The organism is Microbacterium sp. IO18 (genome assembly GCF_049099505.1).
Taxonomy (GTDB): domain Bacteria; phylum Actinomycetota; class Actinomycetes; order Actinomycetales; family Microbacteriaceae; genus Microbacterium; species Microbacterium aurugineum.
Genome location: NZ_JBMJAF010000001.1, coordinates 1,072,943 through 1,128,449, shown reverse-complemented (window position 1 = coordinate 1,128,449; position 55,507 = coordinate 1,072,943). Strand labels below are relative to the sequence as shown.

56 protein-coding genes, 1 tRNA gene and 1 pseudogene (1 of these 58 only partly in view) are annotated in these 55,507 nt (G+C 67.4%); 33 read left to right on the top strand and 25 right to left on the bottom strand.

Annotation, left to right across the window (positions count from 1 at the left end; genetic code table 11):
- Window positions 1-163, top strand: partial view of an SGNH/GDSL hydrolase family protein gene (locus ACLF6J_RS05505; RefSeq protein WP_374199033.1) — the 3' portion only. 641 nt of this gene lie to the left of the window's left edge; the window shows 163 of its 804 coding nt (coding positions 642-804); its start codon lies beyond the left edge, outside the window; its stop codon occupies window positions 161-163.
- Here the strand turns inward: ACLF6J_RS05505 and ACLF6J_RS05500 are convergent.
- Entirely contained in the window at window positions 135-674 is a 540-nt protein-coding gene (locus ACLF6J_RS05500; protein WP_131493468.1) for a VOC family protein, read from the bottom strand. The two genes, ACLF6J_RS05505 and ACLF6J_RS05500, sit on opposite strands and share 29 nt — an antisense overlap.
- Before the next feature lie 87 nt (window positions 675-761).
- Between ACLF6J_RS05500 and ACLF6J_RS05495 the strand changes: the two genes are divergently transcribed.
- Entirely contained in the window at window positions 762-1,505 is a 744-nt protein-coding gene (locus tag ACLF6J_RS05495) for a helix-turn-helix domain-containing protein (RefSeq protein WP_421076840.1), read from the top strand.
- A gap of 53 nt (window positions 1,506-1,558) precedes the next feature.
- Here the strand turns inward: ACLF6J_RS05495 and ACLF6J_RS05490 are convergent, their stop codons facing one another.
- Window positions 1,559-2,788, bottom strand: coding sequence for an APC family permease (locus ACLF6J_RS05490; RefSeq protein ID WP_134353281.1), 1,230 nt, complete (start codon window positions 2,786-2,788; stop codon window positions 1,559-1,561).
- Window positions 2,789-2,831: 43 nt separating this feature from the next.
- Window positions 2,832-3,302 carry a PaaI family thioesterase gene (locus tag ACLF6J_RS05485; protein ID WP_047523192.1) on the bottom strand — a complete coding sequence of 157 codons (471 nt, stop codon included), beginning with the start codon at window positions 3,300-3,302 and terminating at the stop codon, window positions 2,832-2,834.
- 107 nt (window positions 3,303-3,409) lie between these two features.
- Between ACLF6J_RS05485 and ACLF6J_RS05480 the strand changes: the two genes are divergently transcribed.
- The 10 genes from ACLF6J_RS05480 to ACLF6J_RS05435 all read left to right on the top strand — a co-directional run bounded on the left by ACLF6J_RS05480 (window position 3,410) and on the right by ACLF6J_RS05435 (window position 12,944).
- Entirely contained in the window at window positions 3,410-3,808 is a 399-nt protein-coding gene (locus tag ACLF6J_RS05480) for a GntR family transcriptional regulator (RefSeq protein ID WP_047523193.1), read from the top strand.
- Window positions 3,805-4,863, top strand: a complete 1,059-nt coding sequence (locus ACLF6J_RS05475; RefSeq protein ID WP_134353282.1) for a DUF1648 domain-containing protein — start codon at window positions 3,805-3,807, stop codon at window positions 4,861-4,863. The genes ACLF6J_RS05480 and ACLF6J_RS05475 overlap by 4 nt, the downstream gene beginning before the upstream one ends.
- Entirely contained in the window at window positions 4,860-5,807 is a 948-nt protein-coding gene (locus ACLF6J_RS05470) for a CPBP family intramembrane glutamic endopeptidase (RefSeq protein WP_134353283.1), read from the top strand. The genes ACLF6J_RS05475 and ACLF6J_RS05470 overlap by 4 nt, the downstream gene beginning before the upstream one ends.
- A 31-nt stretch (window positions 5,808-5,838) precedes the next feature.
- Window positions 5,839-6,498, top strand: a complete 660-nt coding sequence (locus ACLF6J_RS05465; RefSeq protein ID WP_134353284.1) for an O-methyltransferase — start codon at window positions 5,839-5,841, stop codon at window positions 6,496-6,498.
- Between the two features lie 112 nt (window positions 6,499-6,610).
- Entirely contained in the window at window positions 6,611-7,891 is a 1,281-nt protein-coding gene (gene eno / locus ACLF6J_RS05460; protein ID WP_047523196.1) for a phosphopyruvate hydratase, read from the top strand.
- Between the two features lie 80 nt (window positions 7,892-7,971).
- Window positions 7,972-8,526: an FtsB family cell division protein gene (locus tag ACLF6J_RS05455; protein WP_231555049.1), complete on the top strand. Its 555-nt coding sequence runs from the start codon at window positions 7,972-7,974 to the stop codon at window positions 8,524-8,526.
- Window positions 8,527-8,573: 47 nt separating this feature from the next.
- Complete coding sequence (locus ACLF6J_RS05450) at window positions 8,574-9,116, top strand: DUF501 domain-containing protein (RefSeq protein ID WP_131493483.1); 543 nt, start codon at window positions 8,574-8,576, stop codon at window positions 9,114-9,116.
- Complete coding sequence (locus ACLF6J_RS05445) at window positions 9,113-10,420, top strand: S8 family serine peptidase (protein ID WP_134353285.1); 1,308 nt, start codon at window positions 9,113-9,115, stop codon at window positions 10,418-10,420. Before ACLF6J_RS05450 ends, ACLF6J_RS05445 begins: the two co-directional genes overlap by 4 nt.
- A 25-nt stretch (window positions 10,421-10,445) precedes the next feature.
- Window positions 10,446-11,957, top strand: coding sequence for an NAD(P)/FAD-dependent oxidoreductase (locus ACLF6J_RS05440; RefSeq protein ID WP_047523199.1), 1,512 nt, complete (start codon window positions 10,446-10,448; stop codon window positions 11,955-11,957).
- Window positions 11,958-12,278: 321 nt separating this feature from the next.
- A complete protein-coding gene (locus ACLF6J_RS05435; protein WP_134353980.1) occupies window positions 12,279-12,944 on the top strand; it encodes a DedA family protein in 666 nt (221 codons plus the stop codon).
- 6 nt (window positions 12,945-12,950) lie between these two features.
- Here the strand turns inward: ACLF6J_RS05435 and ACLF6J_RS05430 are convergent.
- Window positions 12,951-13,023: transfer RNA gene (locus ACLF6J_RS05430), tRNA-Leu, on the bottom strand.
- Window positions 13,024-13,109: 86 nt separating this feature from the next.
- Here ACLF6J_RS05430 and ACLF6J_RS05425 point away from each other — a divergent pair.
- From ACLF6J_RS05425 to ACLF6J_RS05415, 3 genes are all read left to right on the top strand, one after another.
- Complete coding sequence (locus ACLF6J_RS05425; protein WP_134353286.1) at window positions 13,110-14,357, top strand: alanine racemase; 1,248 nt, start codon at window positions 13,110-13,112, stop codon at window positions 14,355-14,357.
- On the top strand, window positions 14,354-15,667 hold the full coding sequence (locus ACLF6J_RS05420) for a D-arabinono-1,4-lactone oxidase (protein WP_134353287.1): 1,314 nt from the start codon (window positions 14,354-14,356) through the stop codon (window positions 15,665-15,667). The genes ACLF6J_RS05425 and ACLF6J_RS05420 overlap by 4 nt, the downstream gene beginning before the upstream one ends.
- 90 nt (window positions 15,668-15,757) lie before the next feature.
- Window positions 15,758-16,324, top strand: coding sequence for a LemA family protein (locus ACLF6J_RS05415; protein WP_029262976.1), 567 nt, complete (start codon window positions 15,758-15,760; stop codon window positions 16,322-16,324).
- A 30-nt stretch (window positions 16,325-16,354) separates the two neighbouring features.
- On the opposite strand, the gene ACLF6J_RS05410 is transcribed toward ACLF6J_RS05415, so the two are convergent.
- Both ACLF6J_RS05410 and ACLF6J_RS05405 read right to left on the bottom strand, forming a co-directional pair.
- Window positions 16,355-17,269 carry a hypothetical protein gene (locus ACLF6J_RS05410; RefSeq protein ID WP_134353288.1) on the bottom strand — a complete coding sequence of 305 codons (915 nt, stop codon included), beginning with the start codon at window positions 17,267-17,269 and terminating at the stop codon, window positions 16,355-16,357.
- The gene (locus tag ACLF6J_RS05405) at window positions 17,266-18,522 is read right to left on the bottom strand and encodes a winged helix-turn-helix domain-containing protein (protein WP_134353289.1); all 1,257 of its coding nucleotides are present in this window, start codon (window positions 18,520-18,522) and stop codon (window positions 17,266-17,268) included. The genes ACLF6J_RS05410 and ACLF6J_RS05405 overlap by 4 nt, the downstream gene beginning before the upstream one ends.
- 89 nt (window positions 18,523-18,611) lie before the next feature.
- On the opposite strand from ACLF6J_RS05405, the gene ACLF6J_RS05400 reads away from it, so the two are divergent.
- Together ACLF6J_RS05400 and ilvA are read left to right on the top strand one after the other, a co-directional pair.
- The gene (locus ACLF6J_RS05400) at window positions 18,612-19,808 is read left to right on the top strand and encodes an AI-2E family transporter (RefSeq protein ID WP_131493498.1); all 1,197 of its coding nucleotides are present in this window, start codon (window positions 18,612-18,614) and stop codon (window positions 19,806-19,808) included.
- A complete protein-coding gene (gene ilvA, locus ACLF6J_RS05395; protein ID WP_134353290.1) occupies window positions 19,805-21,034 on the top strand; it encodes a threonine ammonia-lyase in 1,230 nt (409 codons plus the stop codon). The genes ACLF6J_RS05400 and ilvA overlap by 4 nt, the downstream gene beginning before the upstream one ends.
- Before the next feature lie 88 nt (window positions 21,035-21,122).
- On the opposite strand, the gene greA is transcribed toward ilvA, so the two are convergent.
- The gene (gene greA, locus ACLF6J_RS05390) at window positions 21,123-21,611 is read right to left on the bottom strand and encodes a transcription elongation factor GreA (RefSeq protein WP_047523206.1); all 489 of its coding nucleotides are present in this window, start codon (window positions 21,609-21,611) and stop codon (window positions 21,123-21,125) included.
- A gap of 97 nt (window positions 21,612-21,708) precedes the next feature.
- Window positions 21,709-22,095 (bottom strand): DUF4307 domain-containing protein, encoded by a 387-nt coding sequence (locus ACLF6J_RS05385; protein WP_047523207.1) that lies wholly within the window; start codon window positions 22,093-22,095, stop codon window positions 21,709-21,711.
- A gap of 68 nt (window positions 22,096-22,163) precedes the next feature.
- Here ACLF6J_RS05385 and ACLF6J_RS05380 point away from each other — a divergent pair, with 68 nt between their 5' ends.
- A complete protein-coding gene (locus tag ACLF6J_RS05380; RefSeq protein ID WP_134353291.1) occupies window positions 22,164-22,469 on the top strand; it encodes a hypothetical protein in 306 nt (101 codons plus the stop codon).
- Between the two features lie 42 nt (window positions 22,470-22,511).
- Here the strand turns inward: ACLF6J_RS05380 and trhA are convergent, their stop codons facing one another.
- Complete coding sequence (gene trhA, locus ACLF6J_RS05375) at window positions 22,512-23,243, bottom strand: PAQR family membrane homeostasis protein TrhA (RefSeq protein ID WP_052193639.1); 732 nt, start codon at window positions 23,241-23,243, stop codon at window positions 22,512-22,514.
- 97 nt (window positions 23,244-23,340) lie between these two features.
- Here trhA and ACLF6J_RS05370 point away from each other — a divergent pair, with 97 nt between their 5' ends.
- From ACLF6J_RS05370 to ACLF6J_RS05360, 3 genes are all read left to right on the top strand, one after another.
- On the top strand, window positions 23,341-24,120 hold the full coding sequence (locus ACLF6J_RS05370; RefSeq protein ID WP_134353981.1) for an isoprenyl transferase: 780 nt from the start codon (window positions 23,341-23,343) through the stop codon (window positions 24,118-24,120).
- 39 nt (window positions 24,121-24,159) lie between these two features.
- A complete protein-coding gene (locus ACLF6J_RS05365) occupies window positions 24,160-25,290 on the top strand; it encodes an aminotransferase class V-fold PLP-dependent enzyme (RefSeq protein ID WP_134353292.1) in 1,131 nt (376 codons plus the stop codon).
- A 159-nt stretch (window positions 25,291-25,449) separates the two neighbouring features.
- A complete protein-coding gene (locus ACLF6J_RS05360) occupies window positions 25,450-26,832 on the top strand; it encodes a PhoH family protein (RefSeq protein ID WP_131493506.1) in 1,383 nt (460 codons plus the stop codon).
- A 181-nt stretch (window positions 26,833-27,013) separates the two neighbouring features.
- Here the strand turns inward: ACLF6J_RS05360 and ACLF6J_RS05355 are convergent, their stop codons facing one another.
- The 7 genes and pseudogenes from ACLF6J_RS05355 to xseA form a co-directional block, all read right to left on the bottom strand.
- Window positions 27,014-27,388 carry an endonuclease domain-containing protein gene (locus tag ACLF6J_RS05355; RefSeq protein ID WP_244093674.1) on the bottom strand — a complete coding sequence of 125 codons (375 nt, stop codon included), beginning with the start codon at window positions 27,386-27,388 and terminating at the stop codon, window positions 27,014-27,016.
- A gap of 324 nt (window positions 27,389-27,712) precedes the next feature.
- Window positions 27,713-27,850, bottom strand: a pseudogene (locus ACLF6J_RS05350) (type IV toxin-antitoxin system AbiEi family antitoxin domain-containing protein); the annotation flags it as partial.
- Between the two features lie 297 nt (window positions 27,851-28,147).
- Window positions 28,148-29,569 carry a class II fumarate hydratase gene (locus ACLF6J_RS05345; protein ID WP_047523211.1) on the bottom strand — a complete coding sequence of 474 codons (1,422 nt, stop codon included), beginning with the start codon at window positions 29,567-29,569 and terminating at the stop codon, window positions 28,148-28,150.
- On the bottom strand, window positions 29,566-30,240 hold the full coding sequence (locus ACLF6J_RS05340; RefSeq protein ID WP_047523212.1) for a carbonic anhydrase: 675 nt from the start codon (window positions 30,238-30,240) through the stop codon (window positions 29,566-29,568). The genes ACLF6J_RS05345 and ACLF6J_RS05340 overlap by 4 nt, the downstream gene beginning before the upstream one ends.
- Window positions 30,237-30,890 (bottom strand): DUF4245 family protein, encoded by a 654-nt coding sequence (locus tag ACLF6J_RS05335; protein WP_134353293.1) that lies wholly within the window; start codon window positions 30,888-30,890, stop codon window positions 30,237-30,239. The genes ACLF6J_RS05340 and ACLF6J_RS05335 overlap by 4 nt, the downstream gene beginning before the upstream one ends.
- Window positions 30,887-31,129, bottom strand: coding sequence for an exodeoxyribonuclease VII small subunit (locus ACLF6J_RS05330; RefSeq protein ID WP_047523214.1), 243 nt, complete (start codon window positions 31,127-31,129; stop codon window positions 30,887-30,889). The genes ACLF6J_RS05335 and ACLF6J_RS05330 overlap by 4 nt, the downstream gene beginning before the upstream one ends.
- A gap of 36 nt (window positions 31,130-31,165) precedes the next feature.
- On the bottom strand, window positions 31,166-32,443 hold the full coding sequence (gene xseA / locus ACLF6J_RS05325) for an exodeoxyribonuclease VII large subunit (RefSeq protein WP_134353294.1): 1,278 nt from the start codon (window positions 32,441-32,443) through the stop codon (window positions 31,166-31,168).
- Between the two features lie 91 nt (window positions 32,444-32,534).
- On the opposite strand from xseA, the gene ACLF6J_RS05320 reads away from it, so the two are divergent.
- The 4 genes from ACLF6J_RS05320 to ACLF6J_RS05305 all read left to right on the top strand — a co-directional run bounded on the left by ACLF6J_RS05320 (window position 32,535) and on the right by ACLF6J_RS05305 (window position 36,553).
- Window positions 32,535-33,587 carry a 4-hydroxy-3-methylbut-2-enyl diphosphate reductase gene (locus tag ACLF6J_RS05320; RefSeq protein WP_372492651.1) on the top strand — a complete coding sequence of 351 codons (1,053 nt, stop codon included), beginning with the start codon at window positions 32,535-32,537 and terminating at the stop codon, window positions 33,585-33,587.
- Window positions 33,588-33,589: 2 nt separating this feature from the next.
- Window positions 33,590-34,378: an IclR family transcriptional regulator gene (locus ACLF6J_RS05315; RefSeq protein ID WP_134353295.1), complete on the top strand. Its 789-nt coding sequence runs from the start codon at window positions 33,590-33,592 to the stop codon at window positions 34,376-34,378.
- Between the two features lie 258 nt (window positions 34,379-34,636).
- Window positions 34,637-35,176: a DUF6264 family protein gene (locus ACLF6J_RS05310; protein WP_134353296.1), complete on the top strand. Its 540-nt coding sequence runs from the start codon at window positions 34,637-34,639 to the stop codon at window positions 35,174-35,176.
- 30 nt (window positions 35,177-35,206) lie between these two features.
- A complete protein-coding gene (locus ACLF6J_RS05305) occupies window positions 35,207-36,553 on the top strand; it encodes a hypothetical protein (protein WP_134353297.1) in 1,347 nt (448 codons plus the stop codon).
- On the opposite strand, the gene fbaA is transcribed toward ACLF6J_RS05305, so the two are convergent.
- Window positions 36,538-37,566 carry a class II fructose-bisphosphate aldolase gene (gene fbaA / locus ACLF6J_RS05300; protein WP_047523221.1) on the bottom strand — a complete coding sequence of 343 codons (1,029 nt, stop codon included), beginning with the start codon at window positions 37,564-37,566 and terminating at the stop codon, window positions 36,538-36,540. The genes ACLF6J_RS05305 and fbaA overlap by 16 nt on opposite strands.
- A gap of 185 nt (window positions 37,567-37,751) precedes the next feature.
- Here fbaA and glpX point away from each other — a divergent pair, with 185 nt between their 5' ends.
- Together glpX and ACLF6J_RS05290 are read left to right on the top strand one after the other, a co-directional pair.
- Window positions 37,752-38,738: a class II fructose-bisphosphatase gene (glpX, locus tag ACLF6J_RS05295; RefSeq protein ID WP_047523222.1), complete on the top strand. Its 987-nt coding sequence runs from the start codon at window positions 37,752-37,754 to the stop codon at window positions 38,736-38,738.
- A 203-nt stretch (window positions 38,739-38,941) separates the two neighbouring features.
- Complete coding sequence (locus ACLF6J_RS05290) at window positions 38,942-39,232, top strand: hypothetical protein (RefSeq protein ID WP_047523223.1); 291 nt, start codon at window positions 38,942-38,944, stop codon at window positions 39,230-39,232.
- 30 nt (window positions 39,233-39,262) lie between these two features.
- On the opposite strand, the gene ACLF6J_RS05285 is transcribed toward ACLF6J_RS05290, so the two are convergent.
- Both ACLF6J_RS05285 and ACLF6J_RS05280 read right to left on the bottom strand, forming a co-directional pair.
- Entirely contained in the window at window positions 39,263-40,552 is a 1,290-nt protein-coding gene (locus tag ACLF6J_RS05285; RefSeq protein WP_134353298.1) for a DNA recombination protein RmuC, read from the bottom strand.
- Between the two features lie 63 nt (window positions 40,553-40,615).
- Window positions 40,616-41,218: a 3'-5' exonuclease gene (locus ACLF6J_RS05280; RefSeq protein WP_134353299.1), complete on the bottom strand. Its 603-nt coding sequence runs from the start codon at window positions 41,216-41,218 to the stop codon at window positions 40,616-40,618.
- A gap of 59 nt (window positions 41,219-41,277) precedes the next feature.
- Between ACLF6J_RS05280 and ACLF6J_RS05275 the strand changes: the two genes are divergently transcribed.
- Together ACLF6J_RS05275 and ychF are read left to right on the top strand one after the other, a co-directional pair.
- Window positions 41,278-42,018, top strand: a complete 741-nt coding sequence (locus tag ACLF6J_RS05275; RefSeq protein ID WP_134353300.1) for a class I SAM-dependent methyltransferase — start codon at window positions 41,278-41,280, stop codon at window positions 42,016-42,018.
- 67 nt (window positions 42,019-42,085) lie between these two features.
- Window positions 42,086-43,159 carry a redox-regulated ATPase YchF gene (ychF, locus tag ACLF6J_RS05270; RefSeq protein ID WP_134353301.1) on the top strand — a complete coding sequence of 358 codons (1,074 nt, stop codon included), beginning with the start codon at window positions 42,086-42,088 and terminating at the stop codon, window positions 43,157-43,159.
- A 325-nt stretch (window positions 43,160-43,484) separates the two neighbouring features.
- Here the strand turns inward: ychF and ACLF6J_RS05265 are convergent, their stop codons facing one another.
- The gene (locus tag ACLF6J_RS05265; protein ID WP_279586697.1) at window positions 43,485-45,128 is read right to left on the bottom strand and encodes a transposase; all 1,644 of its coding nucleotides are present in this window, start codon (window positions 45,126-45,128) and stop codon (window positions 43,485-43,487) included.
- A 178-nt stretch (window positions 45,129-45,306) separates the two neighbouring features.
- Between ACLF6J_RS05265 and ACLF6J_RS05260 the strand changes: the two genes are divergently transcribed.
- Complete coding sequence (locus tag ACLF6J_RS05260; protein ID WP_134353303.1) at window positions 45,307-45,531, top strand: helix-turn-helix domain-containing protein; 225 nt, start codon at window positions 45,307-45,309, stop codon at window positions 45,529-45,531.
- A gap of 226 nt (window positions 45,532-45,757) precedes the next feature.
- Here the strand turns inward: ACLF6J_RS05260 and ACLF6J_RS05255 are convergent, their stop codons facing one another.
- Together ACLF6J_RS05255 and ACLF6J_RS05250 are read right to left on the bottom strand one after the other, a co-directional pair.
- Entirely contained in the window at window positions 45,758-46,438 is a 681-nt protein-coding gene (locus ACLF6J_RS05255) for a hypothetical protein (RefSeq protein ID WP_134353304.1), read from the bottom strand.
- A gap of 350 nt (window positions 46,439-46,788) precedes the next feature.
- On the bottom strand, window positions 46,789-47,340 hold the full coding sequence (locus ACLF6J_RS05250; protein WP_134353305.1) for a DUF1643 domain-containing protein: 552 nt from the start codon (window positions 47,338-47,340) through the stop codon (window positions 46,789-46,791).
- A gap of 117 nt (window positions 47,341-47,457) precedes the next feature.
- Here ACLF6J_RS05250 and ACLF6J_RS05245 point away from each other — a divergent pair, with 117 nt between their 5' ends.
- Genes ACLF6J_RS05245 through ACLF6J_RS05235 form a run of 3 tightly spaced genes read left to right on the top strand, consistent with a single transcriptional unit; the run spans window position 47,458 to window position 53,256 of the window.
- Window positions 47,458-48,831, top strand: a complete 1,374-nt coding sequence (locus ACLF6J_RS05245) for a hypothetical protein (RefSeq protein WP_134353306.1) — start codon at window positions 47,458-47,460, stop codon at window positions 48,829-48,831.
- On the top strand, window positions 48,828-51,392 hold the full coding sequence (locus tag ACLF6J_RS05240; protein WP_134353308.1) for a sensor histidine kinase: 2,565 nt from the start codon (window positions 48,828-48,830) through the stop codon (window positions 51,390-51,392). Before ACLF6J_RS05245 ends, ACLF6J_RS05240 begins: the two co-directional genes overlap by 4 nt.
- Window positions 51,385-53,256 carry a hypothetical protein gene (locus ACLF6J_RS05235; RefSeq protein WP_134353309.1) on the top strand — a complete coding sequence of 624 codons (1,872 nt, stop codon included), beginning with the start codon at window positions 51,385-51,387 and terminating at the stop codon, window positions 53,254-53,256. The genes ACLF6J_RS05240 and ACLF6J_RS05235 overlap by 8 nt, the downstream gene beginning before the upstream one ends.
- A gap of 179 nt (window positions 53,257-53,435) precedes the next feature.
- Here ACLF6J_RS05235 and ACLF6J_RS05230 read toward each other — a convergent pair whose 3' ends face one another.
- The 3 genes from ACLF6J_RS05230 to ACLF6J_RS05220 are packed head-to-tail and all read right to left on the bottom strand — an operon-like array spanning window position 53,436 to window position 55,265.
- On the bottom strand, window positions 53,436-53,792 hold the full coding sequence (locus tag ACLF6J_RS05230; RefSeq protein WP_134353311.1) for a YciI family protein: 357 nt from the start codon (window positions 53,790-53,792) through the stop codon (window positions 53,436-53,438).
- The gene (locus ACLF6J_RS05225) at window positions 53,789-55,054 is read right to left on the bottom strand and encodes an RNA polymerase sigma factor (RefSeq protein WP_134353313.1); all 1,266 of its coding nucleotides are present in this window, start codon (window positions 55,052-55,054) and stop codon (window positions 53,789-53,791) included. Before ACLF6J_RS05225 ends, ACLF6J_RS05230 begins: the two co-directional genes overlap by 4 nt.
- Before the next feature lie 40 nt (window positions 55,055-55,094).
- Window positions 55,095-55,265 (bottom strand): hypothetical protein, encoded by a 171-nt coding sequence (locus tag ACLF6J_RS05220; RefSeq protein ID WP_166804712.1) that lies wholly within the window; start codon window positions 55,263-55,265, stop codon window positions 55,095-55,097.
- Between the last annotated feature and the right edge of the window lie 242 nt (window positions 55,266-55,507).

Sequence of the window (55,507 nt, the reverse complement as noted above, 5' to 3'; positions counted from 1 at the left end):
CGCGGTGGGGCCGATGTTCTTCGACGAGCCGGAGACGATGTTCAGCCTGGACCGGTTCCACCCGAGTGCCCTGGGTTACCGCCGTACGGCCGAGGCCCTGACACCCGCCGTGTGCCGGGCGGCGGAGCGGTCGCTCAGCTCGCGTCGGCGGGAGCCTCGCTGAACGATGCCGCCCATTCCGCGACCCGTCGGCTGCTCTCTTCCTCGGAGATGTCCTCGACGCGCGTCATGACGGACCAGCGCACGCCGAACGGATCGCGGATGCTGGCGAACCGATCGCCGGAGACGAAGAGGGCCGGTGCTTCGCGCACGGTGGCTCCGGCGACCACGGCCTTCTCGACGACGGTGTCGACGTCGGAGACGTAGAGACCCATCGAGTAGCAGTCGTCATCGCCCTCAGGTGCGCGGACGAGGTGGTACTCCGGATTCGGTTCGCCCAGCTGGAGACGGCCCAGCCCGAAGTCGAGGTCGGCGTGCACGACGACGCCGCCGAACTCGGTGACGTCGACGACCCGCGCGCCGAACACGTCGCGATAGAAGTCGATCGCCTGCTTCGCGCCTCGGATCGCCAGGAACGGGGTGAGGGAGGTGGCCCCGTGCGGGCGGCCGTCGGTGGTGTGGGTGCCGGTGGCGCCGGTGGTCGGGGTGGCTGTCGTGGAGGTGTCGTCGCTCATGTCGCCACGGTACGTCCCGCGGGCGGACCATGGCTTGAAGATCCGCGACAACCTCCGCACGTCGGTGGCAGCGCCTACCCTGGCCCCATGGTGAATCCGACTCGTGGCGTGCTCTATCCGGCGCGGCTCCCGGAATTCCATCGGCTGCCCGCGCCGGCGGAGGTCGCGGAGCTGGTCGTGTGGTTCTGGATCCCGGAGTGGGACATCGCCGCCGGGCGCTCATCGCGGCAAGAGATGGTGGCCTACCCCGCGCTCAACCTCGTCGTGGATGCCGATGCCGTGATGCTGTCCGGTGTCACGACCCGCGTCTCCCACCGCGACCTGCGAGGGCGAGGCTGGGCGGTCGGTGCCCTGCTGCGCCCCGCCGCGGTGGCCGCGCTGATCGACGACCCGGCTGCGTTGATCGATGGCGAGCGCGCACTGACCGCACCCGAGACCGCGGTGGCCGCGCTCCGCCACGACGTGGTGGCCGCGATGGACTCGGGCGACGGGCGCCGGGAACGAGCGGTGGAGGTCTTCGCACGGTGGCTCGCGGATCGGGTCGGGGCGGTGAGCGAGCCCGACCGGCAGGCGAACGCGTTGACGGACGTGCTGATGGACGACGCGGCGGTGCTCACGCCGGAGGAGGCGGCGGCGCGCATGGGGGTCTCCGTGCGGACCCTGCAGCGGATGACGCATCGTCATGTGGGCATCTCGCCGGCCGCGATGATCCGGCGACGACGTCTGCAGGAGGCGGCACAGCGCGTCCGGGATCAGCCGGGCGTCGACCTCGCCTCGATCGCGGCCGACCTCGGGTACTCCGACCATGCCCATCTCACCCGCGACTTCTAGTCGGTCCTGGGCATCGCGCCGCGGGTGTACCGCGCCGAGTCGAGCCTCTGAGATCAGGATCGGGAGACGCGCAGACGCACCAGCCGATAGGCGACGCCGAGGAGGACCACTGCTGCTCCGATGAGCGAGGCGAGCACGGGAAGCGTGTTCACCAGCAGGAGGCAGCCGAGTGCTCCGAGCACCTGCAGCGCGCGGGGGTAGCGGCGAGCGTTTCCGGCCTGTCGGAAGGCGGCCGCGTTCGCGATGAGGTAGTACAGGAGCACTCCGAACGACGAGAACCCGATGGCGTCGCGGAGATCAGCGACGAGGACGATCGCGATCACGGCGATCGCGATCACGATCTCTGCGCGCTGCGGCACCTGATGGCGCTGATCGATCTTCGCCAGGAACCTCGGCACGTCGCTCTCCCGTGCCATGGCCAGCGTGGTGCGTCCGATGCCGGTCAGCAGCGCGAGGAGGGCTCCGAGTGAGGCGGCCGCGGCGGCCACGCGCACGATCGGCGTGAACGCGGGCCATCCGGTCGCCACGAGCACGTCGACGAGGGGAGCGGTCGACTCCGCCGCGTTGGCGCCGAGCGCGAGGACCACCACGGCTGCCACGAGCAGGTAGATGACGACAGCACCGCCCAGCGCGACCACGATGGCACGGGGGATGGTGCGCGTGGGGTCGACCACCTCTTCGCCCATCGTCGCGATGCGGGCGTAACCGGCGAAGGCGAAGAACAGCAGGCCAGCCCCCTGCAACACGCCGTACGCCGTGGCGTCGGGCAGCGGAGCCGCGCTGGTGATCGCGCCGGCGCCGAACCCGAACCCGACCGCGACCGCGATCCCGAGGAGCGAGCAGACGACCAGCACGCGCGTGAGCATCGCGGTGCGCGTGACGCCGAGGCAGTTCACGATCGCGAGCGCGGCGACCGCGGCGACCGCCACCGGAACGGTCCATCCTTCGGGGGCGGCATAGGCGGCGAACGTCATCGCCATGGCGGCGCAGCTGGCGATCTTGCCGATCACGAAGCTCCAGCCGGCGACGAAGCCCCACCAGGGGCCGATCTCCGCGCGTGCATAGGCGTAGGTCCCGCCGGCGACAGGATGGGCAGCGGCGAGCTGCGCCGATGATGTGGCATTGCAGTACGCGACGACGGCGGCGATGGCGAGTGCGACGAAGACTCCGCTTCCCGCGACGCCGATCGCCGGTGCCCACACCGCGAACACGCCGGCACCGATCATGGAACCCAGGCCGATGGCGACGGCGTCCGTGAGCGTCAGGCGACGAGCGAGGGGCATCCCGTCATCGTGGCATGCGACGGTGAACGGAGGGTGACGGCGGTCAGCTCCGTGCGGCGGTGACCCGCTTCTTCTCGCGGATGTAGACCTCGCGGCGCACCTTCGCGACGACGTCGCCCTCGCGGTCGGTGATGACCGTCTCGAACCACTCGAGCACCTTGGCTCCGCCCCGCGCACGCTCGCGGATCTCCTCGGCCTTCTCCTTCGACACCTCGAACTCGGCCGTGAGCACGCCTCGTCCCGGCTTGAGGAACTCGATCTCGCCGCGCGTGTCCCACACGACATGGTCGCGGCCGAGCTGGTGCATCACCAGCATGAAGAAGTACGGGTCGGTCATCGCCGACATCGAGCCGCCGAACGCGGTCTTGACGTAGTTGCGGGTGAAGACGTTGACGTGCAGTTCCACGGTGGCGTGCGTCCAGTCCTCACTGAAGCGGCGGATGCGGATTCCGCTGAAGAGATTGGGGATCCACAGGCTCATACCGATCGCGAGACGGCGGGGAGTGATGCGCATGAGGTCAGTGTGGAGTACCGCTCCGAGAGCGACAAAGACGTGTGGAGGATTGTGACAGTTGTTCTAGTTCGCATAGAATAACTAGAGATTCGAGGAGAGGGGGCCGCATGCTCATCCGTGTCGATGTCGACAGCCCTCGTGCGCTGTACGACCAGGTGGCGACCTCCGTCCGCTCCGACATCCTCGCCGGCGTCCTGGCCCCCGGGGACCGGCTCCCCGCGGCGCGCGATGTTGCCGAAGCGCTGTCGATCAATCAGCACACCGTGCTCCACGCCTACCAGCGGCTGCGCGACGAAGGGCTCGTCGACCTGCGCCGAGGCCGAGGGGCGGTCATCGCGGCGTCGGCGGCGCCGCTCGCCGAACTCGCCCATGACATCGACGACCTGGTGCGCCGCGCCGCTGCGCTCGGCGTCTCGGCCGATACGCTCGCGGGCATCGTGCGCTCCCATCGAGAGGTCCGCTCCGACCTCGACCACTCCGACCGTCGCGAGGAGGACTCGCCATGACCACCTACGACCTCACCCGCACGCCACCGCCGCTCCTGAAGCGCGCCCGACGGATGTTCATCCTCGTCGCCGTGCTCGTGCCGATCGTGATCACGACGGTCGCGCTGGTGGTGCTGCTCTCCTGGTTGCCGTCGCTTCCGGAGCAGGTCGCGACCCACTGGGGTGTCGACGGCGCCGACGGGTTCGGACCCGCGGCCACGTATCTCTGGCTTCTGCTCGGGGTGGGCCTCGGGATCCCCGCACTGATGGTCGTCACGACACTCGTCGCTGTCGGGTCGCACTGGGGTGGCGCAGCGCGGCTGATGGGTGCGCTCGCCGCCGGGATGGCGGCCTTCGCCGCGGTCACGAGCATCGGGTCGCTCGCGATCCAGCGCGATCTGTCCGAGTCCTCCGAAATCCCCGGCATCGGCGGTGTCGTCGCCGTTTCCTTCTTCGCGCTCCTCGTCGTCGCCGGAGCGGCCTGGGCCGTGCAGCCTCGCGTCCGCGCTCCCCGGGGCCGCACGCTCGAGCCGCGCTACGCCGTGCACATCGAGAAGGGGGAACGCGTCGTGTGGATCGCCACGACGAGCATGCCCCGCGGTGTGGTCGCCTTCCTCCTCGTCGTGCTGCTCGGACTCGTCGCGCTCGCCACGTACCTGCTCGGGACCGGAACCGAGGGAGGAGCGATCGTCGCTCTCGTGGTGCTGGTCGTGGGCATCTCGCTGGCGGCCACGGCCTCCTTCCGCGTCATGATCACGCCGGAGGGCTTCGCTGCGCGGGCGCTCCTGGGGTGGCCGCAGGTCCGTGTCCCGCTCGACGAGGTCGAGTCGGCGCGCGCCGTCGACATCTCGCCGTTCGGTGAGTTCGGCGGATGGGGATGGCGCGTCGCCGTCGACGGCCGTTCGGGCATCGTCCTGCGCCGTGGGCCGGCGATCGAGGTCTCGCGCCGCGGTCGACGTCCCTTCCTCGTGACGATCGACGGCGCAGAAGAGGCGGCCGCACTGCTGCAGGCGTATGTCGACCGCACGCGAACATCGGGCACGATGCCCACCGACACCGGAAAGGCGACGTCATGATCGACTCCACTCCACAGCTGCGGCGCGTGCCCTGGGCCGCCGTCCTTCTCTTCGTCGTCGTGGCCTTCGCCCTGGCGTGGCTGGTGGCGCTGCCGTTGTGGCTCGGTGACGGACTCGCCGAACCGCTGACCGTCGTGCTGCTCCCGCTGATGATGTGCACTCCGGCGGTCGCCGCGGTCATCGTCACCTTCGCGATGGGGGTTCCCGCTCGGGGTGGGCGCGCTCGGTTCCTCGGGCTCTGGCCGCTGCGTCCCGCGAAGCGCGTCGTATGGCTCATCGTCGTCGGATGGCTGGTTCCGCCCCTCCTGGTCGGAGCGAGCCTCGTCGTGGCGGCGGCGTTCGGCTTCGTGCAGTTCGACCCGACCTTCCCCGCCTTCGCCGCCGAACTCGAGAAGGCCGTGCCGGCCGGCACGCCGTTGCCCCCGGTCGGAATCCTCGTGTTCGCGCAGCTCGCCGCGATCCCGGTGGGCGCGTTGATCAACAGCTTCTTCGCGTTCGGCGAGGAGCTGGGCTGGCGGGGCTGGCTGCTGCCGGCGCTGCGCCCGCTCGGGACCTGGCCCGCCCTGATCCTGAGCGGTGTGATCTGGGGCGCCTGGCACAGCCCGATCATCCTGCTCGGGTACAACTTCGGGCGCACCGACATCCTGGGCGTGGTGCTCATGATCGGCGGATGCGTCGCCTGGGGTGTCCTGTTCGGGTGGCTGCGTCTGCGCTCGGGGTCGGTGTGGCCCGCCGTGATCGCGCACGGATCGCTCAATGCCGCCGCCGGACTCGTGCTGATCTTCGCCGCCTCGCAGCCGGACATGGCTCTCGCCGGGCCGCTCGGGCTCGCCGGGTGGATCGTGCTCCTCCTCGTTGCGGTCGTGCTCGCGCTGACCGGGCAGTTCCGCACGCAGCCGGAACTCGCCGCTCCGGCACCCCGGCTCTCTCCACCGCAGCCTTGACGGGTCGAGGCGTCGGGGGTTGGCTGAGGGCATGGAATCCACTCCCGCGGCCTGGTCGCAGACCGATTCGTTCCTCGCCGACACCCTGATCGGCTCCGATGCCCACCTCGAGGCGGCGCTCACGGCCCAGCGGGCAGCGGGTCTGCCCGAGATCGAGGTCGCCCCCGTGGCGGGCAAGCTGCTGAACCTCCTCGTCCGGATCAGCGGCGCGCGGCGGGTGCTCGAGATCGGCACGCTCGGCGGCTACTCCACGATCTGGCTCGCTCGCGCCGTCGGGCCCGAGGGGCGGGTGGTGACGGTCGAGGCGGAGCCCGACAACGCCGCCGTCGCTCGGGCGAGCATCGACGCGGCGGGCGTCGGCGATCGCGTCGACATCCGGGTGGACAGGGGAGCGGACGTGCTCCCGAGCCTGGTCGGCGGTTTCGATCTGGTGTTCATCGACGCCGACAAGGAGTCCAACACGATCTACCTCGACTGGGCGGCGAAGCTCGGGCACGCGGGAACCGTGATCGTGCTGGACAACATCGGGCGCGAGGGGGAGATCGTGCGTGAGGACGCCGTCGACCCGAAGGTCGTCGGCACCCGTGACGGACTCCGGATGCTCGGGGACGATCCGCGCTTCGACGCCACGGCGCTGCAGACCGTCGGGGTCAAGGGCTGGGACGGCTTCGCGATCGCGGTCGTGGTCTGACTGCGCGTACCGGGAGGAAAGAGTCCCTGGGCCGGTGAGGAGCGCGGGCTAGACTGGGCGCGGATCGACGACGCTCCACACCACGTTTTCCCCCTGAGCAAGGAGCACATCAGTGGCACTGATCGAGGCTGTAGGCGCACGCGAGATTCTCGACTCGCGCGGAAACCCGACCGTCGAGGTGGAGGTCCTCCTCGACGACGGCATCGTGCAGCGGGCGGCTGTCCCGTCCGGCGCATCCACCGGCGCGTTCGAGGCGTACGAGCTCCGCGACGGCGACAAGGACCGCTACGGCGGCAAGGGCGTGCTCAAGGCCGTCGAGGCCATCATCGATGAGCTCGGCCCGGCGATCGAAGGTGTCGAGGCGAGCGAGCAGCGCATCGTCGATGAGATCCTCAACGAGGTCGACGGCACCGAGAACAAGAAGCGCGTCGGCGCCAACGCCATCCTCGGCGTGAGCCTCGCGGTCGCCAAGGCTGCCGCCGACTCGGCCGATCTGCCGCTGTTCCGCTACCTCGGCGGCCCGAACGCCCACGTGCTGCCCGTTCCGCTGTTCAACGTCATCAACGGCGGCGAGCACGCCGACAACGGCATCGACATGCAGGAGTTCTTCCTCGCCCCGATCGGTGCGGAGACCTACTCCGAAGCCCTTCGCTGGGGCGTCGAGACCTACCACGTGCTGCGCGCGGAGCTGAAGGCCGCGGGTTACGCGACCGGCCTCGGCGACGAGGGCGGCTTCGCCCCCGACCTGCCCAGCAACCGCGAGGGCCTGGACTTCCTGGTGAAGGCGATCGAGAAGGCCGGCTTCACCCCCGGCACCGACATCGCGCTCGGCCTCGACGTCGCCGCCACCGAGTTCTTCAAGGACGGTGTCTACCGTCTCGACAATAAGGACTGGGACGCCGCCGCGCTCACCGAGTACTACGTCGGACTCGTCAACGACTTCCCGATCGTCACGATCGAGGACGCGCTGGCCGAGGACGACTGGGACAACTGGAAGCACCTCACCGACGTCCTCGGCTCCAAAGTGCAGCTGGTCGGCGACGACCTGTTCGTCACGAACCCGGCACGTCTGGCCGACGGCATCGCGCGCGGCGTCGCGAACTCCCTGCTCGTCAAGGTGAACCAGATCGGGACGCTGACCGAGACGTTCGACGCGGTCAGCCTCGCTCAGCGCTCGGGCTACACGGCGATGCTCTCGCACCGCTCGGGCGAGACCGAGGACACCACGATCGCCGACCTCGTCGTCGCGACGAACGCCGGTCAGATCAAGGCGGGTGCGCCTGCCCGCAGCGAGCGCGTGGCGAAGTACAATCAGCTTCTGCGCATCGAAGAAGAGCTGGGAGATGCCGCGGTCTTCGCCGGTCGTTCGGCGTTCCCGCGCTACCAGGCCTGAGCGCAGCCGAGACAGCGAGATATCTCGCCCGGCGGGGGATGCACGAACGACCCGCCGGGCAGCACGACGAAGGAGGAGCCGTGGTACGACGACCGGCTCCTCCTTCGGCGTCTCCCGCGCCGAAGGCTCCGCGGACGACGGGGAAGTCGGCCACGAAGCCGAAGTCCGCGTCCGCATCGAGGTCGACGCGTGGCTCCGCTCCGCGTGTCGACGTCCGCGAATGGGCGGCGGGTATCCGTCTGTCCGCCTTCTCCGTCATCATGCTCTCGCTGGTGGTGCTCGGCGCGTGGGTCCTCGTGCCCACGCTCGGTACCTTCATCGATCAGCGCCAGAAGATCGCGGCGCTCGAGGCCTCCGTGCAGGTGAGCGAGGACGAGATCTCGGCGCTCATCGCAGAGCGGGACCGCTGGAGCGACCCCGCCTACATCACCACCCAGGCCCGGGAACGGTTGTACTACGTGAAGCCGGGGGAGGTCGTGTACCTGATCGACAACGATCTCGATCCCTCCGCGCTGCCTCGTGAGCAGGCGCCGGTCAGCGACACCATCCAGGAGAAGCCCGCGGACTGGATGCCGCACCTGTTGCGCACGCTCGTCTCGACGGGCCTGAGCGACACGGCGGCGGTGGCTCGCTGAGGGGTCGCGTCGAGCATCTTCTCGGGCGGCTCCCGTACGCTGGAGAGGTGACCACGCCGCCGTTCCCCGCCCCCACTCCCGCCGAACTCGCCGTCGTATCGGCCCAGCTCGGCCGTCCCGCTCGGGGTGTGGTGGGTATCGCCGCCCGGTGCGCCTGTGGCAACCCGACGGTGGTCGCCACGACCCCCCGTCTTCCGGACGGCACGCCGTTCCCGACCTTCTATTACCTGACCCACCCGGCAGCGACCGCGGCCATGTCGACGCTCGAAGCCACGCAGGTGATGCCGGAGCTCGCCGCCCTGCTCGTCGACGACGAGGAGGTGGCTGCGGCCTACCTCGCCGCCCATCAGGCCTACCTCGGCGACCGCACGCGGTTCGGAGAGGTCCCCGAGATCGACGGCATCTCCGCCGGGGGCATGCCGACGCGCGTGAAGTGCCTCCATGCGCTCGCCGGACACGCTCTCGCGGCGGGCCCTGGAGTGAACCCCATCGGCGACGCCGCGCTGTCGCGCTCCTCGTGGTCCCCGACGGTCTGCCGGTGTGAGGACCCCGGCGCCGCCACGCGTGAAGAGGCGGCTCTCCCGGAATGACCGTGCGTCGGACGTTCCGCAGCGCTGCCGCCATCGTGGTGGTCGCGGCCTCCGTCCTGCTCCTCGGAGCCTCCGCGACCCCGCCGCCGATCCCGGATGATCCGGCCGACCCGACGCGTGCGTCGGAGTACTGGCTTGACGGAGCGCGGATCCGCGAGGCCTGGCAGACCACACGGGGCGAGGGCGTGACGATCGCCGTGATCGACACGGGCATCGGCAAGGTGCCGCAGGTGTTCGGCGATGCCGTGGTGGGCGGGACCGACGTGTCCGGCGCGGGAACTCCGGACGGACGCACACCGCTGGGCGCGGTCGACGGCAACCACGGTTCCTGGGTGGCGTCGCTCGCGGCGGGGCGCGGCGCGGCGGACGGCACCGGCATGATCGGTGTGGCGCCCGAGGCGAACCTGCTGTCGATCTCCGTGGGGTTCGGTGCGGCCGCGGCCGTCCCATTCACGGAGCAGGTCGCGAAGGGCATGCGCTGGGCCGTCGACAACGGCGCCGACATCATCAACCTCTCCTTCACGACGAACACGCTGGATTGGGACGAGAGCTGGGACGATGCGTTCCTGTACGCCTTCGAGCACGACGTCGTCGTGGTCGTCGCTGCAGGGAACAGGGGGAGCGGGACGAACATCATCGGCGCCCCGGCCACGATCCCCGGTGTGCTCACGGTCGGCGGAGTGGACCAGACGGGTACGGCGAGTGTCGAGGCCTCCACGCAGGGCATCACGATCGGCATCTCGGCGCCCAGCGAGGGCTTGATCGGCGTCTCGGCCGACGGGACGATCCAGCCCTGGCGCGGAACGAGCGGCGCGGCCCCCATCGTCGCCGGCGTCGCAGCGCTGATCCGTTCGGCGCACCCCGACATCAAGGCGATCGACGTGATCAACCGGATCATCCAGACCGCCATCCCGGTTCCGGATGCCGTCAAGCCGCGGGATCCGCTCTACGGCTACGGGCTCGTGGATGCGGCGGCGGCGATCTCCGCGGACATCGCGCCGGTGACCGAGAACCCGATGGGCGATCTCGCCGAGTGGATCCGGTGGTTCCGCCGCGCGGAGGCGAAACCGGAACCCGAGGCGTCCGTCACACCGGTCGCCGTGCCGCCTCTCCCGGCCGCGGACGCGCCCAGCGAGGCCGGTTCACCGTTGCTTCCCAGCGCTGATTCGTTGCGTTACGGTACCCTGCCGCTCATTGCGCTCACGGTCCCTGGTATCCTGATAGCGCTTGGCGTCACCGCAGCTGCCCGGCGCATCCGATCGGCGCGCGTTCCCGTACGCCAAATCCCCGACTCCGAGGAGTAGTTCTTCTGTGCCTCAGAACAGCACTGTGCCCAAGATTCTGATCGTCGGCGGAGGGTACGCAGGTTTCTACACTGCGTGGAAGCTCGAGAAGCACCTGCGCAAGGGTGAGGCCGACGTCACGATGGTCGACCCGCTGCCGTACATGACCTACCAGCCGTTCCTCCCCGAGGTCGCCGCCGGTTCGATCGAAGCGCGGCACTCGGTGGTCGCCCACCGTCGTCACCTCAAGCGCACGCACGTCCTCACCGCGAAGGTGACGAACATCAACCACGCGCAGAAGGTCGCGACGATCACGCCGCCCGTGGGCGAGCCGTACGAGTTCGCGTACGACCAGATCGTCGTCACCGCCGGAGCGGTGTCGCGCACGTTCCCGATTCCCGGGATCGCCGACAACGCGATCGGGCTGAAGACGATCGAGGAAGCCGTCGCGATCCGCGACAAGGTGATGTCGAACTTCGACAAGGCGGCGTCGCTGCCGGCCGGCCCCGAGCGCGACCGTCTGCTCTCCGTCGTCGTCGTCGGTGGTGGCTTCGCCGGCATCGAGGTGTTCGCGGAGCTGCGCTCGCTCGCCTCCTCGCTCGTCGGCAAGTACCCGCAGCTGAGCTTCGAGGACACGCACTTCCACCTCATCGAGGCCATGGGGCGCATCATGCCCGAGGTCTCGCTGAAGACCAGCGAGTGGGTGCTGAAGGACCTCGCCAAGCGTGGTGCCAACGTGCACCTCGACACCCAGGTCACCGGGGCGATCGACGGCAACGTCGAGCTCTCCACGGGCGAGGTCATCCCGACCGACGTCATCGTGTGGACCGCTGGTGTCATGGCCAACCCGACGGTGGTGCGGGGCGGAGACCTTCCCGTCGAGGAGCGCGGTCGCATCCAGACCCGCGCCGATCTGCGCGTCGGTACCCCCGAGGCCTTCGTCGAGGGTGCCTGGGCCGCGGGTGACGTGTCCGCCGTGCCCGACCTCTCCGGCGGGGGAGTCGGCGGCTTCTGCGTGCCGAACGCTCAGCACGCGGTCCGTCAGGCGAAGCTCCTCGCCAAGAACCTCGTCGCCGTCCTGCGCGGAGAGAACCCCAAGGAGTACTTCCACAAGAACCTGGGCGCCGTCGCGGGCCTCGGCCTCTACAACGGTGTCTTCCAGTCCGGCAAGATCGCCCTCAAGGGCTTCGTGGCCTGGGTCGCGCACCGTGGCTACCACGGCCTCGCGATGCCGACGTGGGAGCGCAAGTTCCGCGTGATCTGGGGCTGGTGGAACAACTTGTGGCTGGGCCGCGACCTGGTGAACCTCGAGACCGTGCAGAACCCGCGTTATGTGTTCGAGGAGTTCGCCGCCCGCCCGCGTCCGGCTGCTCCCGCGGCGCCGGCTGCGGACACGGCTCCGGCCGCGAAGTCCGAGCCTCCCGTCAAGAAGTCTGCGGCCAAGGCCGCCGACGCGGAGGGTGAGCCGGAGGCGAAGAAGCCGGCGACCAAGAAGGCTCCCGCCAAGAAGGCTCCCGCGAAGAAGGCCGCTGAACCCGTCGAGGCTTCGGCGAAGTAGGCGGACGCTCTCGCGTCTGCGGAACGGCCCCGTGCGCTCAGCGCCGGGGCCGTTCCTCGTTTTCTCGGCACCTGTGCGTTTCCGAGGCGTTGCTCAGGCGTGCTCCGATAGTGTCGTCACCGCGAAGGGGAGTACTCCCGTCTGCAGCGTCGTCGTCATTACGAGCACGAGAATGTGCTCCGGCCCGCTGGCCCGCGAGGGTGGAGGAGACCTTGGCACCCGCATCGCGGGCCGCCGAGAAACCCCTGCCGTCTTCTCCGACGTGGGGATGCCCGGTGGTCTGCTCCACGAAGGGACCACCATGGGAAGGCTCGCCCAGTGATGCTTCTGTCCATCGACACCGATCACGGCTTCACCGGCCTCACCGGATTCGCGGCCGATGTGCTCATCGCTCTCGGCGACTTCGGCGTCGGCCTTCTGGTCTTCCTCGAAGTGCTGATCCCGCCGATCCCGAGCGAGGTGATCCTTCCGTTCGCGGGGTACCTGAGCCAGAGCGGACAGCTGAACCTGGGCTGGCTCATCTTCTGGAGCACGCTGGCATCGTGGATCGGTGCGCTCCTGCTCTACGGCCTCGGCGCAGCGATCGGGATGGACCGGGCGGTGCGTCTGCTCGCGGCGACGCGTCTGGTGAGCCGCTCGGACCTGGAGCGCGGATCCGAGTGGTTCGTGCGCAGCGGCGCGTGGACGGTGCTGGTCGGGCGCATGGTGCCCGGCGTGCGCAGCCTCATCTCGATCCCCGCCGGTGCCGCTCGCATGAACCTGGTGACCTTCAGCCTCTTCACGATCATCGGCAGCGGACTCTGGAACACGCTGCTCCTGGGGGTCGGCGCGGCCCTCGGCACGCAGCACGAGCAGCTGGAGCAATATCTCGGCTATCTCGACTACGCCGTCTACACGGCGATCGCGATCGCCCTCGTCGTGCTGGTCGTGCGTCGGATACGTGAGGCGGCGGGTGAGCGGAAGAAGCTCGCGCGCGCACAGGACTGAAAGCGGTGCCCCCGCTGGGACTCGAACCCAGACTGAAGCGATTTTAAGTCGCCTGCCTCTGCCATTGGGCTACGGGGGCCTGCTCGTCAGCCTAGCCCGGTCAGAGGATGCGACCCGGTGCCGTCGGGGGTGATCCGGAGTACGAGGAGGCCGTAGGGTGGGGGAGTGCTCGACCTCATCGACGAACTGAGCCCGGCCCCCGGCGCGCTCGCGGTCGCCCCCGAATGGGAGGATCCGGCCCGCTATTGGCCGCGCCTCTCCGCCGTGACGGGCCATCTGCCGGCGCCCGTCGCGGTGATCGACCGGGAAGCGCTCCGCTACAACGCCATGGATCTCCTGGTCCGCGCCGGTGGTCTTCCGATCCGCGTGGCGTCGAAGTCGGTGCGTGTGCGTGCCGTGCTCGATGCGGTGCTGAAACTCCCCGGGTTCCGGGGCATCCTCGCGTTCACGCTCGAGGAGGCGCTCTGGCTCGCTGAGACGCATGACGACATCATGCTCGGCTACCCGACCGTGGACCGCGCGGGGCTGGAGAAGCTCTTCGCCGACGAGCAGGCGGCGCAGCGCATCACGCTGATGGTCGATGACCTCGTCCACCTCGATGTGATCGACAGTGTCGCCGGACCGGGATCCCGTCCGGAGATCCGAGTGGCGATCGACGTCGACGCCTCGTGGCGCTCCTCGCTGCTCGGACACATCGGTGTGCGTCGCTCGGCTCTGTTCTCGGCGGGAGAGGTGGCCGCTTTCGCCCGAAAGGTCGTCGCGCGCCCGGGCTTCCGGCTGGTCGGACTTCAGATGTACGACGCGCAGATCGCCGGGCAGGGCGACGACGCCGGCCCCGACGCGCCTGTGATCCGGATGGTGCAGGCGCGCTCCCGGAACGAGTTGCGGGAGCGTCGGGCGGACATCGTGGCCGCGGTCGGAGCGATCGCCTCTCTGGAGATCCTCAACGGCGGGGGAACGGGTTCGCTCGAGTTCACCGGGAGCGATGAGTCCCTCACCGAGGCGAGCGCCGGCAGCGGCCTGCTCGGAGGGCACCTGTTCGACGGCTACCGCTCCTTCCGTCCCGCGCCGGCTTCCGCATTCGCGTTCGACGTCGTCCGACGCCCAGCCCCGGACATCGCCACCGTGCTCGGCGGCGGATGGATCGCCTCCGGGCCTGCCGTCGCCTCGCGCCAGCCGCGAGCCGTCTGGCCGCAGGGACTCCACACGCTCTCCCGCGAAGCGGCGGGTGAGGTGCAGACACCGCTGCAGGGTCCTGCCGCCAGGTCACTCGGAGTGGGGGATCGGGTCTGGTTCCGTCACGCCAAGAGCGGCGAGCCGGCGGAGCGCATCGACAGATACCACCTGGTGTCGGGTGAGGAGATCATCGACGAGTTGCCGACCTATCGCGGCGAGGGAAAGGCGTTCCTGTGACGAGAATCGGCGGATCCTGGCAGAACTGGGGCCGCTCGGCCTCGGTGCGGCCCGTGCGTGTGGAGCGTCCGCGCAGCCCGGAGGGTGTGCAGCGGGCGGTTCTGGCTGCGGTGAAGCAGGGGCTCAGCATCAAGGCGGTGGGCGCCGGACACAGTTTCACGGGCATCGCCGTGGCGCCGGGAGTCCTGCTCGAGCTCGACGATCTGCAGGGACTCGTCTCCGCGGATGCCGCAACCGGCCGGGTGACGCTTCTGGCAGGAACCCGGCTGCATCGGATCCCGCGCTTGCTCGCACCCTTCGGACTCGCGATGGAGAACCTGGGGGACATCGACCGCCAGTCGATCGCGGGTGCCATCTCGACCGGGACCCACGGCACCGGCGCCGGGTTCGGCGGGCTCGCGACCCAGGTCGTCGGAGTCACGATGGTCACGGCGGCCGGCGAGTTCCTCCGCATCGATGACGAGCGCGAGAGTGAGCTGCTCCCGGCCGTCGCGCTCGGCCTCGGCGCGCTCGGGATCATCGTCGAAGTCACGCTCCAGTGCGTGCCGGCCTTCGTGATGCATGCGATCGATGAACCGGCTCCGCTCGACGACGTGCTCGAGACGCTCGAGGAGCGGGTGGCGGCGTCCGATCATTTCGAGTTCTATTGGTTCCCCCACACCGATGTCGCCCTGACCAAGCGTCAGACCCGCCTGCCTGAGTCGACCGTGCGCCAGCCGCTCCCTGTCGTGGGGAGGTGGATCGACGAGACGCTCCTGTCCAACGGTGTGTATCGGATGGTGTGTGCCGCGGGACAAGCGGTTCCCGCGATCACCCCGCCGTTCAGCCGGCTCGCGGTCAGGCTCACGGGGAATCGCGAGTACACCGAGCTCTCGCACCGAGTGCTGATCCAGAGTCGCACCGTGCGGTTCCGCGAGATGGAGTATGCGCTCCCCGCGGAGAACGTGGTGCCGGCGTTCCAGGCGGTGCGTGCTCTCATCGCCCGACGCGGGTGGCGGATTGAGTTCCCGATCGAGGTGCGCTTCGCCGCCAGCGACGACCGCTGGCTGTCGACGGCGCACGGGCGCGCGACGGCGTACATCGCCGTGCACCGGTACTGGCGGGCCGACCCGACCGAGTACTTCGGCGCGGTGGAGGAGATCATGCTCGAGTTCGGCGGTCGCCCGCACTGGGGCAAACTCCACACGCTGACCGAAGAGACGCTGCGCGAACGCTACCCGCGATTCGAGGACTTCGTCGCGTTGCGTGACCGCCTCGACCCGGAGCGCCGGTTCGGGAACCGTTACCTGGAGCGAGTCCTCGGGAGCTGATCCGACGTCCGTGGAGAGTGCGTCGGCGCCCAGTCCACGTGCAGGGTGCGCGTCTAGGATGGGAGAAACACGAGGAAGGGTGGGCCTCTGATGGAATGGCTCGTGCCGGTACTGATCGTTGTCGGAGTGATCCTGCTCGCCGGCATCTATCTGTGGGCCACGTACAACTCGTTGGTGCAGCTCAAGGTGCGCGTCGATGAGGCGTGGAGCGGGATCACGGTGCAGTTGAAGCGACGAGCCGACCTCATCCCGAACCTGATCGAGACCGTCAAGGGTTACGCCTCCCATGAGAAGGCGGTCTTCGAGAACGTCACCCGTGCGCGCGCCGAGACGCTCTCGGCCGGTGGGCCCGGCGAGGCCGGCATCGCCGAGGGACACCTGCAACAGGCCCTGCGCAGTCTGTTCGCGGTCGCCGAGGCATACCCGCAGCTGCAGGCCAGCACCAACTTCCTCCAGGTGCAGCAGGCACTCGTCGACACCGAGGACAAGATCCAAGCCGCGCGCCGGTTCTACAACGGCGGTGTGCGCGAGCTCAACACCAAGATCAAGGTTTTCCCGAACAACCTGTTCGCGAAGGGGCTGGGCTTCACCGAGCGCGAGTTCTTCGAGGTCGCCGACAGCAGCGCGATCTCCGAGCCGCCTCGCGTGCAGTTCTGACCTCGCGTGCAGTTCTGACGGAGAGCGTACTCACCAGACGGACAGCACCAGGCCCTCGTCGGTGAAGGTCACGTCTCCGCGCACGCCCCAGGAATCCGTGCGGTACGTCGTGGTGCGCGCCGCGCCGTCCTGACCGGTGCCGACCAGCGTGGCGACGAGTGCCCCGCCGTCGGCGCGGAACCCGGTGCCGTCGAGCATCACGGCCGGCAGTTCTTCGACGCGGTAGCGGAACTCCGACACCGCGCGGAACTCGGTGCCCCACGGGATCCGGATTCCGCACCCCTCGGGTGCCGCGTCCGACGGCGTCGTGCACGCCGTGAGGTAGTCGTCGAGTTGCTTCTGCGCCGCGACCGTCGCCTCCGGCCGGAGCGTGGCCTCCACGGCGAGCTCCGACTCTTCGCCGGGGAGCACCACCAGCGCGCTGCGGCCGTCGAGCAGTGCGACCGGCGCGGGGGCGACCGAGTAGGCGGCAGGGAGCAGGGAGGCCTTCTCTGCGGTCGGCAGGGTCTGCTCGCCGACCGCGACGAAGGAGCCGATCGTGGTCGTGGGTGTGACCGTGCCCAGGCCGGACGCGTCCACGGTCCAGCGTCCGCCGACAGGCGTCAGAGACAGCTCTGCCGTGTGTTCCTCACCGTCGAGCACGAACGAGATCCCCACGGTCGCCTCTTCACCGCCGCGGGCGCGTCGGTCGTCGCTCGCCGATGTCACCGCGGCGTCTTCGATGACACCGGTCGCGGCCGCGAACGCGGTGAGAGCCTCGGTGGAGACGTCGACTCCCGTCGCCTCGACGGCATCGGGATCACCGGATTCGAGCGCCCGGAGATAGCTGATGGCGGCATCCTCCGGCGTCGGGGAACCTGAGGTCGACTGCCAGATCCAGACGGCGGCAGCCACGAGCACGACTCCTGCGGCTCCGCCGATCACCCACCACCGAGACCGACTCACGTCGCGCCCTCCCTGACATGTGCGTGCCGCCCGACGGAGCCACCGGCCCGGACCAATGCGCCGTGCACCTCGGCGGTGGCGTCGCCCCATCCCGACACCGACACGTGCTCGAGACCCTGCCAGTGCGCGGCGAGCATCAGTTCGGCGGCGATCTCATCTGCATCCTCGGGGCGGGCGTGGGGTTCCCACCAGGCGGACTGCACCTGAAGGGTGGAGGTGGCGCGATCGGCCTTGAGATCGACGCGCGCGACGATGCGGTCGCCCACGAGGACCGGGAGCGAGTAGTAGCCGAACCGACGCTTCTCGGCGGGCACGTAGATCTCGATCCGGTAGTCGAGGTCGAAGATGCGAAGAGCGCGCTCGCGGAACCAGACCACCGGATCGAACGGAGTCAGCAGGGCTGCCGCGTCGACTCTGCGAGGGAGCACGGCGTCACGGTGTCGCCAGGCGGGGAGGGGGCGTCCGCCTCGTTCCCATCCGCGGACCTGCACCGGGATCAGCTCACCCTCGTCGACCAACGCGGCGATCGATCGCGCGATGGTCGCGCGATCGCGGATCCGGTAGTAGTCGGCGAGATCGGACTGCGTCGCGACGCCGCTCGAGCGGGCGGCACGGCGCGTCAGCTCGAGGATCGCGTCGGCGCGCGAGACCTCCTGCGAACGGATCGGGTCGGGGATGACCTGCTCGGCGAGGGCATACGTCCGCTCGAAGCCCTTGCGCCCACTGACGGCGACGTCTCCCGTGCGCCAGAGGTGCTCGAGCGCCAGCTTGACCTCGTCCCAGTCCCACCAGGTGCCGCGTTCGCGGGGCGCGTCCGCGCGGAGGTCGGCCGGGCGCAGCGGACCTCGGGAGCGCAGTTCGTCTTGCACCCACGCCACGGTGCGGGCGTTGCGGCTCAGCCAGGAGTCCTCGTCCGCCCAGCGCCGACGGAAGTCCTCCATGCGAAAACGCCAGAGCGGCCAGTCCGCGATCGGGATGAACGTCGCCTCGTGCGCCAGGTACTCCACGTAGTGCGTGGTGCGGGAGAGGAAGACCCTGTCCAGGAGAGCGGGGTCGTAGTCGCCGAGACGGGAGAACAGCGGCAGGTAGTGGGAGCGCGCGAACACGTTCACGGAGTCGATCTGCAGCACGCCGAGACGATCCATCACGCGATGCACGTGGCGCGCAGCGACCGACGCGGGTCGCGCTCGCGTGAAGCCCTGAGCGGCCAGCGCGATGCGGCGCGCCTGGGTGGCGCTGAGGGATTCGGTCACGTCGTCAGCGTATCGCCGGCGTCAGACATCGCGGTCCCGGCGGTGAAGGATGCGTCCAACGGCATACGGCATGACCGTAGACTTGGGCGATGAGTGAGGATCAGCGACCCCGGCTGCGAGATCTCTTCCGTCCGCGCCCGGTCTCCACGGACCGCACCGTGACGACCGAGGCCGACGAGGCGGTACCGCTGCCACTGCGGATCACGGCGAGCTACGCGTGGCGTCTGCTGCTCATCGCGGCGGCGATCGGCGTCTTCATCTGGCTGGTCATGCTGCTCAAGCTCCTGGTCATCCCGCTCATGGTCGGCATCCTCATCACCGCTCTGCTCTGGCCGGCGTTCTCCTGGATGCTGCGTCACGGCGTCCCGCGCTGGTTGGCGATCACGCTCTCCCTCATCGGCACAGCCGCCGTCGTCACGGGGCTGATGTGGCTGGTGGTCTGGCAGGTGCGCGCTCAGCTCCCGGACGTCCAGGCGCGATCGACCGAGGCGTTCGATCAGTTCCAGGTCTGGCTTCACGAAGGTCCGCTGAAGCTCTCCGACACGCAGATCGCCGACTACCTGCAGCAGGGACTCGATTTCCTCACCGAGCAGACCCAGGCCCTCTGGACGGGCGCTCTCGCCATCGGCACGACCGTCGGGCACGTCGCCACCGGCGCACTGCTGTCGCTGTTCATCCTCATCTGCCTGCTCGCCGACGGTGCGGGCATCTGGCGGTGGACGGTCAAGATCTTCCCGCGCAAGGCACGGCCGGCGGTCGATGGGGCCGCGCGCAACGGCTGGGCCACGATCGTGAACTACGCCCGCACCCAGTTGTTCGTGGCGACCATCGATGCGATCGGCATCGGGCTCGGAGCCTTCCTGCTCCAGGTGCCCCTCGCCCTTCCCGTCGCCGTCCTGGTGTTCCTCGGCTCCTTCATCCCGATCGTCGGTGCCGTCGTGACCGGCGCCGTCGCCGTCTTCCTCGCGCTCGTCTACAACGGTCCCTGGATCGCGCTGTGGATGCTCGTGGTCGTGCTGGCCGTCCAGCAGATCGAGGGGCACATCCTGCAGCCGATCATGATGGGCTCCGCGGTCAAGGTGCACCCCCTCGCCGTCGTCCTCGTGGTCGCGGGCGGCGCGATGATCGCGGGAATCCCCGGAGCCCTCTTCGCCGTACCGTTGGCGGCTTTCGTCAACGTCGCGGCGGTGACCATCAGCACGGGATCCTGGCGCACCGGCGCGGGCCCGAGCGGAGACCTTATCTGGAGCACAGTACCGCGCGAGCGGAGACGGAGGAATCGATGAGCGAAGTCCCCAGCCTGACCGAGTTCGAGCACGCAGCTCAGAGTCTGGCTGAGGTGATCTCGCACACGCCGACGCTGCCGTCGCGAGCGCTGTCGGACATCCACGGCAGCACGGTCCTGCTCAAGATGGAGAATCTTCAGCGCACGGGTTCCTTCAAGATCCGCGGCGCCGCGTACCGGCTGTCGCGGCTGAGCGCTGAGGAGCGCTCCCGCGGTGTCGTCGCCGCCTCCGCGGGCAACCATGCCCAGGGTGTCGCCCTCGCCGCCCAGGCCCTCGGCATCCCGGCCACGATCTTCATGCCGCTCGGCGTTCCCGTGCCCAAGCTCCTCGCCACCCGCGGGTACGGCGCAGAGGTCGTGCTGGAGGGGGAGACCGTCGCGACCTCGCTGCGTCTGGCGGCGGAATTCTCCGAGCGCACCGGGGCCGTGCTGATCCACCCGTTCGACCACCGCGACGTCGTGATCGGACAGGGAACCCTCGGCCTCGAACTGCTGGAGGATGCGCCGCACGTCGACACGGTCGTCCTAGGCATCGGGGGAGGCGGTCTCATCGCGGGTGTCGCCGCGGCCGTGAAGGCCCGAGCCGCCGAGCTCGGGCGGACAGTCCGCATCATCGGGGTCCAGGCGGAGAACGCCGCCGCCGTGCCGCCGTCGCTCGCGGCGGGGGAGCCGGTCGACATCGTCACTCGTCCGACCATCGCCGACGGCATCCTCGTCGCCCGTCCGGGAGCCATCCCGTTCGAGATCATCAAAGACCTCGTCGATGAGGTGGTCACGGTCTCCGACGATGATCTCGCGCGGGCCATCCTCATCCTGCTGGAGCAGGCGAAGGTGGTGGTCGAACCCGCCGGTGCCGCAGGTGTGGCGGCGATCCTGGCCGGCAAGGTCTCCGGAACGGGAACGACGATGGCGGTGCTCTCCGGCGGCAACATCGACCCGCTCCTGTTGCAGCGCGTGGTCTCTCACGGCCTCGCGGCCTCCGGCCGGTACCTGACGATCCGGATTCCGCTCCCCGACCGGCCGGGGCAGCTCGCTCGTGTGTCGGAGCTCATCGCCGAAGCCGGGGCGAACGTCATCGAAGCCATGCACACGCGGCACGGTCACGGACTCCAGATCAGCGATGTGATCCTGGAGCTCAGCGTCGAGACACGGGGCCCCGAGCATTCGGAGCACACGCTCGACACGCTGCGTCGCGCCGGGTTCGCGCCCATCCTCGTCCCGGATTGAGCACGAGCGCCCGGATCCTCCGCGGCCCCCCTCCACGCAGAAGCGCCCCCGCGTCCGAGAGGATGCGGGGGCGCTCGTCGACGGTGCGTCAGCCCGTGTAGGTCTCGACGTTCACGATCTCGACGTCGATGCTGCGTCCGTTCGGGGCCTCGTACGACGACTTCTCGCCGACCTTGAGGCCGAGGATCGCCTGGCCCAGCGGGCTGGCCTCGCTGTAGACGTCGAGGTCGCCGCCGGAAGCGATCTCGCGGCTGCCGAGGAGGAAGACCTCTTCGCCGCCGGCCACGAGCGCCGTGACGACGGTACCGGGCTCGACGATCCCGCGGCTGGCCGGAGCTTCGCCGACCTTGGCGGTCTTCAACAGGCCCTCGAGGGTGCGGATGCGGGCTTCCTGCTTGCCCTGCTCGTCTTTGGCGGCGTGGTATCCGCCGTTCTCCTTGAGGTCGCCTTCTTCGCGGGCCGCCTCGATGCGCTTGGCGATCTCATCGCGACCGACGGTCGACAGGTGCTCCAGCTCGGCGACGAGCCGGTCATACGCCTCCTGCGTGAGAAAGGGGACCTGAGCATCGGTGGACATGGCGAAGCTCCTTCTTTCGGGATCCCACCGACGTGCTGCGGGGGATATGCCAAGACGCCCCGGCACGGTGCCGGGGCGTCGTCTGTCTGGCACGAGTCTAAGCGACCCAGCAGGTGTTCACCAAACCTGTCGTGGCCTGCGCGACGGTCGGGATGGTGACCGAGACGGCCTGGGAGTGGCTGTCTCCGGCGGCGATCTCGACGATCTTCCAGCCCACCACGCCGAACTCCTCGTCGAGTGCTTCGAGGGCGCACACCACGTCCTTGCCCTGCACGCCGGTGACCTGGAAGCTCACATCGACGGAGTACTCATCGACGAGGGTGAAGCCGAGGTCGTCGGCGTCCACCGAGGCGATCGACTGCGATACGGTCATCCAGCTGAAGGCACCGATGACCACGAGCGCGACAGCGCCACCGATGATCCACGGCAACCGACGCCGTCGCGTTCGGCCATAGCGTTCGTCGAGCTGCTGTGCGGTCGTCACTGGTGGGTCTTCCCGGTCGTTAGGCTGGTGTTACCAGGTTATGCGACCTGCGCACGAAAGGCCGATTCATGCTCGCTCTGACCGAGACCCCGATGCCGACGCCATCCATGACCGTGGCACCGGAGGCCGTCACGCCGGGCTTCATCGGCTTCGCCGCCATCGTCGTCGTCGTGATCGCGGTGATCCTGCTGATCTGGGACATGAATCGTCGCATCCGCCGGGTCCGTTACCGCGACGAGGTGCGGGAAGAGCTCGACGCCGAGGAAGCCGCGCGAGCCGCGGCCGCAGGGGAGGGCGGCACGTCCGCTCCGGACTCGCCCTCACCCGATGGGGCGAGCACCCGCGACGGGGACGACAACCCCCCGACACACTGAGAGACCCTGCGTGGCGGATGGGGGAGCCGTACCACGCAGAGGCTACGGCGCGCCCAGCGAGGGCGACAGCGGGGCGAGGGTGATGAGCAGACACGCGGTCCAGTGGCAGAGGAACGCGAGCACCGTGCACACATGGAAGATCTCGTGGAAGCCGAAATGGCCGGGCCACGGATTGGGCCTCTTCAGCGCGTAGACGACGGCGCCGCCCGTGTAGAGGAGGCCGCCGACGATCACCAGCACCATCATCGCGAAGTTCGCGTTCATGAGGTCGACGATGTACATCACCGCTGCCCAGCCGAGCAGCAGGTAGAGGGCGACGTAGAGCCAGCGCGGGGCGTTGATCCAGAACACGCGAAAGAGGATGCCCACCAGAGTTCCGCCCCAGACCACGCAGAGCAGCAGCAGGCCCTTGTCCGGGGGCAGCGCCAGTGTCGCCAGGGGAGTGTAGGTCCCGGCGATCAGCAGCAGGATGTTGGCATGGTCGATCCGCTTCAGGACGACCTTCACCCGGGGGGACCAGTCGAACCGGTGGTAGAGGGCGGAATTGCCGAACAGCAGCAACGACGTGAGCATGAACACGGCGGACGCCCATTTCGCCGGGGCGCCGTCGGCCACGATGATCAGGACGATGCCGGCGGCGATGGCCACCGGGAAAGTGGCGGCGTGGATCCAGCCGCGCCAGGTCGGCTTGATATCGACCGCAGCATCCACGGCGGCGGCTTCGAGAAGCGGCAGCTGGGGGACATCGGGACCGGACTGCTCGGGTGTGCTCACGTGCTCACTCTAAGCCGCGTGGCATTCCCTGCAGGGCACATATCCTCAGCATCCGCACACGGTGGCCGAGAGGTCGGCACGATAGTGTAGCGGGGTGATATCACGCGAGAATCCGGTGCGGGGACCGCTGTATCGGCTCTACACCAGTCGGCTGCGTCGCGATCTCGATCCTGCATCGGTGCCGCACCATGTCGCGATGATGATCGACGGCAACCGGCGCTGGGCGCGTCAGCTCGGGTACGCCACACCTGCCGAGGGATATCGGGCGGGCGCGGCGAAGATGCACGAGTTCCTCGGCTGGTGTGACGAGCTCGGCGTACGAGTCGTCTCGCTGTATCTGCTCTCCAGCGACAACCTGCGAAAGCGGGACTCCGCCGAGCTCGCCGACCTCATCGAGATCATCGCCGAGCTGGCGGAAGCTCTGTCTCAGGAGGGGAACTGGCGCGTCAAGCACGTCGGACGATCCGACCTCCTGCCGCCGGAGCTCGCGCGCGTGCTCGCAGAAGCGGAGGAGCGGACGAAGGGTCACAGCGGACTCCACGTGAACCTCGCGGTCGGGTACGGCTCACGCAACGAGATCGTCGACGCGGTGCGGAGCATCATCACCAAGCACGAGGCCTCGGGCGGAACGCTGGAAGACCTCGCCGCCCAGCTCACCCCGGAGATGATCGGCGAGCACCTCTACACCGGAGGACAGCCCGATCCCGATCTGGTGATCCGGACGAGCGGCGAGCAGCGGCTCAGCGACTTCCTGCTCTGGCAGAGCGCGCACAGCGAGTTCTACTTCGTGGAAGCGCTGGGGCCCGATCTCCGGCAGGTGGACTTCCTCCGCGCCATCCGCGACTATGCCGACCGCGACCGCAGATACGGCCGGTGACCGTCCGCGCGATGCACGGCGCCGTGCCACAATGACGCAGTGAGCACTTTCCAGGACTACGTCGACACCTTCGACAATGAGTCCGGCTATCTGAACTGGGCCGCCTTCGGCCCGCTGTCGCCCTCCGTGCGCGAAGAGGTCTTCGCCGACGCCGACCTTCTCGGCAGCGGCCGCCCGTCTTCGCTGTCGCTCGTCGCCGAGCGGATCGGCCAGGCACAGGAGCTCGTCGCAGAACTCCTCGGCGGCGAGGCGGATGACGTCACGCTCCAGCCCTCGTCGACCCACGGGCTCATGCACGCCTTGTACGGGCTCAAGGGCGCCGTCATCGCGAGTACGGCGGAGTTCCCCAGTGTCAGTCTGACCGTCGAGCGGGCCGCAGCGGCGTCGGACCGCGCCGTGACGCCGCGATGGATCACCCCCGCAGACGGACGCGTGACCACCGACGCCGTCGCCGAGGCGCTGGACGACGACGTGGTCGCGCTCGCCGTGAGCCACGTCGACTTCCGAACGGGCTATCGGGTGGATCTCGCGGCACTTCGTGAGCTCATCGGCCCCGATCGCCTGCTCATCGTCGATGCCGTCCAGTCCTTCGGCATCATGGACGTCGACTACGGCCCGGCCGATGTCGTGGTGGGCCACGGCTACAAGTGGCTGCGCGCCGGGAGGGGCAGTGCCTTCGCGTGGTTCTCGCCGCGAGCGCGGGAGCGGATCACGCCCGTGCTCTCCGGGATCACCGGGACCACCGCGACCGGATTGTTCGTCGACGAGCTTCCGGCGCCGGCGGCATCGGCGCGGGCGTACACGGTCAGCCAACCGGACACGCTCGCCGCCGGCCGACTCGCGATCGGTGTCCGGGATGTGCGGGATGCCGGCGTCGCCGCGATCGAGGCGCGTCTCGCCGAGCACGTCGACACCGTGATCGAGATCGCCGATCGTCACGGCATCGAGGTGAGCTCGCCGCGGGAGCGGGGAGAGCGGGCGGGTATCGTCGCCCTCGAGCCGGACGAACCGGCGCGTCTCGCCGCTGCTCTCGCGAACGCCGGTCTCGTGGTGACGGCACGCGGCTCCTCGGTGCGTCTCGCGCCGCACGCGGGAACCGATGCGGCCACTTTCGAGCTCCTCGATGAGGCGTTGCACGCATTCGGCAACGAGACGTTCACCAGCACGTAACGAAATCCACTGGCGTGTCGGTGTCGGGTACGCGCGCTCACGGTCGTACGTTCTAGGCATCGGGCAAGGCGCCCGGTCGGGTCGGCCTCAGGTTGACGACTCGTGACCCCCTGGTCGACTCGTTCGAATAGCCGGGATTCCCCGGGTCGGGAGTGGGTCGTGACCACACGTACAGCGCAGCAGGCCACCAGCACCGCGCAGCAGTCCACCCGTAAGACGACGAGACGCGCATCATCCGCGGAGCCTGATCAGGATCTGCGGACGTATGTCCTCGACACCTCGGTCCTGCTGAGTGATCCGCAGGCGTTCTTCCGGTTCGCCGAGCACTCGGTCGTCCTTCCGGTCGTCGTGATCACAGAGCTCGAGGGCAAACGTCACGACCCGGAGATCGGGTACTTCGCACGCCAGGCGCTGCGACACCTCGACGACCTGCGCATCGAGCACGGGCGACTGGACTTCCCGGTCGAGGTCGGTGAAGGGGGCACGCTTCGCGTGGAGCTCGCAAACACCGACTCCTCGGTCCTCCCGGCAGGCATCCGGCTCAGCGACAACGACACGCGGATCCTGTCCGTCGCCATGCACCTCGCGCAGGACGGGCAGGACGTCACGATCGTCTCCAAGGACCTCCCGATGCGCGTGAAGGCGGCGTCGCTGGGGCTGCGCGCCGAGGAGTACCTCGCCGAGCAGGCCGTGGACTCCGGCTGGACCGGCATCTCGACGCTCGACCTCTCCGGCGACGACATCAGCGACCTGTACGAGAGCGAGGTCGGCATCAGCGAGGAGGCGCGGGGCCTTCCGGTCAACACAGGCCTGATCATCCACTCCGAACGCGGCTCCGCGCTCGGACGCGTCACCGGGGACGGCGAATACCGACTGGTGCGCGGCGACCGCGACATCTTCGGGATGCACGGTCGCTCGGCCGAACAGCGGATCGCGATCGACCTGCTCCTCGACCAGGAAGTCGGCATCGTCTCCCTCGGCGGTCGGGCCGGTACCGGCAAATCGGCACTCGCGCTGTGCGCGGGTCTCGAAGCGGTGCTGGAGAGGCAGCAGCAGAAGAAGATCATCGTGTTCCGGCCGCTGTTCGCCGTGGGCGGGCAGGAGCTCGGCTACCTCCCCGGGGACCAGGGCGAGAAGATGGGACCGTGGGGGCAGGCGGTGTTCGACACGCTCGGCTCGGTCGTCTCCGGGAACGTCATCGAAGAGGTCATCGAACGCGGATTGCTGGAGGTGCTGCCGCTCACCCACATCCGCGGTCGTTCCCTTCACGACGCATTCGTGATCGTCGATGAAGCGCAGTCGCTCGAACGCAACGTCCTCCTCACGGTGCTGAGCCGGATGGGCCAGAACTCGCGAGTCATCCTCACCCACGATGTGGGCCAGCGCGACAACCTCCGCGTCGGCCGGCACGACGGCATCGCCAGCGTGATCGAGACGCTGAAGGGACATGACCTCTTCGGGCATGTGACCCTGACACGCTCCGAGCGTTCGGCGATCGCAGCCCTCGTCACCGAGCTCCTGGAGGGTGGAGAGCTCAGCTGACGACGGGCGACAGCGGATGCCGCGCGGACTGCCCCGCGGCATCCGCTGTCGTGTGTGCGGGACCGTGCGCGGGTGGGGGAGGGGGCGGTGGGGCGTTGCAAACTGCGGCCGACACGCCAAATATCGGACGTTGAAGGCCCACAAGTCCGACATCTGGTGTGTCGGCGTGCGTCGCGTGCCCTCACGCGTGCTCTCGGCAACGTGCGAGAGCAGCGATGATGGCTGTCTGCACTGCTGACCAGTCGTAGACGACCTGCGCAAAGTCGAACCGCAGTGTCTCCATCCCTCGTGCCGATGCGGCCGCGTCTCTGGCGAGATCCTTATGGCGGTGTGAGGCACCGTCGTGGTTTCGCCTTCCGTCGATCTCGAGGATCAAACGACCATCGATGATGAAATCGACCCTCCCCACGCCACTGATCAGCACCTGGCACTCGACGAGGATGCCAAGCATATGCAGCCGCAGTCGGACCAGGGACTCGAGCCCGCTATCGGCATCGGAACGCCCGATGTCGACCAGCCACCGTGCATAGGCCGGAAGCGCCTGGCGGATTCGCATTCTTGCGGCCGAGGAGAGCAGTCGATTCTTCCATGCCGACTCGAACGCCGCGAAGAATGCCTCGTCGCCGCGGCACCGATGGAAGTGAATCAGGGCGGTTTCGACGTCGATGAGTCCGAGACCCGGTGTGCCTCGGAAGTAGTGGGTGACACACTGGCACCCGACGTGCGGGTTAACGCGTCCTCGCCTTCCTACCCAGACGTGAAGGGGCGAGTCGTCACCGAGGACCCATACTCCGTGCAACCGCAGTGCTGCACCGCACGTGAGCGCACCCCCGTGTAGTGCGGCCCGTCGCAGATGTGAGTTCAGCGCGGGCGACGCGAACACACCCGGTCGGACGCGGTCGATTCGCTTCTCTCGGACGGCCTTCGCGAGTTCCGGGCGCGACATGCCGCATCGCTGAAGTTCGACGCCGCGCGCGAGGCCGCCGAGTCGGGCCAGAAGAACCGTAGGATCGAGCACTCGTCCAGTTTCGGCTCCGCGCCGATACGCGGACCGACGTCGAGGCCGCGACTGTGAACAACAACCAGGATCCTTCGCGTGGAGCAGGAGCAGTCCCTCGCGCACGTGCCTGCCGACACGCCAGATGTCGGATCCATCCTCATGCAAGGTCCGGCATCTGGCGTGTCGGCGGTCGTTCAGACGGGGTCCGACGGGGCAGACGGGGCCGGAGCCCCGGAAGCCGAAGCTCGAAAACGGAGCCGCAAACCACGGATGCCGCGAGGAACGTGTCCTCGCGGCATCCGGAAATCGCTCGGATCAGCCCGGGTGTGTCATCGAGAGGAGGTCGAGCTTCTCGTCGAGCTGCTCGAGGGTGAGGTCGCCTCGCTCGACGTAGCCGAGATCGATCACGGCGTCGCGCACCGTGATTCCCTTCGCGACCGAGTGCTTGGCGATCTTCGCCGCCGCCTCGTAGCCGATGAGCTTGTTGAGGGGGGTCACGATCGACGGGCTCATGCCGGCGAAGGCGGCGGCACGCTCGACGTTCGCCTGCAGACCGTCGATGGTCTTGTCGGCGAGCACCCGGGAGGCGTTCGAGAGCAGGCGGATGGACTCGAGCACCGCCGTGCCCATGACCGGGATCGCGACGTTGAGTTCGAAAGACCCGGAGGCCCCGGCCCAGGCCACGGTCGCGTCGTTGCCGATCACTCGGGCGCACACCATGAGGACGGCCTCGGGGACCACGGGGTTGACCTTGCCGGGCATGATCGAGGAGCCGGGCTGCAGGTCGGGGATGTGCAGTTCGCCGAGACCCGTGTTGGGGCCGGAGCCCATCCAGCGGAGATCGTTGTTGATCTTGGTGAGCGAGACGGCGATCGTGCGCAGCGCGCCGGACGCCTCGACCAGACCATCGCGGTTGGCCTGTGCCTCGAAGTGGTCCTTCGCCTCGGTGATCGGCAACTCCGTCTCGGACGCGAGCAGCGCGATGACCTTCTGCGGGAAGCCAAGCGGGGTGTTGATGCCGGTGCCGACAGCCGTGCCACCCAGGGGAACCTCGGCGACGCGGGGGAGGGCGGACTGCACGCGCTCGATGCCGAGGCGCACCTGGCGGGCGTAGCCGCCGAACTCCTGGCCGAGGGTCACAGGCGTCGCATCCATGAGGTGCGTACGGCCGGACTTGACGGCGTCCTTCCACAGCTCCGCCTTCGCCTCCAGCGCGACGGCGAGGTGGTCGAGCGCGGGGATGAGCGTGTCGATGAGCGCCTGGGTCACGGCGATGTGCACCGAGGTCGGGAACACGTCGTTCGACGACTGGGAAGCGTTCACGTGGTCGTTGGGGTGCACGGTCGCACCGAGGATGCGGGTCGCGAGAGTCGCCAGCACCTCGTTCATGTTCATGTTCGACGAGGTGCCGGAACCGGTCTGGTAGGTGTCGACCGGGAACTCACCGTCGTGGGCACCCGAAGCCACCTGGTCGGCAGCCTGGGCGATCGCGTCGGCGATGGCACCGTCGAGCGTGCCCAGCTCCTTGTTGGCAAGGGCGGCGGCCTTCTTGATCCGGGCGAGCGCGGCGATCTGCGTCGACTCCAGACCCTTGCCCGAGATCGGGAAGTTCTCCACGGCCCGCTGCGTCTGCGCCCCGTAGAGCGCGTTGACGGGCACCCGCACCTCACCCATGGTGTCGTGCTCGATCCGGTAGCCCTGCGAGCTCTCGCCGCTGCGCTGGTCGTTGTCGGTCATTCCGAACCCTCCTTGGTCACGGGGCTGTTCCCCTCGGTGTCGATGCCGACCGTGATCACCGGCGTCGCGGTGCCCTCGGCCAGACGGTAGTTCGCGCCGACGAGGCCGAGACGACCTTCGGCGACGGCGTTGCTGATGATCTCGGAGGACTGCAGCAGGTCGTTCACGGTGTTGCGGAGGTGCTCGCGTCCGACGAGCTCCGAGTCGATGTCGGCGACCGTGCCGCCGCCGCTCTCGGCGAGGACCTTCCGCGCGGCGGGCACGATCGGCGCGACGAGCTTCCAGATATGCGGCGGGAGGGGAGCGGCATCGATCGCCGTCCCGTCGATCGCGGCGCGGACCGCTCCGCACGAATCGTGCGCGAGGACCACGATCAGCGGAACCTCGAGGACGGCGACCGCGTACTCGAGGCTCGCGACGATCGACTCGCCCATGACCTGACCGGCGTTGCGCACGACGAACAGGTCGCCGAGACCGAGGTCGAAGATGATCTCGGCCGCCAGGCGGGAATCCGAGCAGCCGAAGAGCGTCGCCACGGGGTGCTGCGCCGCGGCGAGATCCTTGCGCCGTACCACGTCCTGGTTCGGGTGCCGGGGCTCGTCCGCGACGAATCGACGGTTGCCGTCCAGCATCTGCTGCCAGGCTGCGGAAGGAGTCAAGGGGTGCGTCATGAGGCCTCCGAGAGTGAACGGATCTGTGGGATCAGCGACTCCGCGAGCTCTGCCGTGGAATCGGGCGAGCGCGAGCCGTAGAGCAGGACGTAGTCGTCGCCGGCCTGGGTGCCGATGGCGTAGGTGACGTTGGCGTTCGAATCGGCGTTGCCCGGCTCGTAGACGTCCCACTCGAGGCCGCCGATGCGGACCGTGTCCGTGGGGGCGATGCCGTTCAGGCGCTGCGGAGCCCAGGACGCATCGGCGTCGAAGGCCTGAGCGACCTTGATGAACCCGCGTTCGTCATCGGCGGACGGGGCCAGCGTGACCTCCCAGACGACGGTGGCGCCGCCGAGCAGCTTCGCGCTGTTCGCCCGCCAGAAGTCGCCCAGCTCGGGAACGAGCACGGGGCTGTCCATCGTGGATTCCACACCCGCGGCGATGCCGGCGACGTCGATCGGCTCGGGCTCGACCGGCTCCCCGCGGGGGACGGCGAGGATGATCACGGCGACCACGGCGACCGTCACGAGGAGAGCTGCGATGAGGTTCCGGAACGTCTGACTCGAGCGATACGCCTTGCTGGAGGCGGCCTTGCGCGCTGCAGTCTCGTCCGGCGTCTCCGGACGACCCAGCTCCGCGATGATGGGCGGCTGCTTGGTCTGCTTGCTCATGACTCCGCGCCCGAGGTCTCGGTGGTGGATGATGCGGCCCTGGCTTCTTCCAGACGGCGCTTCGCGCCCAGGAGCCATTCCTCGCACCGGGCGGCCAGCGCCTCGCCACGCTCCCAGAGCGCGAGCGAGTGCTCGAGGGTCGGTGACCCCTGTTCGAGTTCGGCGACGACCTTGACGAGCTCGTCACGGGCTGCCTCGAACGACAGCGTGTCCACGGGGGTGTCGTTGAGGGCGCTCACTCCTCCATCCTACGTCGTGCGGCGTGGCGCTCCGGCTCAGGGGGACTCCGGGATCTCGCCCTCCGAACGCGCAGCGACGGAGCCGCGATCGACGGTGATCGTGAGGGCGCTGCCTGCCGGGGCATCGGCGGCGTCGCGCAGAATCACGCCGCCGTCGAGGTGGGCGATCGCGTAGCCGCGCGCGAGCGTGGCCGCGGGGGAGAGCGCGCGGAGGGAGGCACGCAGCTCCCCGGTCCGCCGACCGGCGGAATCGATCTCCCGGGTCACGGTGTCGCGCCCGCGCGAGAGCAGCAGCCACAGCTCTTGGGAGCGGGCGTCGATGATCGGATCGGGGGAGCGCAGGACAGGGCGCGAGCGGAGCTGCTCCAGCTGCGCGATGTCGTGCGAGAGGCGCTGGGTGAGGCGCGTCGTCGCGCGCGAGCGCAGCTGGGCGATGAGGGCACGTTGCTCACCCACGTCCGGCACGACGCGTTTCGCCGCATCGGTCGGCGTCGATGCGCGCAGGTCGGCGACGTCGTCGAGCAGGGGATGGTCGTTCTCGTGTCCGATCGCGCTGACGACCGGGGTGGACGCAGCGGCGACGGCGCGGACGAGTCGCTCGTCGCTGAAGCCGAGGAGGGTCTGCGGGTCGCCGCCGCCCCGGGCGATGATGATCACGTCGACGTCCGGGTCGGCGTCGAGCCGTGCGAGCGCGGCGAGGGTGTCCGGCACGCACCGGTCGCCCTGCACCGCGGCGTATTCGGTCCGGAACCGGACCTGGGGCCAACGCAGCTCGGCGTTGCGGTGCACGTCCTTCTCGGCATCCGACCGCTCACCCGTGATCAGCCCGATGACGTGGGGGAGGAAGGGCAGGCGCTGCTTGCGGGCGGGGTCGAACAGGCCCTCCTGGCGCAGCTGGACACGGAGCTTCTCGAGGCGTTCGAGCTGATCGCCCAGGCCCACGTGCTTCATCGCCGAGACCGTGAAGCTGAAGTCTCCTGCCTTGACGAAGTAGTCGGCTTTCACCGCAGCCACGACGTGATCGCCGATGCCGAGGTCGGAAGGGATGCGCCCGCGAACGCTCGACCACACGCGGATCGAGATCTGGGCGTCGGATCGGGTGTCCTTCAGGCGTGCGAAGACGTTGCCGGCACGCACATTCCAGGAGGTGATCTCCCCTTCGACCCAGACCGTGTTCCAGCGCGCGATGAAGTCGCGGATGGTCGAGTTGAGGCGGGTGACCGAGGTGGGGGCGTCGGCCGTGGAGTCGCGCGGGGCGACGGAGTCGGCGGGCGGAGTCTCTCCCTGTCCCGTCGTCGCTTCGAAGACTGTCATCCGCTCCCGCTCCCGTCTGGAGTCTCCCCGGCCCCGCACAGCTGTGCGGCGGTAGAATTCAGGGGTGACTTCGACTGCCGTTCATCTTCCCATTCCCCGTCTCCCTCGAGTGCGGGCGGCGGCCGGGCGGCTTCAGGATAACCCGGTGGTCGGACGCAAGCGGGTCCTGCTCGCCGCACCGCGCGGCTATTGCGCCGGTGTCGACCGCGCCGTGGTGGCCGTCGAGAAGGCGCTGGAGCGCTACGGAGCGCCTGTGTACGTGCGCAAGCAGATCGTGCACAACATCCACGTGGTGACGGAACTCGAGGAGAAGGGTGCGATCTTCGTCGAAGAGGTCGACGAGGTCCCCGAGGGCGCACACGTCGTGTTCAGCGCCCACGGTGTCTCCCCGGCGGTCGTGAACGCAGCATCCGACCGCGGCCTGCACGCGATCGACGCCACCTGCCCCCTGGTCACCAAGGTGCACCGTGAGGCGGTGCGCTTCGCGCGGGACGATTTCGAGATCCTGCTCATCGGCCACGACGGGCACGAAGAGGTCGAGGGCACGGCGGGAGAGGCTCCCGAGCATGTCACGGTCGTGAACTCACCCGAAGAGGCCGACACGGTTGTCGTGAAGGATCCGAACAAGGTCGTCTGGCTCTCGCAGACCACTCTCTCGGTCGACGAGACCATGGAGACGGTCAACCGTCTGCGCACACGCTTCCCCGAACTGCACAATCCGCCGTCCGATGACATCTGCTACGCCACGCAGAACCGCCAGGTGGCCATCAAGAAGGTCGCTGCGGGCGCCGACCTGGTGATCGTCGTCGGGTCGTCCAACTCGTCCAACAGCGTGCGCCTGGTCGAGGTGGCCCTCGAATACGGCGCCAAGGCCGCGTACCGGGTGGACTACGCCGAGGAGATCCAGCAGGAGTGGCTCGACGGTGTCGAGACCATCGGGGTGACCAGCGGGGCGTCCGTCCCCGAGGTGCTCGTGCGCGAAGTCCTCGACGCGATCGGCGACGCCGGCTACCGTGACGTCGAAGAGGTGAAGACAGCCGAAGAGGATCTGATGTTCTCCCTCCCCAAGGAGCTGCGTCAGGATGCCGCGGGGAAACGCGACGAGCGGGCGCTCGGCGGTCGCGCAGCTGGAGGAGGCGCGTAGCGTTGAGCGCCGCGGAGGCGGAGCCCACCCTCATCGGGTCGGTGCAGCGCGCTCTGCGGTTGATCGACATCGTCGCGAACTCTCCCCGTCCGCTGCCTGCCAAGATGCTCGCGGCGATCACGGGGTTGACGCCGGGCACGACCTACAACCTCGTTCGCACCCTGGTCCATGAGGGCTATCTGAACGCCGAACCGGACGGGCTCGTGCTCGGTGCGCGATTCCCCGCCTTCCAGCAGCAGGTCGATTCGCGGGGCGTCTTCCTCGCACGCGTCCGTGCGGCTCTTCGCGACGTGACGGAGGTCGCGGGAGCCACCGCCTACCTCTCCCGTTTCCACGACGGTGAGATGCACCTCGTCGACATCGTCGATGCGGTCCGCAACCCGCGCGTCGAGCTGTGGGTCGGGTTGCAGTCCAGTGCCCACGCGACGGCGCTGGGCAAGCAGATCCTCGCGGACCTCCCGGATGGCGAGAGGCTCGACTACCTGTCGCGACATCGCCTGGAGGAGCTCACACCGCGCACGATCAGCGATCGCCGGACCCTCTTGACGCAGCTGGAGCACTCCCCGGGGTGGACGGTGGATCAGGAGGAGTACGCGATCGGCGCGACGTGTGTGGCCGTGCCGGTGATCGCGCCCGGGGTCACCGCCTCCTTGGCGATCTCCCTGCCTACGGACCGCGCCGTGGTCGACCGCGCGCTGGTCACGACGCTGCAGCGCGAGGCGCGGCGACTGTCCCTGCAGCTCGGCGCCGCTTCTCTCGATGGCGATGCAGGCCCGGAGTTCACTATCTGAACAGAGACCCCTGGTGCCGCGGCATGCGTTTTCCTATGATCAGGGGAGTAGCGCCATACGAGATCGCTACTGATCGTCCGAGCGTCCCCAGCGCAGGCGGTCACTATGGATGAGAAGCGTCCCCAGCGCTTCACGTCCGCGGCCCCGAGGAGTCCCCACTTCTCCGGGGCCGCTATCGTATCCGGGCGTGATGCGGTGTCACGCTGTCCGGCCGCTTCGCTGTGAGCCGTGCGAAGCCGGGACGGTTAGCATGGCGGGATGACCGATCAACGTCCGCAGTACGGCGAACTCGCAACGCCGGAGGAGCAGCGCCGAGCCGCCGGCTTGCCGCCGCTGGACGAGGTCGCCGTCGCGCCGCCGACGCCTTCCGTCGCACCGACCGCCGCCGCTGCGTCCCCGGCACCGGGTGATGGCTCGACCCCGCGTCGGCGCCCCGTGGATCGGCTCGTGACGATCGCGCTTCTCGCGTATGGCTTGGTGAACGTCATCGTCACGGGACTGTCGTATCTCGACCTTCCGAACGTGATGAACGAGACCATGAGGATCCTCGGCATCGACGGGGAGTTCACGAACTTCGCGCAGGGACGCACGTGGGGCACGATCGGTGCGATCGTCCTGGCCGTCGGGTGGGCGATCACGGCTGCGCTCTCCATCCGTCGCCTGCGTCGCGGGCGTCTCACATGGTGGCTGCCGATCGTGGGTGCGATCGTGACGGGGATCATCGTCTCGATGTGCATCGCCGTCCCGATGATGAGCGACCCGGCGTTCACGGCCTACCTCACGTCGGTCGGGCCGTAGCGGCGGCCGACGCCCCGGTACTGTCGAAGGATGCTTCAGAACAGCTTCGGCGTCCACATCTCTTCTGCGTCCGTCGATCGCGGCGATGGCTCCGACCCTCGGTCGCTCGCGCACGACATCCTGGCCGGCCTGCGTGTCCCCGCGGGCGTGCGGGATGCGGAGGACGAGTGGGATGATGATTCCGCCGCCCTGCTCGCGATCCCGGTGACGGACGATGGGCATGTGCTGACGCTCACCGAGGAGGACCGGATCGCGTCGACGCTCTCTGCCGTCGACCTGCGCGAGGCCTTCCGTTCCCAGGGGCTCACGCTCTGGCTGGAGGACGGCACCGATCCTGACGACGACGGACTCGACGCCGACGACGCCGAAGACCCCGAAGTCCCCGAAGACGAGGAAGATCTGGAAGACGAGGAGCTCGACTCGGATACCTCGCCCTTCACCCTCCCCACCGTGCAGGTCTGCGCCTTCTCGCATCGTGGTCCCGCCGTCGCGCGCCTGCTCTCGTCGATTCGTCGGATGGTGGTGGATCACCAGGAGTCCGGGGAATGGTCTCTCCAGCAGTTCGAGACCTCGGAGCCGACGGGCGATTGGACCACCTCCCGGACGGAGCTGCCCGTGATCGAGCTGAACCGCGTCGACTCCGACGCCTGGATCGAAGTGACGCCACCGAAGGGAGGCCCGATCCCGTTCTGGATCGATGCCGAGCGCGGCACCCGACCCGTTCTCGACATCGAAGCCATCCGTATCCCCGAGACGGCGGAGATCTGCCGACGGCTGCTCGCTGAGGGGGACGGAAGCCGTGATGAACTCCTCGAGCTCGCCGCGATGGTGCGGCTCGATGTGGATGCGGCCCATCGCGCGCTGATGCCGGAGTCGCTGGGGGGAGTGGTCGGTACCGAAGCTCGTCAGCGTGCGTTCCTGGCAGCGTTCGGGATCGCGCCCGACCTGATCGACGCCGCATTCGGCGGTCAGGGCGCGCGTCCGAACCGACGGTTCCTGCCTCTGGGGCCGTGGGCGACGGTGCGGGAGACGGCCATCGCCGGCGTCGGAGAGTTCACGGCTCTGACCCGTCGGGACCGACCCCTCGCGCGCATCGGAGAAGCGATTCGGCGGCGGCCGGTGGTCGGGATCGCGCTCGCACTGGCGGAGTTCACGGCCGGAATGTGGCTGACCTCACGGACGCGCGGAGGCGGCAGGTCGTTCGGCGTCCTGCTCGTCGTGGACGCGCTGATCGATGTCGCGATCTGGATCACACGCATCCGTCGCGGACGCCAGGATAGGTCTTCCGGCAGCCGGACCGGCACCCAGACGAGAGATGCCCCGGCCGTCACGGCCGGGGCATCTCTTTCGACGCGGAAAGGTCAGCTCTGGGACTGACCGTACGAGCCGAGCTGACGGGTCGACTCCACCACGCGGGCGGCCATCGCCGTCTCCGCGATCTTGCCCCAGGCACGCGGGTCGTACTGCTTCTTGTTTCCGACCTCGCCGTCGACCTTGAGCACGCCGTCGTAGTTCTTGAACATGTAGTCGGCGATCGCGCGCGTGTACGCGTACTGCGTGTCGGTGTCGATGTTCATCTTGATCACGCCGTTGGCGACAGCCAGCGCGATCTCATCATCGGTCGAGCCGGATCCGCCGTGGAAGACCAGGTCGAGCGGCTTCGCGCCCGTGTTGTACTTCGCCGCGACCTGCGCCTGGATCTCGCCGAGGAGCTCCGGGCGAAGCTTCACGCCACCGGGCTTGTACACACCGTGCACGTTGCCGAACGTGAGGGCGGCGATGTACCGACCCTGCTCGCCGAGGCCGAGTGCCTGCACAGCCTGGTCGACGTCGGCGAACGTCGTGTAGAGGGCTTCGTTCGAGCCCTCGTGCTGCACACCGTCCTCTTCGCCGCCCACGACGCCGATCTCGACCTCGAGGATGGCGTTGATGTTCTTCATGCGGGGGAGGAGGTCCTTCGCGATCTCGATGTTCTCCGCAAGGGGAACCGCCGAGCCGTCCCACATGTGGGACTGGAAGATCGGGTTGCGTCCGGCCTTGACCTCTTCCTCGGAGGCGGCGATCAGCGGCTCCACGAAGCCGGCCAGAGCGTCCTTCGGGCAGTGGTCCGTGTGCAGAGCCACCGTGACCGGGTAGTTCTTCGCCACCTCGGTGGCGTATCGGGCGAACGCGAGCGCACCGGTGGCGCGGGCCTTGACGGTGTGGCCGGCGAAGTAGTCGGCACCGCCGGTGGTGACCTGGATGATGCCGTCGGAGCCGGCCTCGGTCAGCCCCTGGAGGACGGCGTTGATCGTCTGCGAGCTCGAGACGTTGAAAGCGGGGTATGCGAAGCCGCCGGCCTTCGCGCGGTCGAGCATTTCGGCGTACTGATCCGGGGTGGCGACGGGCATATGAACTCCTGCGGTAGGTGAAGCCGGGACAGGTGCCACTCTATCGGGGCGCATACGGACTTGCCGCAGACGTGACGGGGCGCGGGCGGCCCAGCTTCTGCGGTGACGTTAAGAATCGAGATTCCTTCGTTGTCACGGGCAGGAAAACCGGGCAGTTCCGCTTCTTCGCTCGCTAGGCTGACCGCATGGTGAGTCTGACAGCGGATCTGAGCCCTCTTCGTCCCGATCGAAACCTCGCGATGGAGTTGGTCCGTGCGACCGAGGCCGCAGCCATCCGCGCGGTCCCCTTCATCGGGCGGGGGGCGAAGGAAGCCGCGGACGGTGCCGCCGTCGATGCGATGCGCGCGTTCCTCGGCACCGTCGACTTCCAGGGCCGTGTCGTGATCGGTGAGGGCGAGAAGGACAACGCGCCCATGCTCTTCAACGGCGAGGTCGTCGGGACCGGCCGCGGCCCGCTGTGTGACATCGCCGTGGATCCCATCGACGGCACCTCGCTGACCGCAGCCGGTCGCCAGAACGCACTCTCCGTGATCGCGGTCTCGGACCGGGGGACGATGCTGGACGCCTCCTCCGTCTTCTACATGGACAAGCTGGTCACGGGGCCCGCCGGCGTCGGAGTCGTCGACATCCGCCTTCCGATCGGCGAGAACATCCGCAAGCTGGCCGGTGCGCTCGACAAGCCCGTCGATGAGATCGTCGTCTCCGTGCTCAACCGTCCGCGTCACGAGCGGTTGATCCAGGAGATCCGCGATGCCGGGGCCGGTACCCGCCTGATGAGCGACGGCGACGTCGCCGGCGGGATCAACGCAGCTCGGCACGATGCCCGCACCGACATGTGCGTCGGCGTCGGGGGGAGCCCGGAGGGAATCGTCACCGCGTGCGCCATCAAGGCCCTGGGCGGACACATCCAGGGACGCCTCTGGCCGCGCGACGACGAGGAGCGCCAGCGGGGGATCGACGCCGGCCTCGACATGGACAAGGTCTACGAGGCCGATGACCTGGTGCAGGGGAGCAACACGATCTTCGTCGCGACCGGTGTCACGGACGGGCAGCTCGTCGCCGGGGTACGGCGTGAGCGGGGATACGTGTACACCGAGAGCGTCGTGCTTCGCGGTGCCTCCGGAACACTGCGTCGTATCGCGTCGGAGCACCTCGTCTCGAAGTGGCTCTGAGCTTGCGTGTCCCCGGTTTCCGCCCGGTCTGAGGCCGCGTCCTCGCGGTGACGGCCGCACGGCGCATCGGGTCATCGTTATCGAGCCGGTATCGGTTCCGAGTGGCGTGAGCCACGCTTTCGGGAGCGCCGTGTCACAATTGTCACTGGGTTTGTCGCCGTGGACGGAGCCGCAAGGCACCGCAGGCACAGGAGGGCGAACGGATGACAACGCAGCACACGAGCGGTTCGAAGGCCGCCGCAACGAAGATAGTCACCACGAACACGGGGCGCATTCTCCGGGTGAGTGCCGATGCCGAACCCGGCCTCGGCGTCACTCCTCCCGTGACACCTCCACCCGCAGCGCTGGTGGATCCCGCGCGTCGCGCTGACGTCCTGTTCCGGGTCCGCCGCGACGAGGGTCACGAGATCAGCGCGTGGTGGATGATCGGAGCCTTCCTCGCGACCAGCGGTCTGGTCATCCTGCTCCTCAGCGGCGTCCCCGGCATCGCCTGACCCCTTCTGTCGCACCCCCGACGCACTCGGTCACGGCGTCCTCGTCTCGTCTTCTGCCAGACGTGCTCGCACGTCGCCGACGTCAGCGGTGACTGCCGCGGCGCTCACGCGCCTCACCGTGACATCGGCGTTCTCGGGAAGATCGTCTGCGGCGAGCAGCTCGGGAGCCGTGAAGCGGCGTGCGCTCGCCGCGGTCGACGGGGGCACGGAGGCGAGCGCGGTTTCGTCGACCCCCGGGAACTGTCGGGCCGTGACCAGCACACGCGTCTCGAGGGAGCCGGCGAAGCGGTTGTAGCTGTCGACCGTCCGCTCCAGAGCGCGGCGCAGATCGTCGGCGTGCCCGGCGAGGGTTCCCAGGCGGTCGTACAGCTGCGTGCCGAGCGCGAGCAGGGTGCGGGCCTCGGTGGACACTTCCTGTTGCGTCCAGGTGAAGGCCACCGTCTTCAGGACCGCCCACAGGTTGACGGGTGACGCGAGTGCCACGCGGCGGCTGAATGCGTAGTCGAGCAGCGTCGGATCCTCATCGATGGCGGCGGCCAGAAGCGATTCGCTCGGCAGGAAGCAGATCACGAACTCCGGACTCGCGTCGAGGCCGGTCCAGTACGCCTTCTTCGCCAGCGCGTCGATGTGCGCGCGGACCGCCTTGACGTGCTTCTGCATGTGCGCGCGGCGCTGTGATTCGTGTGCGCCTCCCTGCGGAAGCGCGGAGGCCTCGAGATAGGCGTCGAGGGGCACCTTGGCATCGACGGCGATCGAGCTGCCGCCCGCGAGACGGATGACCATGTCGGGTCGTCCCTGTCCGCGGTCGGAGGAGATCGTCGCCTGCAGGTCGAAGTCGATGTGCCGAGTGAGGCCGGCGGCTTCGACCACACGGCGGAGCTGCGTCTCGCCCCAGACACCGCGCGTGGCGGTCGAGCGCAGGGCTCCCGCGAGTGATTCCGTGGTTGCCCGCAGCGCCTCGTCGGACTCCTGGGCACGACGCAGCTGCTCCTCGAGCGTGCCGAACTGCGCGTGACGCTCCCGCTCGATCGCGGCGACCTTGGTCTGCATCTGCTGCAGACTCTCCCGCACCGGCGCGAGGGCGGTCAGGACGGCATTCTGCTGCTGGACTCTCTGGGCTTCGGCGCGCTGCTCGGTCCTGGCGTGCTCGACGGCGTCGCGGTAGAGGTCGTATTGGCGGTCACGGTCGTCGCGCGCAGCCGCGAGTTCGGCCTGCGCACGGGCGAGATCCGCGGCTCCGCGGCCGGCCCGCAGAAACCAGCCCACCGTGACGCCCGCCGCGAGGGCGACGAGGACGAGAACGACAGAGAGTGCATCCATGTGTTCATGATGCTCCCGGCGTCCGACATTCCGAGGTCGCCGCGCACGCGGATGAGCGGTGGATCAGGCGACCGCGCGCTCCAGTGCGGGCGCGACAGGGGGGACAGGGGCGGTCACGCGCAGACTCAGGGCATCGGCGAGGGCGAAGACGTCGGCGGCGCCCGCTCGGGCTGCCGCGTCGATCACGATCTGTGCGCATGCGCGGGCGTCTGCGAGCGCGTCGTGATGTGCGAATTCCGCGAAGCCGGCGGCGGCTGCGGCCACGGGCAGGCGATAGGACTCGAGCTCGTACGTCTTGCGAGCGACCTGAAGGCTGCACAGTGAACGATAAGGCGGGCAACTCTGCCCCGTGGCCTCGGAGGCGCGGCGCAGGACGTTGAGGTCGAACCCGGCGTTGTGGGCGACCAGCACGTCGGCTCCGGCGAACGCGCACAGGCGGTCGAACTGGTCGACCCACGTGGCGGCCGAAAGCACATCCTCGGGCTGGATGCCGTGGATGCGAACGTTCCACTCCTGGAACTCGTCGTGCCCGGGCGGCGGCTGGATCAGCCATCCCGTGGTGGCGACGACCTCGCCTCCGCGCACACGGACGAGTCCGACGGAGCAGGCCGAGGCAGGACTGGAGTTCGCGGTCTCGAAGTCGATCGCAGTGAAGTCCAAGGGCACACAACCACTCTCCCTCCGAGCGCGCCGAGCAGCACGCAGACTCGCCGTAGGCTGGCGGCATGGCTGAGGAGATGGCGACGTCGTTCGGAGCACAGGCCGGGGACTACGAGGTCGGACGGCCTGAGTACCCTTTCGATGCGGTCGCGTGGATGCTGGAGAAGATGCCGGTCGGCTCGCGGCGGATCGCCGACGTCGGCGCGGGCACGGGGAAACTCACCAGGGTCCTGGCCGGGGCGCCGGACGCGGAGATCGTCGCGATCGATCCGGATCCGAAGATGCTCGCCGCGCTTCGGCTCGCTGTGCCCGGTGTTCCGACGTTCGCGGGCACGGCGGAATCCCTCCCGCTCCCTGATTCCAGCCTGGACGCCGTGGTGCTCGGGCAGGCCTGGCACTGGGTGGATCCGGTCACCGGCTCGGCCGAAATCGGTCGCACGGTGCGCAGTGGGGGAGTGCTCGGCTTGATCTGGAACATCCGCGACGAGCGCGTCTCTTGGGTGCGGCGCCTCACCGAGATCATGCACGGCAGCAATGCCGAGGTCATGCTGGCCGACGGCGGGCCCGAGGTCGCCGCGCCGTTCGGGCCGTTGGAGGAGAAGTCGTGGGAGTGGGTGCGTCCGATCTCGCGCGACCACCTGCACCGGATGGCGTCCTCGCGCAGCTTCGTCATCACCGCCCCCGCCGAAGAGAAGGCGCGGATTCGGCAAGAGATGGACGACCTCTTCGACGAACTCGGACTCGACGGCGAGAGCACGATCGACCTGCCCTATGTGACCAGGGCGTTCCGAGCGATCCGGGACTGAGCCGCTCGCGACGGGAGCGCCCGGTTCCGGCGATCCCGTCAGGCGGGGCGAGGTAGACTCATGCCCCGTGGCTCTCACTATCGGCATCGTCGGCCTGCCCAACGTCGGCAAGTCCACTCTCTTCAACGCACTCACCAAGAACGACGTGCTCGCGGCGAACTATCCGTTCGCGACGATCGAGCCCAACGTCGGCGTGGTGAACCTGCCCGACCCGCGTCTGGAGAAGCTCGCCGAGATCTTCGGCAGCGAGCGGATCCTCCCGGCTGCGGTGTCGTTCGTCGACATCGCCGGCATCGTGCGCGGCGCGAGCGAGGGAGAGGGACTCGGCAACAAGTTTTTGGCGAACATCCGCGAGGCCGATGCCATCGCACAGGTCGTCCGTGGCTTCGCCGACGACGACGTCGTGCACGTCGACGGCACGGTGAATCCCGCGTCCGACATGGAGACGATCAACGCCGAGCTCATGCTCGCCGATCTGGAGACCGTCGACAAGGCGATCACCCGGTACGAGAAGGAAGTCCGCGGCAAGAAGATCGAGCCCGTCGTGCTCGAGACCGCGAAGGCAGCGAAGGACGCTCTGGAGCGTGGCGTGCTGCTGTCGGTCGCCGGCATCGATCTGACGCCGATCCGAGAGCTCGGTCTGCTCACCTCGAAGCCCGTCATCTTCGTGTTCAACGTCGACGAGGCCGTGCTGACCGACGATGCGCGCACGGCCGAGCTCGCCGCTCTCGTCGCTCCCGCGAAGGCGATCTTCCTCGACGCGAAGATCGAGTCCGAGCTCATCGACCTCGATCCGGAGGATGCGGCAGAACTGCTCGCGTCGACCGGCCAGGACGAGTCGGGCCTGGACCAGCTCGCCCGCATCGGCTTCGACACCCTCGGCCTGCAGACCTACCTCACGGCCGGTCCGAAGGAGGCTCGTGCGTGGACGATCCCCAAGGGTTCGAAGGCGCCGCAGGCGGCCGGTGTCATCCACACCGACTTCGAGAAGGGCTTCATCAAGGCGGAGATCGTCTCGTTCGACGACCTGGTCGAGACGGGCTCCGTCGTGGAAGCCCGCGCCAAGGGCAAGGCGCGCCTCGAGGGCAAGGACTACGTCATGCAGGACGGCGACGTCGTGGAGTTCCGCTTTAATGTGTAAAATATCCTTCTGATCAGGGGTTTAAATCATCTTCCGAATTGTGGAAGTAACTCGAGTTCCGATCCTGCATCACTGAGCGCGGTCTTTGCTTGCCGGGTGCCAGGGCCACGCGGGTTCCGCGTCGTTCCTCTGTGGTCGCCGTCTTTCGGTGTCTCATTAGTCCCTTTCGATCAGGGCATTCGGGCGCAGTGCGCGCACGCCATAGGAGGGATCTGAAGACGCCGTCTCGGCGTCATTTCGACGGTGATGCTGTCTCGAATTTCGTCGCTGTCTCGATATTCGTCTGGCGCCTGATCGTTTTGACGAGTCTCGCTGGATCCGACAGTTACGCGAGGGAGCACTCGTCGTACGTGCCGTCCGCGACGTTGTAGCGAAGCAGGTTGAGCCTGCCTGTGGACTCGACAGCGCCGTCGATGTACCAGTGAGATTCTCCGTCGTGGAAGACGGTGTTCGAGCCGTCCGAGTGAAGTGTCTGTGTGCGCACATGGCCGGCGACGATCGTCTTCATGAACGGCCCTGTTGTCGCGGGAAACTTCTCGGTGAGCATGGTCTTCGGCGTAGCCGTTCGCCAGTGCTCACCCGCGTCCTCGTCGATGCCGGCGTGCACGAAGATGTGCTCGTCGGTCTCGTGGACGCGAGGCAGTTCTCTGAGCCAGGCGATCAGTTCGCGGTGCCGAGAGAGGATCGCGTGTTTGAGATTGCGGTTCATCGTCGGCCCGTCAAGCGCGGACGCGTCGCTGTCAGGGTCGTTGTGGCCGAGCGCGTGCGCGAGCTCCAAGGGTGTGAGGAACGACTTGACCGTGATCAGGTTCTTGTCATTCAAGAGCCACTGGAGATTGTCGTCTGCGCCGTCGAGCCACCCGAGCAGCCAATCGTCGTGGTTGCCGAGCAAGGCGGTCACGCGGCGGGGATGGCGCGCCTGCAGCGACCTGATCGTGGCCAGCACCTGACAGCTGCTCGTTCCACGGTCCACGTAGTCGCCCAAGAGGATAAGTTCCGCGCCGGGATCTCCATCCAGATCGACGAGATCGAGGGCGGCGAGGAGCGGTGCGAGATGGCCATGGATGTCGCTGATCGCATACACGCGCTGAGATGTCTGCACGATACTCGCCGTGAACTGACGCACAGCTACGACACTAGGTAGATCCACTGACGTTGAGTCGCCGGCCTGTGGCACCGCGATTGTTCTACCTGAGTTGCCATCTTGAGACATGCGTGGCTTCCCTGTGTTCGCCGCCAGTACGCTGCGGATCTTGTCCCAACGTCCATCAAGGACGAGTTCGCGATGCCATCTTGCCGCCGTCTGCCAGGCTCCGAACTCTCGTGGAAGTTCGCGCCACGCAATACCCGCTTGGGCGCGGTAGCGGATGGCGTTCACGACGCGCCGTGCGTCTCGACGTGGCCTGCCGCGACGTCGGCCGCTCGCGGGGTGCACGAGTTGTGCCACCAGACCCCACTGGGCGTCCGTGAGTGGCTGATAGGAGTCAGCGATGCGTACTTCTGCATCAGGCAGGCCCGGGTCGGCGTCAGGAGGAGCAGGTTCTGGATCGTGTACCGCTCTGATGACGCCGCGCGTGCTGGAACAGGCCGTGCAGGTTGCTGTGGCCGGGGCAACGTACTCATTCGCGGTGTCCCTTGACGTGATGTGGCCACAGGTCAACTCGAGTCGCCAATGGACCCGACGGGCGGCCGGCGCCGACAAGAGGCGACGTACGATGCGTACTTGGGAAGGGCTGAGCGGAGGAGGAGGGCAGCACCGATGGCAGTGCTGCGTGGTGCACCCCTCGACCGCCCAGAAGCCGAGCTTGCAGTGACCGTGCTCCGAACGGAAGGTACTGTTACCCGCGTCGCGATCTGCTGGTGAAAGGTCGTTGAGAAGCGGGCGTCGGCATGCGCGGCACGGCTCGCCTGCTGCGAACTCGGAGTACGGCTGATGCAACCCTTGAGTCGACCATGCGGCGAGTCTCACTTCGAGTGCCCATCCCCGAGACTCCGCGCGCAACGCGAGATTGCGTGAATTGCGATGAGTGAATGCTTGAGCGTCTAGCGAATCGGCGCTGCGAACATGAGCCGGCCTCACAAAGTTGAGACTAGCAGGAACTTATAACTACCTGGTAGTCATCGGTTCCTGGCGAAAGTCTGGAGTCGTGACGGATCCACTGAAGCGCGTACTTGGCGCTCAGGTACGGCAGATCCGCATGGGGCGAGGAATGACGCAAGAGCAACTCGCTGAGGAACTCGGCGTGACGACCCGGTATCTCGCGGGGATCGAACGCGGCGAGCGTAACCTCACACTCGACTCAGTCGACGCGCTGGCTCGACAGCTCGGAGTCATGAGCATTGCGCTCTTCGCTTCAGGGGGAGGGCACTGACGCGACGGTCCGCATGGTCCGGGCACTCGCGGATAACGTGTCGTCGCAGCACAACAGGCAGACATGGCGATCGTGAGTGTCGCTGTTGCGGCCTGCGTCTGATGGCGAGGGGAGCTTTGACGCGCATAACGTCACCGTCAACGTGAACGGCGAGGCGGGTTGCCTTTCCCGAAGTCTTCAGGTCTGTGGTCGCGAAGGCGATGATTCTCCGCCTTACCGTCTGCTATTACAGTGCAGAGGACCGCCGGTACTCTTCGGTCCAGTGACCCTCAAAATAGCCACCCGCATGGTTCGGTCGGTGGAGGCCCCGGACGACCAGCGGGGCACGGAGAACAGACTCACGCAGTGGCGTCAGCCCCATGACCATGACCTGAGCGAGGTAGGCCAGGGTCTCGACATGCGAGTTGGTCTGACCGAGCAAGAGCGGAGCTATTCGGCTCAACGTCTCCTGACGCTGGTTTCCTTCGCGCGGGTGGCCGTGGTGGACGCCGCCCTCGACGTTCGCGTAGTAGAGGATCACATCTCGCACCGTCAGGTCCTCGCCGCCGGCAATACCAACCCGCGTGCTTAGGAACGCGTCGATGTTTCGGACCGGCTCGTCGCCGGGGCTGCCTACGAGCTCGTGCCCGCTGAGTCGCAGCATCCATTGCAGCTCTGGGTGCTCGGCGGTGGTGGCCGGAGGCCGCCAAGGCCGGATTGGGAACTCAAGCGGCACGTCGCGGTGGCCGCGCCTCACCGTGATGACGAGCGAAGCCGCCCCGTCGAGAAGGAGCTTGCGCAGCAGCGGCGCGATCCCGAGGAGCTCGTAGCGGCTCCGCTCGGCCAGGTGCGTGCTGCGACGCCGGAGATCATCGACAGCCTCGACGAACAGCCACTCCGCGATCATCGCGCTGCCGGTTTCCATCATTTGCCCCCACTGTGCGGTTCTGATGCCAGCATTCATTGTGTCGAACACGACGGTTGGTCAGCGAAACCTTCACCGTGATCATGATCAGGCGAGAAGGAGCCGCTGGTCCCGCTCCGCACCGGACGTCGTTCGAGGCGGTGGGAGAGTCGAGAAGCGAGGTGCACTTCCGCCTGCGGAGTGATGGTCCGGTCGCCGCGGTTAGGGAGCCAGCCGCGCTGCATTTGCATCGCATACAAGTTGCGACAACGCAGCAAGGGTGTGTCCTGATCAAGAGAAGCAGGCGATTCACTCTCCGTGACCTGGGCTGAACTAGAAGGACTTGCTCCCAGCAGCGCCCCGCCAGCGCAATCTTAGGGTGGCCAGACGACGTCGTTGAGAAGCACAGGACGCAGTGCCTCTTCCAGGCGCTGCTCGAGGGTGCCGCCGGAGGTCCGTCCATGGCGATCGCTCAAGTACTGATGCCAGCGAGATGGATGCCGAGGTCGTTCACCAACCTGCCAAACCTGTGCGTGGCCTGCCATTTCGAGTTCTGTGCGAAGCCATTTGAGTTGAGCGCGGAGGTGCCGCTTCCCGTCGCCGCTGGTCGCGATAGTTCCGAACCCGAGAAGTATTGCTTCCGCCTCGGTGATGCCAGCAGAGATCTCTGCGCGCGCGGCTCGCCAGGCGTCTGGCGCCCGTCCGAGGGAGGCGATGTCGCGGGACGACGCGCTGGGGATGGAGAAAAGGTTCACTATCGAGCACCTGTCAAATCCGAGCAAGGTTGCGGCCAGCGCGACGCGATTGGCGGTCCGTTCGCCGCCGGTAATCGACGGGTTGGCGAGCACCGCGACTAGCTTCTTCGGCGGTGATTGGTGCATTGGATCTGGCGTGGTCGAATCGGCGGTGGTGGAGACGGTGGCCATCTGGCTCCGGGGCGGTTAGGTGGGCGACTAGATCTACTCACCAGGGTAGGCCGGGGCGTCAATGAATGGGGGAGGCCCTGGCTAGGATGGACGGAACATGCGTGGGAAGGAACACCGGTGGGAACAGCCCGATCTCATGCGCCGGCTGGCATCGACCTGCGCGACCGACTGGAGCGGCGTACGATTGCAGACCCTGCGTTCTGGGACTTCGCGGACTCCGGTGCGCGATCAGGTGGCCACGCCTATTTCCAGTATCCGGCGATGATGGTTCCGGAACTGCAGGGCGCACTCCTCGACGACGCCGTCGCCGCGGCTCCTGGGATCCGGCGAGTTTACGACCCGTTCGTCGGCTCCGGCACTGTGCTGCTGGAGTCGGTGTATCGCGGACTGTCGTTCCACGGAACGGACATCAACCCCATGGCTATCCTGCTCTGCCAGGTGAAAGCGGACCCACCTGAGGCAGTGGAGGCCTGGCGCGCCACCCGGGCCGTGCTCGCCCTGGCAACAGAGCTCATTCCGGGCGAGATTGAGTTCTTCGGCCGCGACAAATGGTTCCTCCCAGCCGTGTTGCGAGATCTGTTGCGGCTCCGGGATGCGATCCGCAAGCAGAAACCGCGACGCACGCGGCGGTTCCTGTGGGTCTGTCTTGCAGAGACGATCCGTCTGGTATCCAATTCTCGAACCTCCACGGTAAAGCTGCATATCTACGCGCCCGATGTACTTGCCTCTCGACGTCCCGACGCGCTGCGCACCTTTCGGGAGGTCGTGGTAGCGAACTGCGGACACGTCGAAAAGCATTGGGAAAGGTTCGGGACACGCCCGACGGAGGACGGCGAGCCGGACCGGGCGGCGGCGGTCACTTTGCTTCAAGGGAGCGTCGACAGCCGATGGACTGCTCCAAAACTCGCGGACGTCCTCATGACATCGCCGCCGTACGGGGACAACACCACCACGATCCCCTACGGACAACACAGTTATCTGCCACTACAGTTCATCGATCCCGACGACATCCCGGGCGGATTCGACCAATCGCTCATCGAGACTACGCACGCGATCGATTTCCGCAGCCTGGGCGGAAGCCTTCGTGAGGCGGAGAAGGCGCGTGCCGACCTGGGTGCGAAGTCCCCAGCACTCGCAAACTATCTGAAGCATCTTGTAAGCAGGCCCGATCTGGAGAAGAAGGTCCTCGCATTCGTCCGTGACTACGACCGTGGGTTTGGATCGGCTCTGACGAATCTCGCACCTGGCGGCTTTGCTTTCCTGACTCTGGGGGAGCGTCGAGTCGGCGGACATATCTTTCCGCTGGTGCAGGTTACCCAGGAACTGTTGGAAGCCCGTGGCCAGTGCCACATCGCCACCATCGAGCGACGGCTCAGCCGTAAGCGAATGGCGGTCCGGAACAGCATTGGCACAACCATGGCGACGGAGTCCATTCTGGTCATGCAGAGCCCGGCTCCCGAGGTCGACGCACGGGAAGCACGTACGGCATGAGTCAGGTACAGCACAACGTGATGCACTTCAGCGTGCATCCTTCCGTGCTGTTCAAACTCGGCGAGGACCTCATCAAGGACGACGCTCAGGCACTGGCCGAGTTGATCAAGAACTCCTATGACGCGGATGCCCGTACCGTGCGGGTCGATATTGACACGAAGGGATGGTACGACCGCGACACCGGGGCACCCCTCGACCATCGGGGAGACAGCCCGCCGGCGAATTCTTCTGCTGTACGCGGGCGGATCTCCATCGACGACGACGGCACGGGCATGACCACCGCTGCCATCGAGCGCGGCTGGCTCACAGTTTCCTTCAGCGAGAAGCGTGAGCAGAAGGCGAAGGGGGAGACGACGCGTCTGAACCGGACGCCGCTCGGCGACAAAGGGCTCGGTCGGCTCGGCGCGCAGCGACTAGGTTCCGTTCTAACTCTCTCGACAACTCCTGTCGAGGAGACCGATGACGAACAACGGTTTTATGGCACCTCGGCGTCGGGCCTGATAATCGACTGGGGGCGGTTCATGACCGCGGCCACCTTGGAGAAGGTCAACCTCGAGGTGACAACTGTCGTCGGGGAGCGTCGATCCGCGGGGTCCGTGGTCTCGATCTTGGGGCTGTCCCATGCGACGTTTTGGACCGAACGCGGGCAGGAAGCCCTCCAGCGCGAACTAACCAGCATCCTCTCCCCATACGACAGTGCGAATGGTGTTCGCATCTTCGTCTCTATTGATGGGGGTCAACTCGATCTGCGCCAGAGGGCTCGCGCTGTTCTCGATGCGGCCCCGTTCCGCCTGCGTTTTTCATACGCAGCGGGTTCGTTGAACATTGAGACGGACACGGCGGTCAGCGTGCTAGTCGGGCGTACGACCGAGGACAAACTCGCCTATCGCCGTTTAGCCGAAACCGATCGGGGGGCCGCCTTCGCATCCTGGCTGTTGGAAACGAAGTCTAAGAGAGCGACCGAGACCGGCGCCGAGTTCGGCGACGATCAGTACTTCATACGGACCAGGATGACGTTGTCTCTAGAGGAGCTCGCCCCGGACCAGGTGCGGGTTGCTGATCCTGGCCGTTTCTCAGGTGAAATCAGTGTCGTCAACTTCGAGTCGGCCGATGAGTCATTGTTCAGCGGCAAGGCAGAACTGAGGGCATTCGCCAGGCACCTGCTCGGAATCAGGGTCTTCCGCGACGGGTTTGGTATCCGGCTCGATGACGATTGGCTCGGTCTCTCGAAACAGCAAACCAGCGCCAGTTCGTTCTATGGGATCCGTCCGGGGAACGCAGCCGGTTACGTCAACCTGTCGGCGAAGGAGAATCAGGCTCTGGAAGAGACATCCAGCCGGGAGGCCTTCCGCGACACAGCGGCATGGCGGGGCTTCTATGCACTCATGCTGGGCGTCACCGACTACGCGCGTCGCACGCAGGAGTTTATCCGCCGCGGGTGGAACGAGTACAAGTTGGGTTTCGATCTGTCTCCTGAACTCGATGATCTAATGACGCCGCGTGAGATCGCCGAGCACATCGAGCACCGGATGGAACTGGTTACGTCGACTGCTTCGCGCGTTGACCGGGTTGCGTCGGCTGTACCCGCGATTGAGCAGGCGATCAGGGGAATCTCTGAGGTCAGCGCGGCGAACGAGGCTGCAGTATGGCGGGATGACAAAATCACGCGCCTTCTCGATCAGGTGACGGAGCAGCTGACCGCGGTGCAGGCTGATCTCGCCGAAGCGCTGACCGAGCTGAACGAGATTTCCCGCGAGCAGCAGGAACTTCGCGCCGCGGCCCGGTTACTTAGCTCCAAGATCGTGGTTGCGGAGGAACGGATATCTCTTGCTTGGGAGTCGGTCGCCTTGGGCCTAAGCGCCGAGTTGCTGGCGCACGACGTGGACGCGATCGGCGACCGTCTGCGCGGCCGAAGCGTCCAAATTCTGAACTACCAGAAGTCACTCGACAAGCCGGATACGCGGGTGCTTGCCTACGCTGAGCATGTCAGATCTTCGGCCGGTGAACTGATCCGTCAGGTCTCCCGCCTTGACCCGTCCCTCAGGTATCGCCGCGATCAAAAGAGCAGAAGCTGGGTTGCTGACCTCGTGAGCGAGGCCGCAGCGTTCTTCAATGATCGGTGGGCGAACGATGGCGTCCGGTTCGAAGTCGCTGTGGTCGAGGACTTCGAGGTGCAGATAAGCACCGGAAAATTCAGCCAGGTGATGGATAATCTGGCGATCAACGCCCACTATTGGGTGTCGCGTCACCTGCGGGCGGGGCACATCTCGGATGGGCTGATCACCTGTGTGATCTCGGCACCGATCATCCGCTTTACAGACAACGGCCCAGGCGTCTCCTCGAGAGTTGACGACTCGCTCTTCGATGCATTCGTCACCACAAAGCCTCAGGGCGAGGGGCGCGGGCTCGGTCTCTACGTCGTATCCCAACTTCTGGACTCGGAGGGGGCGACGATTCGCCTGAACTCCCACCGTAACGCCGAGAATCGGTACGACACGTTCGAGATCGATCTGGCATCGATCTCCACCGGGGCTCGCAGGAGGGGTGAAGCCAATGACTGAGGAGACGGGCACACAGGTAATCGACGCTCCCGAGACGGAGACCCAGGAGATCAGCGCCGCGCTGGATGACGCACAAGCCAAGATCGCGCCGCTACTTGAGGAACTCGGGATCGAGTTGGTGATCAACCTCGATGACACCTGGAGTCTGGCCGCAGAGGATCACGAGGCAGTCGCCACAGCAGTGATCACAAGTGAAGACTTCGCAAGAGAAGCAGTCCGCCAGCTCGAGGAGATCGATAGCGCGAACGTCGAAGGAGTTGACCAGTCCAACCCATCGTCCATCAACGACCGTCTTGAGGAGATCTGGCCCTCCCTTGAACCCGACGCACGCACGTCACTCAGTCAAGGTGCCAAAGCGGCGCTCGCAGACGCGGCGGCCGACCTAGGCGAGGAGGAGCGCAACGACGAGATCGCGGCACAGGCCCGGCTCCAGCGCCTTTTCAGTGCGAAGGTCGAGTTCCGGGGCCTGGGGATGAACGACTGGGCCACGATCCGAGACGAGATCCTGGCGGCAGATCGCCCGGTCCTGCTATTGGTAGACAAAGACTTCTCCAAAGAGGAAGGGGGCGGGGAAACCACCGGTTCAACCCTCCTCAAGCAGATCGTTGATGCGAAGAACCCGGCGATCTTCGCTGCACTGCTCACGCACACCGCGCGAGACGAAGATGGTGAGTTGGCAGTGCGGCAGACACTCGAGCGCACCGAGCAAGTGGAACCGGGCCGCATCCTCGTCATCGGGAAGTACCGCCTCAAAGATCATGCAACGATGACTGCAGCCATCAGGGATCTCTTGGTGCTTCCAGTGGGCGAGAAGCTCCGCGCCCTTGCACGCAAGGCCCTCGAGGTCGCGAGCGAGCGTGCTCGGGAGCGTTTGGAGGAGATCCAGCCATATACCCTCATCGGTGCCGTCGCGTCCGCTCAGAAGGAGGGGTCGTTCGAACTAGACCAACCACTTCGGCTGGTGGCCAGAGCTCAACGAGAAGCAACCCTGGAAATCATGCGCGACATCAGTTTCGCAGAGGACCTCGAAGTTCTGCGGAGCAGCAAAAGAGTTCGCACATACCTCCTCTCCGCGCAGGCCGGCCCCCAGTTGACTCGGGTACTGCACGAGTCAGTGTTCGAGCAGGGGGCGATAGTTAACGCGCTAGGCCTTCCGATCGAGATCGGCGACATTTTCAGGGCTGAATCGCTGTTCCCGCCAGCCCGTGGGCAGCAGGCGCCCAAGCCCCGGCATTATGTACTCCTTGCGCAGGTTTGTGACATTTCGATGCGTCACCGTGGGGCGCGCGAACCTGAGGTCCCGACCTTCGTCCTGCACGAGTTCCGCGCGGTCGCTGAGCGGCCGGCGCAGCGTCTCCATTCGCGTTTCCACGGTGTCGGCCATTTCGACCCGACATCGGACGAAATCTGGGGTGTGAACTTCGGTGGGAGGATTGCAGTGCCTTCGATCGCTGTGGACGCTACGGTGTTCAACGAAGATGGGTCTTCATTGATCGTCCTCGGGCACGCCGAGGCTCGGCAGATGGCTTCCAGTTGGATGGAGCGGGAACACGAGATCCAGAAGCGCGCCCGGCAGATGATCACCGAGCACGAGGAGTCTCTCAAGTTGCTGGAGAACACCGCGAATGCCGAGACGATATTGTCACGGCTCGCTGCAGCGACAGCTGGTGGCACCGTCTCGCCGAAGTCTGGTGTCACAGCCAAGATTGATGTCGAGAAGAAGCAAATCGAGTACGGTCTGAAACGGGTCGGTCGGTTGTCGTCCAGGGTTGCGGCCTCGGTCGCTGCGCTAGCGATCTCTTATGACGGACGCCCCGGGTTCGAGATGGCGGCTGCCATCGCGAAGCTAGACGACGAGCGGTGAAGGCCTGAACCACGGAAGGCGGACACCGTCAGAACAGCGGGCGCGAAATCTTGATATCGCGAAAGCTTCTCTGGATAAATCCCTGATGTACCGAGAAATCATACGCAAGGCATCATGCACGTAACCGTGGCGATATGGTGGAGTTCCGTTTCAACAACTAGCGTCATTCTTGTTGACGATCACTCCTGATCCCACGGCAGTCTCACCTGCGGCAGGATGTAGATGCGGCCGAGGGTCGCGACCGGATGCCTCGTCATGTACTCGGCGGCTTCGTCGATCGAATCGGCGGTGATGAGGTCGTAGCCGGCGAACCACTCCTTGAACTCGGGGAACGGGCCGTCGGTGATCAGGGCGCGGCCGTCACGGACGACGACGGACTTCGCCTGCTCGGGACCCGCGACCGGTGCCCCCTCTCCCAGACGTCCCGCCGCTTCGCCCTCGGCAGCCCAGCGTTCGAGCATCGCCTGGTCCTCGGATTGGGTCAGATCGGTGCCGCTGGGGTCGGACATGTGGATGACGAGGTACTTGCTGCTCATGAGGGTTCTCCATTCGATGGTGCGAGCTGATTCCGTCGGCGGATGAGGTGAGTGGTCTCGGCGGTGTTCCTGGCCAGACCGATTGCGCGGTCATAGGCCGCTCGGGCGTCGGCGGAGCGGCCGGTCGCGCGCAGCAGTTCCGCACGGGTGACGTGGAAGGCGTGGTGGCCGTCGAGCGTGTCGGTGAGTCGGTCGATGATCGCGAGAGCGAGGTCGGGTGAGTCGTGTTCGGAGATCGCGATGGCCTTGTTGAGGGTGACGAGTGGACTCGGGTCGATCTCCTCGAGCCGGGAGTAGAGGCTCGCGATGCGCGCCCAGTCGGTGTCACGCGGATGCGGGGCAGTGACGTGGGCGGCATTGATCTCCGCGAGTAGCCGGTATCTGCCGGAGGGCTCATCAGCCTCCCGCGATCCGAGCAATTGCAGACCCTCAGCGATCAACTCTCGATCCCAGGACCCCCGATCCTGCTCATCGAGCCGCACCAGCTCACCGTCGACCGAGACGCGGGCCTGAGAGCGGGCGTCGGTGAGCAGCATCAACGCGAGCAGACCGACCACCTCGGCATCGTCAGGACGGAGTCCCTGTGCGAGCCGGGTGAGTCGGATCCCCTCGGCGGTCAGCTCGCGCCGGATCGCGGGCGTGTCGGGGCCGGAAGCGAGGTATCCCTCGTTGAAGACGAGATACAGCACAACGAGGACGGCATCGATGCGCTCGGGGAGGTCCTCCGCCGTGGGGATCGCGAAGGGGACGCCGGCCGCCTTGAGCTTCGCTTTAGCCCGGCTGATCCGCTGACCCATGGTCGTGTCCTGCACGAGGAACGCGTGGGCGATCTCGGCGACGGTGAGCCCGCCGACGATCCTCAAGGTCAGCGCGACGCGCGCGTCGAGCGAGAGCGCCGGGTGGCAGCAGATGAACAGCAGCCGAAGCCGATCATCCTCGATGGCACCGGCCGGGGCGGCGGGTTCCGGATCGTGCAGCAGCAGCGCCTCCCGGTGCTTCTCGTCTCGACGCGCCTCACGCCGCAGCCGGTCGATCGCCCTGCGATTCGCTGTCGTGGTCACCCACCCGGCAGGGTTCGGCGGTATGCCGTGTGCTGGCCAATGCTCGACAGCGGTCGCGAACGCCTCCGCGGTCATCTCCTCGGCCAGGTCGAGGTCTCCGAACCGCCGCGTGAGTCCCGCGACGATCCGCGCCCACTCCTCCCGATGCGTGCGCGTGATCACCGTCGCGACATCCCGAGTGTCGTCCCGGGGTTCCGGCATCGTCATCATCTCCTCGCTACATATACTCCGAGCGGGCCGTTCAGCTTGCGACAGTCTTCCGGAAAAGCCGCCGGATCGGTGTGCGGTCGGAAGACTTTCGCCGCGGGCCCTCGGCCTTGGCGGCCGCGCTGCGTTCAGCGGCAACGCGACGTCGCTCCGCCTCGACGATGGCCCGCCGGGTCTCGGCCTGGTGATAGATGATCGTCAACATCGGATCCATATACATGGAGGAGGCCCTTCCTGATCGGGCCGGAATCGTTGCATCCGGCTATCAGGACCACGAACGGGCGCGGCTCATTTCGACACCGGCGTGACAGTGACAGGTTCTGTTGGCCTGATCGCGGTGGTATGCCACCGTTTCGCTTCCATGTGACAGATCACATGAATCATCGCGGAGAGGCCTGATCGCTTTCAGGACATGTCCGGATGGGGTGCGGCACAGCTTTGTGCCGA

Coding starts and splice junctions, on each gene's coding strand:
- ACLF6J_RS05500 (WP_131493468.1), bottom strand. CDS start 674: ATGAGCGACGACACCTCCACGACAGCCACCCCGACCACCGGCGCCACC.
- ACLF6J_RS05495 (WP_421076840.1), top strand. CDS start 762: ATGGTGAATCCGACTCGTGGCGTGCTCTATCCGGCGCGGCTCCCGGAA.
- ACLF6J_RS05490 (WP_134353281.1), bottom strand. CDS start 2,788: ATGCCCCTCGCTCGTCGCCTGACGCTCACGGACGCCGTCGCCATCGGC.
- ACLF6J_RS05485 (WP_047523192.1), bottom strand. CDS start 3,302: ATGCGCATCACTCCCCGCCGTCTCGCGATCGGTATGAGCCTGTGGATC.
- ACLF6J_RS05480 (WP_047523193.1), top strand. CDS start 3,410: ATGCTCATCCGTGTCGATGTCGACAGCCCTCGTGCGCTGTACGACCAG.
- ACLF6J_RS05475 (WP_134353282.1), top strand. CDS start 3,805: ATGACCACCTACGACCTCACCCGCACGCCACCGCCGCTCCTGAAGCGC.
- ACLF6J_RS05470 (WP_134353283.1), top strand. CDS start 4,860: ATGATCGACTCCACTCCACAGCTGCGGCGCGTGCCCTGGGCCGCCGTC.
- ACLF6J_RS05465 (WP_134353284.1), top strand. CDS start 5,839: ATGGAATCCACTCCCGCGGCCTGGTCGCAGACCGATTCGTTCCTCGCC.
- ACLF6J_RS05445 (WP_134353285.1), top strand. CDS start 9,113: ATGACCGTGCGTCGGACGTTCCGCAGCGCTGCCGCCATCGTGGTGGTC.
- ACLF6J_RS05435 (WP_134353980.1), top strand. CDS start 12,279: ATGCTTCTGTCCATCGACACCGATCACGGCTTCACCGGCCTCACCGGA.
- ACLF6J_RS05415 (WP_029262976.1), top strand. CDS start 15,758: ATGGAATGGCTCGTGCCGGTACTGATCGTTGTCGGAGTGATCCTGCTC.
- ACLF6J_RS05400 (WP_131493498.1), top strand. CDS start 18,612: ATGAGTGAGGATCAGCGACCCCGGCTGCGAGATCTCTTCCGTCCGCGC.
- ilvA (WP_134353290.1), top strand. CDS start 19,805: ATGAGCGAAGTCCCCAGCCTGACCGAGTTCGAGCACGCAGCTCAGAGT.
- greA (WP_047523206.1), bottom strand. CDS start 21,611: ATGTCCACCGATGCTCAGGTCCCCTTTCTCACGCAGGAGGCGTATGAC.
- ACLF6J_RS05380 (WP_134353291.1), top strand. CDS start 22,164: ATGCTCGCTCTGACCGAGACCCCGATGCCGACGCCATCCATGACCGTG.
- ACLF6J_RS05355 (WP_244093674.1), bottom strand. CDS start 27,388: ATGCGAATCCGCCAGGCGCTTCCGGCCTATGCACGGTGGCTGGTCGAC.
- ACLF6J_RS05345 (WP_047523211.1), bottom strand. CDS start 29,569: ATGACCGACAACGACCAGCGCAGCGGCGAGAGCTCGCAGGGCTACCGG.
- ACLF6J_RS05340 (WP_047523212.1), bottom strand. CDS start 30,240: ATGACGCACCCCTTGACTCCTTCCGCAGCCTGGCAGCAGATGCTGGAC.
- ACLF6J_RS05335 (WP_134353293.1), bottom strand. CDS start 30,890: ATGAGCAAGCAGACCAAGCAGCCGCCCATCATCGCGGAGCTGGGTCGT.
- xseA (WP_134353294.1), bottom strand. CDS start 32,443: ATGACAGTCTTCGAAGCGACGACGGGACAGGGAGAGACTCCGCCCGCC.
- ACLF6J_RS05310 (WP_134353296.1), top strand. CDS start 34,637: ATGACCGATCAACGTCCGCAGTACGGCGAACTCGCAACGCCGGAGGAG.
- ACLF6J_RS05305 (WP_134353297.1), top strand. CDS start 35,207: ATGCTTCAGAACAGCTTCGGCGTCCACATCTCTTCTGCGTCCGTCGAT.
- fbaA (WP_047523221.1), bottom strand. CDS start 37,566: ATGCCCGTCGCCACCCCGGATCAGTACGCCGAAATGCTCGACCGCGCG.
- glpX (WP_047523222.1), top strand. CDS start 37,752: ATGGTGAGTCTGACAGCGGATCTGAGCCCTCTTCGTCCCGATCGAAAC.
- ACLF6J_RS05290 (WP_047523223.1), top strand. CDS start 38,942: ATGACAACGCAGCACACGAGCGGTTCGAAGGCCGCCGCAACGAAGATA.
- ACLF6J_RS05285 (WP_134353298.1), bottom strand. CDS start 40,552: ATGGATGCACTCTCTGTCGTTCTCGTCCTCGTCGCCCTCGCGGCGGGC.
- ACLF6J_RS05275 (WP_134353300.1), top strand. CDS start 41,278: ATGGCTGAGGAGATGGCGACGTCGTTCGGAGCACAGGCCGGGGACTAC.
- ACLF6J_RS05255 (WP_134353304.1), bottom strand. CDS start 46,438: ATGATGGAAACCGGCAGCGCGATGATCGCGGAGTGGCTGTTCGTCGAG.
- ACLF6J_RS05250 (WP_134353305.1), bottom strand. CDS start 47,340: ATGGCCACCGTCTCCACCACCGCCGATTCGACCACGCCAGATCCAATG.
- ACLF6J_RS05240 (WP_134353308.1), top strand. CDS start 48,828: ATGAGTCAGGTACAGCACAACGTGATGCACTTCAGCGTGCATCCTTCC.
- ACLF6J_RS05235 (WP_134353309.1), top strand. CDS start 51,385: ATGACTGAGGAGACGGGCACACAGGTAATCGACGCTCCCGAGACGGAG.
- ACLF6J_RS05230 (WP_134353311.1), bottom strand. CDS start 53,792: ATGAGCAGCAAGTACCTCGTCATCCACATGTCCGACCCCAGCGGCACC.
- ACLF6J_RS05225 (WP_134353313.1), bottom strand. CDS start 55,054: ATGCCGGAACCCCGGGACGACACTCGGGATGTCGCGACGGTGATCACG.
- ACLF6J_RS05220 (WP_166804712.1), bottom strand. CDS start 55,265: ATGTTGACGATCATCTATCACCAGGCCGAGACCCGGCGGGCCATCGTC.